Below are 57,671 nucleotides of genomic sequence, written 5' to 3' on the forward strand. Positions count from 1 at the left end.
TGTTACTGCCTTCGCTTGCGACAGCTTTTATATTATATAAAACTAAGACATTAAAGTCAAGAGTTTTTTAATAATATTTTCACCGCCTTAATTAAGAATTAATTTTGGCGACTTGATTAATATAACATGTTGGAATGAAATAGTCAACACTTAATCAATTTCTATCGTTCTATTATTTTTGCAGAACAGAAACTAATATAACACCTGAAATCAAATAAAGCAAGCACACATTTTTTCCAATAAAACTATATGAAAAAACAAAAGAACCTCTACATAAGGTTCTTTTGTTTTTTCATGAACCAACCACTCGCAAGACTCCCACTTCAAAACATCAAAAAGATCAAAGTTGTTTACAGGGGCGTATCGGACGCAGCACTACGAATACCTCCAGAGTCTTTAGGTCATCCGTTAGGACTAACAATTAACAATGAAGATCGCGAACCACGGCTGAGTAAAGTTTCACTTTATTAAAATTCACGGTTACGCATTTGCGGGAACAATAACACATCTCTAATAGATGGTGCATTTGTCAATAACATAACAAGGCGATCAATTCCGATCCCTAAACCACCTGTTGGTGGCATGCCATATTCTAAAGCTTCTAAGAAATCCTCATCCATTTCATGAGCTTCATCATTTCCCATTTCCTTCTCTTTAACCTGTGCTTCAAATCGTTGTCGCTGATCAATTGGATCATTCAATTCCGAAAATGCATTTGCATGCTCACGTCTAACAATGAAAAGCTCAAAGCGATCAGTGAATCGCTCATCTTCTTTATTCTTTTTAGCAAGAGGCGAAATTTCTACTGGATGTCCGTAGACAAAAGTTGGCTGAACGAGTTCTTCTTCTACTCGCTGTTCAAAAAATTCATTAACAATATGACCGAACTCCATCGTCTCTTTTATTTCAATTCCGTGTTCCTCCGCTAGAGCCTTTGCTTCTTCGGTAGACATATGCTTCCAAAAATCCACGCCAGTGTATTCTTTTATAATATCTACCATATGAACCCTTTTCCAGGATGGTTTTAAATCGATTTCTTCATCTCCGTACATTACGGTAGTAAAACCGGTTACTTCCTTCGCAATGTGTGCAACCATATTCTCAACCAAATTCATGATATCATGATAATCCGCATACGCTTCATATAATTCTAACATTGTAAATTCAGGATTGTGACGCGTGGACACTCCTTCATTACGGAATACTCGGCCAATCTCATAAACTCGTTCCATCCCACCAACAATCAATCTTTTAAGATGTAGTTCGATGGCAATACGCATATAGAGAGGGATATCAAGAGCATTATGGTGCGTAGTAAAAGGTCGCGCCGAAGCACCTCCAGCGATACTATGCATCATCGGGGTCTCCACTTCTAAAAAGCCTGCATCATCCAAATAACGTCGCATGGACTGAATAATCTTGCTTCTCATGATAAAAGTTTCTTTACTATCATGATTCGTAATTAAATCCAAATAACGTTGGCGATATCGTTGTTCTACATCTTTAAGCCCGTGAAATTTTTCAGGTAATGGACGTAGAGATTTTGTTAACAGATGAAATTGAGATGCTTTAACAGACAATTCTCCTACATTTGTTTTAAATACAGTTCCAGTGACACCAACGATATCTCCCAAATCAGCTGTATTAAACAACTCATAAGCCTCGTCACCTATCGCATCTTTTCTTACATATAGTTGAACTTGTCCACTTAAATCCTGAATATGAGAAAAACCAGCTTTCCCTTTTCCACGCTTCGTCATAATTCTTCCCGCAACCGTTGTTTTGATTGATTTTTCTTCTAACTCTTCCTTTGAAAATTGATCGAAAGAAGTTTTAAGGTCCGCGGCTAAGTGCGTTCGCTCAAATTTATCTCCAAAAGGATCCATTCCTTTTTCACGAATTGCATTCAACTTATCAAGCCGAACCCGCATATGCTCGTTTAATTCTTCTGACATTACTATATCACTCCCGTTTGATTTGTTTCATTATATAATATAAATAATAAAAAAAGCGAATTTACCATAAACTGATCATAACATATGTATACAAGCAATTAAAAGACCGCCAGCAAGAACTGACAGCCTACATTCTACGTTAGTATAGGAAAAGCAGCCAACACCTGTCAACATTAATATTTAGGGTATCGATATATGTGCATTCAATTGTTCTACATAGTCATAAAGCAAATCTACTAATTGATCACGCGTTTCCATTTCATTAATTTCTTTTCGAATTTTCCCGTTTCCTTTTAACCCTTTTAAATACCATGCTGCATGTTTACGCATTTCCATGATTGCCACCTTTTCAGACTTAATACGAATCAGTCGGTCTGCATGCAACAAACACACCTTAATTTTTTCTGCTGGATTCGGTTCCTCAATTAGCTCACCCGTTTTTAAATACGTAGCAATTCGATACATAATCCACGGATTACCTAGTGCAGCTCTGCCAATCATAATCGCATCAACACCCGTTTCATCCATGCGTTGCTTAGCCATTTGCGGCGAATCGATATCACCATTTCCTATTACAGGAATAGATACACTTTGCTTCACTTGTTTAATTACTTCCCAATCCGCAACTCCTTCATACATTTGCTCTCTCGTCCGTCCATGCAATGCCACAGCTTTAGCACCTGCGGCTTCTAACGCCTTTGCATTTTCTATGGCATAAATACTGTTTTCATCCCACCCCGTACGCATTTTCACTGTCACTGGCTTATCGACAGCAGATACAACCGCTTTTACAAATTCATACATCTTATCTGGATGCAACAACCATCGAGAACCAGCATCACATTTCGTGATTTTAGGTACTGGACATCCCATGTTAATATCAATGATATCTGCATTCGTATGTTGATCAACGAACTTAGCTGCTTCCACCATAGACTCTCGTTCCCCACCAAATATCTGTAAACTCATCGGCTTCTCTTCTTCATCAATATATAACATATCCATTGTTCTTTTGTTTCGGTTAACAATTCCCTTATCACTAACCATTTCCGCACATACTAGCCCGGCACCAAATTCTTTCACTGTTAACCGGAATGCCCAGTTACTCACACCAGCCATCGGTGCTAACACAACAGGATTCGGAATCGTTACGTCACCGATTTTGAACATTATTTATCGCCTCTTCTCCATACATTTACTTCGGTTTGAGTTCAGCTATTGCAATATCTAGTGTTTCCGAAGTTTTTAACAAAAACTCCTCTGAGGGAACACGTTTTCCCCGTTCAATCTCTCCAACAACGGAGACGGAAACACCGATTGATTTTGCAAAATCTATTTGCGTATACCCTTTAAGTTTTCGAAAAGCCTTTACTCTTCTTCCCCAACTGGTGCTATCCATTTCACTACGCCTCTCTTCTCTTCTGCAGGTAATTCTGTTAACACTTCAGAAACCTTCTTTTCCAAGCCCGGAATCTCTATGTCTGGGTTCACGTCCGCTAAAGGAACCATAACGAAAGCACGTTCTCGCATGCTTGGATGCGGTAAAATTAATTGCTCCGTCTCCATATTTTCGTGATTATACAGCAAAATGTCAAGATCAATTGTTCGAGGGCCCCATCTAATCTCCCTTTTTCGGCCTAAAGAAAGTTCAACTTCTTGGCAATATGCCAATAGTTCTGTAGGCGTGAAGTTCGTCTCCACTTCAATAACCATATTAAGAAATTGACCTTGATCCATAAACCCAACCGGCAAGGTTTCATAGATGTGAGATCTATTTGTAACCTTAATTTGATCACAACTGGCAAGGTTTTTTTCTGCTTCTTGCAAATAATAGAAACGCGGAGTAATATTTGAGCCCAAAGCAATATAAGATCGATTTTTCATCATGACCGCACCCGGTATATTTCAACCGCTACCGATTCATAGTGACCTGGGATTGGGGGATCGGGTTTAACTACTTTTACACGACAAGCAGTTAGTTGAGCGAAATTACTTAGTAATTGAGCAGAAATCTTTTCTGCTACCGCTTCAATAAGTGATAACCGCTCTCCCTCTACAACTTCTTTTGTTAGTTGATAGACCTCTCCATAGTTAATGGAGTCTTCCATTTCATCTGATATACCCGCTGGCTTTAAATCCAATTCTAATTCCAAATCGACATAGAAACGCTGACCTAGTTCACTTTCCGCTTTAAACAATCCATGATATCCATAAAAAGATAATCTATTCAAATAAATTTTATCCATATCTATTTACCCCTTCCCAACCAACACATCCATCATTCTAGCCATTCGCACATTTAATTCCACGTTGTGAACCCTGATTAGATCTATACCTTTCATTATCCCGTAACAAGTGGTCGCACCTGTCCCCTCATCTCGTTGATCTACTGGTAGATCGAGAATTTTTCCGATCATTGATTTTCGAGAAGTTCCTAACAATATAGGATAACCGAGTTGAAGCAGTTCATCTAACCCTTGCATAACAAGAATATTTTGTTCAACAGACTTTGCAAAACCGACACCAGGATCTAAAATGATTTGGTTAGTTGGCACTCCTTTATTCATTGCGATACGAATACTTTCTTCTAAATCTTTTATCACATCAGGTAAAAATTGCTTGTATTTTTCCTGTTCTCTATTGTGCATAAGAATAATCGGTACATTATACTTTGATGCGACAGTGGCTATTTCAGGCTCTCGTCTTGCCCCCCATACGTCGTTGATTATATCAGCACCAGCTTCAACTGCATATTTGGCTGTCTTTTCTTTAAACGTATCAATCGAGATAGGAATAGAAACTTCTTTGTTAATCCGTTCGATAACTGGTATCACCCGTTCAATTTCTTCTTCTTCTGAGACAGGAGTATACCCCGGCCTAGTGGATTCACCGCCAACATCAATAATATCCGCACCTTGACTTTCCATTAAGATCGCTTTCCCCACTGCTTGATCGATATGATTATACTTTCCACCATCAGAAAAAGAGTCTGGGGTAATATTCAAAATACCCATTACGGCTGTTTTTTGACGTAAATCAATGGAGCCTTTCTTTGTTTGTATGATTCGGTTCAACTTAATCGCCCCTACTTTTTCCCTTTATTTTAACATCAAATATGACAAAAAAGCACAAAATTTGCCCTTTTTCTTTAAGAAACTCTCATTTAAGCGGAAAGGTACAAAAGCGCAGAGCGCCGATTAAAAACGTAGCAACTGGAGATAATCAATGGAGATAAAGGAATCACGTTTTGCTTGCGAACCGATGATGACTTATCGCGGATTGGTACGTGAAGTTGCCTAGTTTTTGGTGCTCGGAGCTGAAGGAGACTATATTCTGTCCGGAAAAGTTATTCACAGCTAACGAATTTTGTAATCCTAGAAAGTAAAAAAGCTCACCAAATGGCGAGCTCTTACTAAAACGCATGATTTCTACATGGACGATATAACACTTGAAAGACCTAATAACCTAAAATGCAGCTAAAAAGAGACTTTTTGATGTAACAAATTACTCATCATCAAATTGATAAAGTGGTGTTGATAAATAACGCTCTCCATTACTCGGAACAACAGCTAATACTTTTTTCCCTTTACCAAGCTTTTTAGCTACTTGTTTAGCCGCAAAGATTGCAGCACCCGAAGACACGCCACCAAGTAGTCCTTCTAAACGAGCAGCTTCTCTAGCTGTTTCATATGCTTCGTCATTCGAAACGGTGATAATCTCATCGTATGCTTTTGTATTTAATACTTTTGGCACAAAGCCTGCACCAATCCCTTGAATTTTGTGAGGACCAGGTTCTCCTCCTGATAAAATCGCAGAATCTTTTGGTTCAACTGCATAAATTTTTATATTGGAATAGGCTTCCTTTAGGACTTTTCCAGCACCTGTAATTGTTCCACCCGTTCCAATACCAGCAACAAACGCATCCAATTCCGACCCCATTTGTTCAACAATTTCTTTCCCAGTAGTACGCTCATGGATGGCTGGATTTGCTTCATTCTGAAACTGTTGCGGCATGAAGTACCCATTTGCTTCACGTAATTCTTCTGCTTTCTTAATCGCGCCCTTCATTCCTTCAGAACCTGGTGTTAAAACTAATTCAGCCCCGTAAGCACGCAATAAATTTCTACGTTCTAAACTCATGGTATCTGGCATTACCAAAATTGCTTTATACCCTTTCACCGCTGCCACCATCGCAAGCCCAATACCTGTATTACCACTCGTCGGTTCGATGATAGTGTCCCCTGATTTTAATTGTCCACCTTCTTCAGCAGCTTCCACCATCGCTAATGCGATCCGATCTTTTACCGAACTACCTGGATTCATGAATTCTAACTTTACATAAACCTCTGCATCCTCTTGACTAGTAATACGGTTCAGTTTAACAATCGGAGTGTTACCAACTAAATCTACCATCGATTTTGCTATTTTCATGTAAATCCCTCCTAATTCCGAGTATTCTTATTTGTTTAATTAAATTTTATACCTTGATACAATAATTGTCAACCGATTCACTAATAAATCCATTCGACATTTAATTCATTCCAAAAATCAGTCGGATTAGGAGCAGGGTGAATTTGTTCTAATGCCAGTATTCGACGGATGTGATTGCGAACCTGATCATAAGTTAACTCAACACTTGGAAGATTTCGATGTAAATAGAGAATACCTATTCCCTCACCTGTTTGAAAAGGCTCACTGTATTCATGTTCTTCCAACGCCGTTGCACGCTCAAAATAACCAGAAGGTAAGAAACTATTTGAAGCGGTAAAGTAACCTAAGTAACCCCCATCACGTCGTGTCTCATCATCAATTGTATATTCTCGTGCTAATGCGGAAAAGGAAGCACCTTGATCTAGTTCCTCGATCACACGATCCGCTGTAGATCGATCCGGAACAATGATATGCGAGATTTGAATATGTTGAGAAAAACTATATTGATTTCTATACCGGTCATAATATGCCTGAATTTCTGCTTCTGGAACATCGACATCCATCGTAGCAAGCTCTTCAACAGACAAGCGATGCTTAATCATTTCTTCCCATTCCGCTTTTTTTTCTTCTACTTGAGTAGACGTTAGCGTCCCTTCTAATGTAAACAAGAAAGATGTCTCCAGGTCTAAAATACCTTGCTCGATCGTTATATTATTCTCTTGAGCTAATTGTTCAATCACGTGATGATTAATTATTTCTTTCAGTGCTTTACGTCCATATGATTGTTCTAAGTGATCAAGCCAATATTCATAGCTAATCTCTTCACCACCTATTGTCGCTGCTACTTGATTTCCCTGATTACCTTCCGTTGTTCCTCCGTGCATTCGTCTGTTTTCTTTCTCACCACTATTGAGGATTAGTAATGTCACAACATTAGATACGAGCAACAATGCAATAACGATCCACAGTAACTTTCTTTTCATTCTCATTTACTTATTCTCCCCAGTTTGCTTTAATGATTCAAGGTCAGATTCCGTTAATTTATATTGTTCATTACAAAAATGACAGGTTGCTTCTGCTCCCCCATCCTCTTTGATCATTTGATCAATCTCATCATCTCCCAAACTACGGATAGCATTCTTAATTCGATCCATGGAACATTTGCACAAAAATTGTATAGGCATTCTTTCTAAGATCTTTACCTGATCTTTCCCAAACAAATCAGTTACAATATCTTCCGGTGATTTTCCTTCGCGTATTAACGATGAGATTGGGGGGATATTTGCGATTTGCTTTTCTATTTGGTCAATTGTTTCTTCTGTTGCCCCTGGCATTACTTGGACAATAAATCCACCCGCAGCTAAAATTGTGTGGTCAGGATTTACTAAAACTCCTGCGCCCACCGCTGAAGGCACTTGTTCTGAAGTAGCAAAATAATAAGTGAAGTCTTCACTAACTTCCCCTGAAACAATCGGTACTTGTCCAGTAAAATGGTCTCTCAGACCAAGGTCTTTTACGACACTTAAACTACCTGATGTTCCGACAGCACGGGCTACATCTAACTTTCCGTTACTGTTCAAATCAAAATCAACATGTGGCTGTGTGATATATCCACGGACTTCTCCTTTTGCATTTGCATCAGCGATAATTGGACCTGTTGGACCATCTCCTTCCAACTTGACTGTTAACTTGTCCTCTCCTTTAAGCATTGCACCCATCATCGTTGTGATCGTAATTGTTCTGCCCAGAGCAGCTGAAGCAGTAGCCCATGTATCATGACGTCTTCTCGCTTCTTCTACAGTATTTGTAGACTGAATCGCATAGGCTCTTACTGTACCTTGGAAAGCTGTTGCCTTAATTAAATAGTCACTCAATTTCCTTACTCCTTTTTATCATGATCAGATTTGTTGTTTGCTTGTTGAACCTTTTGATAAATAATATATAATCCTTTTAATGTTAATGCGGGGTCTGTGATGTCAATGGTATTTGATTCGTCCGCAATTAGCGTGGACAACCCTCCTGTAGCAATTACTTTTGGGTTTGTTCCACTTTCCTTTTGAAATCTCCTTACAACTTCGTCTACTTGGCCTACATAGCCAAAATAAACACCCGATTGCATCGCTTCAACTGTCGATAAGCCGATGATTTCTTTAGGGTGGGTAATTTCTACTTTAGGTAATTTTGCCGCATTGGTGTATAAGGCATCCAATGAAATTTTAATCCCTGGAACAATTGCACCACCAACGTAAGCAGCATCTTGATCGATATAACAATACGTAGTAGCTGTTCCGAAGTCAATAATAATTAGTGGAGCACCATATTCTTGAATTGCACCGACCGCATTAACGATTCGATCAGCTCCAAGCTCATTTGGATTTGGATATTTCATTTTTAGATAAGATCCAATCGGATAGTCTCCCACCACAATTGGCTTTTGATTGAAGTACTTTTCAGCCATTCGTTCAAACGAATACATAATCGGTGGTACAACAGATGAGATAATGATTCCCTCTATATCTTTAAATGAAAGTGATTCATGTTCAAATAATGATTTAATTAGCATGGCAAATTCATCTTCTGTCTTTTCTCGATCCGTCTTTATCCTCCATTGATATGCCAATTTATCCTCTTTAAAAATACCTAATACTGTGTTTGTATTGCCTACATCAAAGACAAATATCATTTACTCAACTCCATGTACGTTTCTAAATATTCTCCCTAACACCTTGCACTACCTATTTTACCGATGTTATAGGGACGATAACAACAAAAACGCTGATTTTTCTTCTAGTTTCGTACATTTTATCATTAATTTTCACGAAAACAAACCAAGATTCATCCAAGACTATTTCGACAAAAGAAAAAGATCGAAAAAAGCGAAATTTCAGTCGTAGGGGTTTTTAGGTATTCCTCCACTGATTGTTAGCCCTAAAGGATGACCTAAAGGCCTTTGCACCATTCGGGGTGCTAGCGTCCGTTACTCCGAGATAAATAAAAGGACTGATACACACACCGAATTATGGTTGTTTGTATCAGTCCATATTATACATTTATTTTTCTTCGTTTGAATCTCCATCTTTTGCTTGCTCATCAATATCATTTGCTTGATCCGAAACAACAGTGGAGTCTTCTTCTGGTTTTGAATGGATATTTACCTTTACATCCTGCTGCTCTTCTTTTGTAGCAGCTTCTTCTGTTGGTGGTGTTCCATCTTGTTCTGACACAACGGGATCAGGTAACGCCCCTGTTTCAAATAGAGATTTAATTTGATCTGCATCAAGTGTTTCGATATCCAACAGTGTTTTTGCAACTAATTCTAACTTATCTCGGTTTTCTGTTAGAATATCTTTTGCACGTTGGTAACATTGATTAATAAAGTTTTGCATTTCTTGGTCTATCTCATAGGCAATTGCATCACTATAATTTGCTTCATTTTGCATATCTCGACCAAGGAACACTTGGCCACCCGCACTGCCAAATTGTAGTGGTCCAATTTTATCACTCATTCCATACTCTGTTACCATTTTTCGAGCAATGCCTGTCGCCCGTTCAAAGTCATTATGGGCACCAGTACTTACTTCCCCAAAAATAATTTCTTCCGCGACGCGACCACCTAGTAATCCAGTGATTTTATCTAGCAGTTCTGGCTTCGTCATGAAATAACGATCTTCACGTGGTAGCATTACCGCATAACCACCTGCCTGTCCTCGAGGAACTATCGTTACTTTATGAACCATGTCTGCCTCGTCAAGAACCATACCAATTATCGTATGACCACTTTCATGATAAGCAACAATGTTTTTCTCTTTTTCAGAGATAACTCGACTCTTCTTCGCTGGCCCTGCGATAACTCGATCAATGGCTTCATCAACATCGACCATCTCAATTTTTTGTTTATTACCTCTAGCCGCAACTAGGGCAGCTTCATTAAGTAAATTTTCTAAATCGGCACCTGAGAAACCTGGAGTTCTCATCGCAATGGTTTTCAACTCCACATCATCTGCAAGTGGTTTATTACGAGCGTGTACTTTTAGTACATCTTCTCTACCTCTTAAATCTGGACGATCGACTGTAATTTGACGATCAAAACGACCAGGTCTTAGTAAAGCTGGATCAAGGATATCCGGACGGTTTGTTGCAGCGATAATAATGATACCTTCATTTTCACCAAAACCATCCATTTCAACGAGCAATTGATTCAGTGTCTGTTCACGTTCATCGTGCCCGCCACCTACACCTGCACCACGTTGACGACCTACTGCATCGATCTCATCGATAAAGATAATACACGGCGCATTCTTTTTCGCATTTTCAAACAAGTCACGCACACGGGACGCACCGACACCAACAAACATTTCTACGAAATCAGAACCACTGATTGAGAAAAATGGTACGCCAGCTTCACCAGCAACTGCTCGAGCTAATAAGGTTTTCCCCGTTCCCGGAGGACCCACAAGTAAAACACCTTTAGGAATCTTTGCACCGATAGCAGTAAACTTACGCGGATCTTTTAAGAAATCAACAACTTCAACCAGTTCTTGTTTCTCTTCATCTGCACCTGCAACATCTTTAAAGCGCACTTTCTTTTTCTCTTCACTGTACATCTTTGCTTTACTCTTCCCAAAGTTCATCACTCGGCTTCCTCCACCTTGTGATTGATTTATTAGGAAAAAGAAAATTAAGATAATTATAATGAACGGCAGCATCGCCGTGAGAAATTGAACCCATCCACTTGGTTGTTCTTCTCCCAAAAAGCCGATAACTTCCTGACTTTCTGCTATGGACGTAACCTCTTCTACAATTTGCGGATTATTTGGAATATGTGTAATAAAATTAGTTTCGTCTTCATCAGCTAGCGTACCACTTATTCGCATAACACCATTATGGGGACGCATTACCATTGATTCAATTTCACCATTATCCAACTTTTCGGTGAATTGATGAAATTTGTATTCTTCTGTTGAAGCGTTTTGACCTGTAATCATATTCATTACAGAAATCAATACAAGAAATATCACAAAATAAAAAATTATATTACGAACGATTCGATTCTTCATCCCTTACCTCCTCCCAAGCGAGAAAACTATAGTAAATAGTACCATATTTGAAAGGCTGATTACAACTAAAGCGTGTTTGCCTTTTAAAAATATGTTACGCACTGAAAAAACATGTAAAACAAATATATTTACTCTCCACCATAAATATGTGGTTTTAACACACCAATGTAAGGGAGATTACGATACTTCTCTTGATAATCTAACCCATAACCGACAACAAATTCATTCGGAACTTGAAAACCTACAACATCTGCTTTAATGTCAACTGTTCGTCCTTCTGGTTTATCCAGCAAAGTAACAATCTTAATTGATTTCGCTTTCCGATATTTGAACAGATCAACGAGGTAGCTAAGCGTTAAACCGCTGTCAATGATATCCTCGATAATCAATAAGTCTCTACCCTCAACTTTGGTATTTAAATCTTTTTCAATTTTGACTTCTCCTGAAGAACGCATTTCACCACCATAGCTAGAAATGTCCATAAAATCCATCTCTAAATATGTATCCATATGACGAAGAATATCTGACATAAATGGTAAAGCTCCCTTTAAGACACCAATTGCTAAAGGATAATGATCTTGATATTCTTGTGCTAGCTGTTCTCCTAATTCTTTGCATTTCTCTTCAATCTCTTGTTGTGATACTAATATTTTTTCGATGTCGTTGTGCATCCCGATCCTCCTAAAGTTTTTGTTACGTCTTCCTTCTATATTCCATTTGAACAAACCGATCTCCATTTAAGCGGTATGAACCACTTGGCGTCCCCTTCGCGAGACCTACTACCCACAGCACCTCACCCGTTTTTTCGACAACTAACGGCCAATCATCACGTTGATACACAGGTATTTTTTCATCAATAAAAATATCCTTTACCTTCTTTCGACCGTTTAACCCTTGTAAATATATACGATCCCCTGGTAATCGATAGCGAATAGCCAAGTCGCTTTCTTGAAGGTTGTTATGAAGTGGGAAAAAATAATAATCTTTATGCTTTTCCTTATCTTTCGTTTTTTGATCAGATGAAATAATTGATGCATGTACTTCCGCACCAGTTGGTAGCATCACCTTACCCGGAATAGTTAGGGTTTTGAAAAAATCAACTTCTTTTTTTTGATAAAACTGAAAATGAAGGTTTTGATAGGATTTAATCATGCTTAACTTATTAGGCAAATTCACGGAAACATTGGCTCGTTCACTATGTAAAAGGTCAAAAAACTGTGTCTCATGACCATAAAACAGTCCACTGGGCAGGGTATCATATAGATAATTTAATATTAGATGAAACATACGCCTTTGTAAAGCATAGGGCTGTTTTTTTACTTGAATAATGGAACACGTTACTTGTTTTGGATCATCTTCATACTGAATAATTTCATCACTAACTTTTCGTGCTTGTTCATCCAAGAAATTGCTATCATCCGTCATATTTTCACTTAATTTCTGTACGGATTGGTGTAAATTCGGATTTTGATCTTTTAACAACGGCAAAATATGCATGCGAAAATAGTTCCTTGTATAATGATCCTCATGATTGGATGGATCTCTTCTTGGCACAAGATCATTAGCCGAACAATAAGATTCAATCTGTTCTTTAGTAACAGATAAGAATGGGCGAACTAGTTTACCTGTAGCAAAGGTTCGACTTATTGGTATCCCTGTTAACGAAGCCGGGTTTGCTCCACGGGTCATCCTCATAAACATTGTTTCGACTTGATCATCACCATGATGGCCTAGCACAAGATAATCCGCTTGGTTTTCTTTCATTTGTTCCTCAAAAAATTGATATCGCATTGCTCGAGCCGCTTCTTGCGTGCCTAATTTATGTTTACTTTTATAATTCGGAACATCTAGTGAAACACCAACAAATGTTATCGATCTTTCTTCACAATACTGTTTCACATACTGAAGATCAGCTTGTGACTCTTCCCCTCGCAACTGATGGTCAACAGATAGGGCAACCAAGTGAAAACCCCAATCGACTTTCATGTCATATAAATAATTCAAGAGAGCAATAGAATCAGGGCCACCCGAAACCCCAACTAATAAAGTAGTAAAAGGCTCAAACAATTGGTGTCGTTTAATAAACTGATCTACTTCTTGCTTCATTTCTTTTCCCTACCCATCCTCAAACTTGTCCAATCCTTTCATTACTAACCAAGTATATCCTAACATGTTCATACCCCAATAGAAAGCATCAACTACAATTAGATAAAATAATAGATGATCCAAAATAAGCTTGCGATGATTAAAATGATTAAACTTTCTAGCCAAGCAAGCTTAGCACTGAATTTTGTGATTGGCCTTTGCCTTTTTCCACTGTTCTGTACGGGTTCTCTTTTCGGTTGAGATTGAAGTAGGATTTTGTTTAGATCTTTTTTCATTGCTTCACTCGATTGATATCGACCTTGCAACGCTTTTCGTAAGCAATCTTGATACGGAGCCAACAGTCTAGCACTTTTCACTTTTTCGATTAACGTTTTTGATGGATGACTACCTCGATCAAATTGATTTGGATATGCGTAATGTAGTGCAACCATTGCCAATGCAAATAGGTCATAACTTGGATCAGCCTTCCGGGAACCTGCTTGCCAATAACCACGATCATAAAACTCTGTATACTCCTTAATCGACCTGCCAATTTGCGTCGTCCCACCTACATCAATCCACCGTAACTTAGGGGGAGAAGAAGCAACAATCAAATTATCTATTTTCAAATCACCAAAAACCCACCCCTGTTGATGCAGTCGCTCTAAATCCTCAAGCAGTTGGATGAAAAGCAAACCAAGCCATTGATCACCACGCGAACGAAGGAATGATCGTAACTCATTTCCTCTTACATACTCCATAGTGTAAAACGGATAGCATTGACCTCTTCGATCAATCCAATCGTCGACATCAAACAAAGAAGGTCCGAGGGTAGATCCCTGGACCTTTGCTAAACTTTTCAATACATTTACCTCTGTTGTGATCGATGCGGTTTTATCACTGATTTTCAGTGCAACCATCTTTTGATCTGATTGCTTTGCTAGGTAAACGGATCCGATTGCCCCTTGCCCCAAGCACGCATGGATATGGTAGCTTTTCTTATTCCACTTCCCGGTAATGACCGTTCCAGGCTTTAAATTAACTTCCGAATTCTTCAAGGTTTGATTCATCATCTCGTTTCAAACTCCTTAGAAGACCTGTTTTGCTAAACTGATGCATGGCTTCTTTTAATGCAGGACCTGTTGGGGTAATGCCTCCACTTGTTAATTTAGGGAAAACAGACGATACTTTATCCAGTTTTTCTGACCAATCGATTACTTTGTTTATCGCATTTCTTTTTCCTGGGAATGTATAGATAGAAAATCGATTCTTCCCAATTCGGGCGTTCATACTAACCGACAAATCTATTAGTGCTTCTTTAACCGTGGGCAGTTTATTTTGCATACTAGCACTCGTATCTACTAAAACTAATACTTCTATATTAGAAGTCTCACTCAAGTCTTCCACAACTTCCATCACTTCTCCGCGTTGTTCAGGTGGCAAAGCATCGATTGTTTGGTTATCACCTAAGATATGCTTTAATTCTTTATTAACAACTCCCTGTAGGGTCTGTGTCATTGCTTGTCTTGTAACTGTTTGAACCGTCTGTGACAAAGCTTGCTTATAAACAATCTGACTAACGCCACCTCCTGCCAACGCAATTTCTTCTACTTCTTCTAAACCAACCGGATTCTCACTTTGGTCATCTTCCAATACCCCAATTACGTTTACAGTAACTCCTTGTTGCTGAATCAATGTTGCTACCATGGAAGGATCTTCTCCTTTATTTGAACACCCATCCGTTATTAACAAAATTTGCTTCAAAGTCCCTGTTTTCATGTGATTCGCTCCTCCTATGCCTTGCAGTGTTTTCGTTAAACTAATCTACTTAGCACCATTGTCGACGAATCTATTATTATTTATACGCAAAAAGTGAGAAAACAGGTTTTATTCTTGCATGTTCTTCCTTTATCAAACCTGTTCAAAAAGTCGGCGAGAAAATGGGCCGTTTAACATTTGATAGCTTTTTGAACAACCTCTTCATGAAGGAAGAAATTAATTGGCTTGTTTATGATATAGGGGGACATTCGCCCATTTGGCTTTATATTTATCTATCTTTGCTACTAAGATCGTCATATCATCTTCAATTTTTCCAGCAGTTGCTCGAACTACTTCCTCTAAAAGTAAATCAGCAATTTCTTGGGGATCATCGGTGGCAAAATTCTTGATTTGCCGCTTCAACCATAGATCGGGATTCTCGATATGCTTTGGCCCTTCAAAGATTCCATCACTGGTCATAATTAAGATATCTCCGTCCTTTAATTGCTCGTCTACCACATCTACATCAAAATCTTTAATGATACCAATCGGTAAATTACTAGATTCAATCATATGCACTTGATTAAATCTTTTTACGAAGCTTGGCGTAGAACCTATTTTCAGAAACTGCACATGTGCTGTTTGCAAATCAACCATTGCTAAGTCCAATGTTGAAAAGATTTCGTCATTTGTCCGTAATGATAAGATAGAATTGATCGATTTGATTGCTACTTGTTCCGCAATACCTGATTGAAGAATTTGTTGTAACAAGCGCAATGTTTCCATACTCTCCTCACGAGCACGTTTTCCATTACCCATTCCATCACTAATTGCTAACGCATACTTCCCAGAGCTTAGTTCCATTGTTGAATAACTGTCTCCTGAAATAAATCCTCCTCCAAGTGCAGCATGAGCAACACCAATCGAAAGTTCGTACTTTTTTGCTGAATGGAAAATTAAATAACAATAACCATTTGGCATCGGCGATACTTCTTCCTCTTTTACCACAATCGTTTCTTTCAAGATATCAGATAAAATCGGAGCTATTACCTTTTCCCCTTCACCGTGATATTGATAGACCGATAAAGTCATCTCGATATCTATCTCTCCTTTTCTAAGGCAATAAATATCTAGTTGCTCTATTTCCATCCCGATTGATTTTAGTGCAGCAATTACTTCCGCTTCTTGTTGTTCATGACTTTCTCGTTCGTTTGCTATTTCCTTCGCAAAGTTCTCCATAACTTCAGACACACCTAATAACTGGTCTGCTACAAAACGCCTACTTTCTCCTACCTGTTTCTTCAATTGTTGATTTGCCTCGTAATAAGAAAGTTCCTCTCGCATTACTTCTTCTACTTTCTTTGCCTTGACACAATGGTTAGCAAACTTTGTTTGTAGCGCTTTATTCGGTACCGACCCTTTTTCTAAATCTTCCTTAAGTGAAGTCATCTGCTCATAAGTTTCATCAAAGTGCCTCGCCCAACACCAGTCTTTTTTAAAACAGGTTTGACACGTTCGTTCCGTCACATTGCTTAAAAAGTAATCCGTCTCTTTCTCCTGGTTATTTTTCTCATGAAGTTCGGGCATTTTGCCAGTGAAACTTTGAGACAACGCTTGAAAAACACCAGAAAATTGTTCCATTCGATTCGCTGTTACATCCCTTACCTTTTGAAGATACTTCTGTTGCTCTAATGCATGTTCACTCGTACCGGGAATATAGCGGGCTAGACGATTGATCCAAACTTTCGGTGTACAGAATAGAAACGCAATCGCAAATAATGATTGCAAAATCGAGGGGAATAATGGTTCTGATCCCCCACCATATATCCCTAATAACATCGTACCTACAAACAACCCAAACCCAACCCCTAACTTGTTTGCTTCTTTTAACAATCCACCAAGTAAACCACCAAATGCTAATAAACTCATTTGCGTTAACGTTGCTCCATTTGCCAAGCTTATTATTAAACCAATCACCACACCTACAGTAGACCCCATTGTTGCTCCACCGATATAGGCAAATAGGATAACGAGATACCTTGCCACAACTTGATCTACAAATACTCCTTGTATCTGCCAACCAACCATACCACTTAATACCGATGCCACTAAGATGATAAAAGAGATAATTTCTTCATTTTTTAACGCTGGTTTATACCTTTTTGGTGATAATAGTGGAATACTTTGCATAAATATCAATACTAGCACCGCAGATAAGATTGCCTCGGTGACAGCCATTGCACCCTCATAGATTGTCCACTGTTGAAAAAGCGTATAGTATACTGCCCTTGGAATAAGACTTGCGAAAAAAACAAGGAATGGCAACTGTTTTTGTTGATTAACCCCCTTGCCGATCATCGTAAATAGTACAAAGATAAGTGCGGCCATTACAACATATAGGCTATGTAAAGGTCCGACAGTTAACGCTCCGACTACACTAAACACAATCGTTGGGTTTGATTTTCGTTTTTGAACAAACCAAACACTTGCTAGAAATGCTAGCGAAAACGGAGATAGGACTTCTAAGATAACGGCCCGTCCCAATAAAAATGCAATAAGATATAAAAATAATCCTTTATCCATAAACAAGAGACGTAATTTTTCCGCCCATTTCCCCTGTAGGTTGTTTAACTTCAGCCCTGATAACTTCATGTCTTTTACTTCTGATACTGTATCCAACATACATTCACTCCCCGCATAGTATGTTGCTTATTAAACCATACTTCCCTCTCACTTTTTGTCAAAATCAAGGGTCCATTTAAAAAAATAGTTCGACGTCTTTCTTTGAAAATGATCGTCATTCAACAGGAGACGCAAACATTATTTAACCTAACCTGCGCTTAGAACATGAAAATTCTAACGCATACATACTCGCTATTATCTTTACTATCCATACAGGGTATCATTTCGTTCCTTTGAAGAAAAATCGGTCAACGCGTTGGTGCGATCTCTTCAAAATGAACACTCGTTTTTGTAAAAATATATTGACACAGTGTGTCGGCTGTTGTAATATATCACTTGTGACTTTTAATTTTTCCGTTGTGGCGGCGTAGCTCAGCTGGCGAGAGCGTACGGTTCATACCCGTGAGGTCGTGGGTTCGATCCCCTCCGCCGCTACCATTTTCACCAACCCATTCCATAAATATATTTGTAGAAAAACTTAGTTCCTTGCCACTTTATTGGCATAACTAAGCTTTTTTTATTTCGGATTCTTTTTCGTTTCATGAAAATAGCGCCAGTGAGTAGAAGCCCACTGGCGCTATTTTTCTTGATTGTATCCCGTACTGCGTTACTAGAAGATAGATTTCTGCCTGCAAGAAAAACAATTAAAAGCTATATTTTATAAAGGTCTGATGGTTACTTATAGGAAAATAACCATCAGACCCTACTGTTATAATGGATTTTTTTTACACCTTTTTAATGATAAAACACCCAAAAAGCCATCCATCAACTAGTAGTATGCCCCAATCCTATTAACCAACATAAGCATGGCAGTCAATAACAACATGATTATGATGGACACTGTGTCATACCTTGTCCATGTTAATTGACGAAAACTTGATCGTGGCTTGTCCGATTGATAACCTCTTACCTCCATCACATCCGCCATATCTTCTGCTCGTTTCAAGGAACCAACAAATAGCGGCAGCACAATTGGCACAAGAGTCTTCATTTGTTGGATTAATGTTCCCTCTCCAAACGTTGTACCACGCGCTCGTTGCGCATCCATTACCTTTTGTGTCTCGTCTAACAGATTCGGAATAAAACGTAGGGCAATGGATAACATCAAAGCAAAATCCTCTACCGGCACTTTAACTACGCGCAGTGGTCGAAGCAATGCATGAATGGCATCTGTTAAGTCAATCGGTTTCGTAGTTAATGTAACGACTGTTGAAATAAAAATGATCATGACAAACCGAAGAAAGATGAATACACCATTGATGAGTCCGTAACTAGAGACGGTGAACGGCCCCCAATCAAAATAAATCGTCCCTCCAGCGGTAAACAACACCTGTAGGGTTACGGTAAACAAAATCAACCAAATAAGTGGCCTCACACCACGTAGATAAATTTTCAAGGATACGCCTGACATTTGCATTACCAATAGAGTGAACCCTAACAATAATAAATAACCTATCCAACCTTCGGCAAAGAAAAGGATACCTATAAAATAAATAGCAGCAACTAATTTTCCTCGTGGATCGAGTTGATGTATCCAAGATTCCCCCGGAAAATAACGACCTAAGATTAATTTGTTCATACAAGCTCCGCCTCGATCAATGCCGAGGTAAGTTCCTCGATCGTCAAACAAACAATCGGTAGTTTTCTTCCTGTCTTAGCCTCTATTTTCAATTGAAAACGTCTTGCTTCAGGTAATTCGATTGCCCAATCCATTGATTCTGTTAGCTGTTCAAAGAAATCTCGGACCTTTCGATGAGCTACGACAGAACCTTTTTCCATCACCAAAACATCTTCTGCATACAAAGCAACATCATCCATATCATGCGTTACAAGCAAGGTGGTTATCTTTTTTTGCTCATGTAGCTGCTTAATCAGTGCCATGATTTCTCGCTTTCCTTCTGGATCTAAACCTGCTCCTGGTTCATCCAATACCAAAACTTCAGGATTGGAAGCAAGAATACCCGCAATAGCTACGCGCCTTTGTTGTCCTCCTGATAAGGAAAAAGGAGATTTCTTTAATACATCTTGATCCAAACCAACTAATTGTGCAGCCGCTTGTGCTTCCTTGATTGCTTCCTCTTTTGATAAGCCAAAATTCATTGGGCCATATGCGATATCTTCTTCTACCGTTTGAGCAAACAATTGCGCTTCAGGAAATTGAAAGACCATGCCAACTTTTTTTCTTACCTGCTTCAATGATTCTTTGTTACCTTCTCGTGTTATAGTGGTATCTCCAACCACTACATTCCCTTCACGAGGCAGCAGCAGTCCATTAATCAGCTTTAATAAACTGGATTTCCCTGCTCCTGTATGTCCAATAACTGCGGTAAAGGAATGTTTAGGGAGTAGTAGATCGAGATCTTGAATAATATTGGCGCTTCGAATAGGACCCAGTTGATAGTCTGCTGTGACATGATCAAATTTTATTTGCATAACCACTCCACCAACTCATCCTCTGTCATATATGTCTCAGGAACATTACGACCGCAGGACTTTAAGTTGCGTCGTAATTGTTCTGCAAAAGGTGCATCTAACTTTTCTTGCTTCGCAAATACCGATGATGGTTTATCCACTTGAATTAACTCCCCTTGTTCCATAACTATTATTCGATCTGCAAGAGCTGCTTCATTGCGATCATGCGTGATAGAAATTATCGTAATACCCTGTTTTTTTCGTAAATTTTGTAGGACAGAAAATAAACCTCGTCTACTCTGTGGATCAAGCATGACAAAGGCCTCATCTAATAGAATCAATTTCGGTTGCAAAGCAAGTATCCCTGCAATTGCCACTCGTTGTTTCTGTCCCCCTGATAATTGTGAGGGATCTTTATCGCGCAACTCCAACATATCTACTAATTTTAGCGCAGCTTCTACACGTTCTTTCATTTCTTGAAAAGGGATATTTACATTCTCTAAACCAAAAGCGACATCATCCTGGACCGTTGTTCCGATAAATTGATTTTCAGGGTTTTGAAATACGATTCCAACTTGTTGTCGCAAACTCCATTTGGACTGTTCTCCCAATACACACCCATCGATCTTTATCGTTCCATGTTCTGGATCAATTAACCCAACAAGAAGGCGAGACAAGGTTGACTTACCTGATCCGTTATCACCCACTACTGCGATCCATTCTCCAGGATCGGCAGAAAAAGAGACAGCCGATAAGGTTTTTTCTTCCTTGCGTAAATCATAACGGAAAGTGAGATCCTTTACTTCTAGTATAGCTGTAGGTTTCATCGAACTGCCCTCCTTCCCTTTCTTTCCTTTTTATGTTTTTAAACCGCCACGTAAAGCATCTGAACATGTTAACAGATGCTTTACTGGAATAATAACAGGGATAGAAATAACAAAGCAACAAAAGAAGCATTTACTAAGACTAAATTTTTTACCGCTACGATAAAGGTCTCTGTTTTTTCTTGTTTTTGATTAAACTTCTGTACTTGTTGATAAACTGGATAACCAACAAGTAAAATAAACAATAATAATGGTGGTAATAAGTTAAGCAAAACAGCTAAAATAAGCGCTACGAACGATAAGGCATATAGTGCGTTAAACAGCCATACTGCATATTTTTTACCAATGTAATATGGTAGGGTATAGCGGTGATTATCAATATCTTCTTCTAAATCACATATATTGTTTGCTAACATTAGATTCGCAATCGTAAATATGCAAGGCAGAGAAATTAAGACAATTTCAAACAGAAGCACTAAATCTGCATAAAAGCTCACCGTTCGTCCTTCCCAGATCAATTGCACAATTCCCTGATCGTACGCATTTACATATACAGCAAGAAAAACAATGCCAAATCCCATTGCAACACCAGAAAACACTTCTCCTAATGGCATTCTAGAAAGCGGAATCGGTCCAAATGTATAGAAAATACCGATAGCAAAACAGAGCATACCCACAAATAGTACAAATAAGTCGGTTCGAGAAACAAGCCATATTCCCAATGATGAAGCAATTACGAGCAAAGAAACAATCGTTAAAATTACCGTAGATTCAGCAATTTGCTTTTGCCCAATAATATTCCGCTCTCTTCGATACACTTCTGATGATGCTTTAAGGTAGTCCATATAATTATTAATCGCTGTTGTAGTAAGATCAAAACAGAGCATAGCAACAAAGAATATAATCGTATTCATTAAATGAAAGCTTCCAAATCGATAGTTTACAAATAATATACCTATCAAAAACGGAAAAACACTAGCAATCTTTGTTTGTATTTCGACGAGCTTTAAAAAAGTCGATAATGTCATAACCGTAACCCCCATCCACTCACTAGTCTATAATATCAAAATTATCATTCACCAACTCAAAATTATCTTCTATTCCAGATGATAATACTAATTCTCTGTCCCTTGTTACAAAGATTACTTCCACATCATCAAGCGTTTCAACTAGTGCCAATCCTTCCTCAATTCCTTTGGCAAAAACAGTCGTAGCTAGTGCGTCCCCATCTACTAACGATTCACATATAATAGTTACACCGGCTAACTCATTGTCAATAGGATATCCATCAATTGGATTTAATAAGTGATGATACTGTTCCCCGTCCACCTCTACATATCTTTCATATATACCTGAGGTGATGACAGCCATATCTGAAGCTCTCACTCTCGCAACTAACTCGCCTCTTGATAGGAAGGGGTTCTGAATACCAACCGTCCAGTCGTCTCCTGTCGGCCGACTTCCTAACACATAAATATCTCCACCTAAATCAATAATAGCACTTGTTACTCCATTTTCGTTCATTAGTTTCTGTACTTCATCTCCAATATAACCTTTCGCAATACCACCTAAATCTAACTGCATACCTTCTTCTGAAAGAAATACTGTTTGGTCCTCATCATCAACAATAATCTTTCGATAATCAACCAATGGTAAAACCTCATCTATCTCTGCTTGTTCTGGTCTCCTTGCGTCATCATGACCAATACGCCACATAGAAGTTAAGCGACCAATCGTAACATCGAAAGTCCCATCCGATAGTTCACCATGTTCAATGCTATCTTTTATTAATGAATACAATTCATCTGAAACTGGTACAGGTTCAATACCTGCATTTCTATTTATATTAGAAACTTCTGATTCAGGAATCTCTTCACTAAACATATGTTCCAATTCATCAATACGTTCAAAAGCAAGTTCTAAGACATCTTCTTTATCCTCATCATATATACTCAAAGTAACTAGTGTACCTATAATAAATTCTGACTGCTTATATGGATTTGATAATAATCCATTGTTATTATTCCCACACGCAGATAACGTAAGAATAGCAACAACCAATAAACCCAAAAGAATTTTTTGTTTCATTAATACAACTTCCTCTCTATAATCTATGCTGTTATTTTTCACAAAAAAAGCTATTAATGTGAATCGATTCACATACAATAAACCTGCAGTGAGTATATCATCGGTAGCGTTAACTGTCCACAATGATGAACAGCAGAACGTAACAGTGACAACCTGCTAGCCCTATTGTATCGGGTTTTTGACAATATGTGAATAGTTAATGAACTTTTTGGTATGCAAAATGTGCAAAGAATCGTCACACTTTTTACATTTATTTATATATAATCTTTAAAAACCCTAGACATCATCGAAAAACACCTGTACAATTATAGTCGGTTGTTCAAGTATTCACAACGTTAATTTATGTGTTAATAAATCTTTAGAAGGAGTGAATAGATAAATGGCAAATAAAGATATTGTCATTATTGGAGCTGGTTATGCCGGAGTCCATGCAGCAAAGAAACTAGCAAAAAAATTCAAAAAAGATGACTCTGTTTCCATTACGCTAATTGATCGTCATTCGTATCACACAATGATGACTGAATTGCATGAAGTTGCTGCTCACCGTGTAGAACCAGATGCTATCCAATTCGACTTACGCAAGTTATTCAATCGTACGAAAGTAAACCTAGTAACAGATAATGTAACGAAGGTAGATCACGACTCGAAAGTAGTAGTTACAGAAAACGGCAAGTTCAATTATGACCATCTTATTTTAGGTATGGGTGGAGAGCCGAATGATTTCGGAACACCTGGGGTAGGAGAACACGCTTTTACGTTATGGTCTTGGGAAGATGCAGTAAAATTACGCGAACATATTGAAAAAACAGTCGCAAAAGCGGCAACTGTTCATGACGATGCTACTCGTCAAGCGATGTTGACTTTTGCAATCTGTGGTTCTGGCTTTACTGGTATCGAGTTAGCCGGTGAAATGATTGAATGGAGAGAACGCTTAGCAAAAAACAACAAAATCGACCCTGAAGATATTACCCTTTATGTGATAGAAGCTGCTCCAACTATCTTAAACATGTTAGAACGTAAAGATGCGGATAAAGCAGAAGCTTATATGCTAAAAAAAGGTGTAAAAATTCTAAAAGATTCTCCAATTGTTGAAGTAAAAGAAAAAGAAGTACTTTTAAAATCAGGAGAAACGATTCCTACACACACACTTGCTTGGACTGCAGGGGTGAAAGCAAATTCTGATACGGAAGACTACGGAATGGAAACTGCACGTGCTGGCCGTTTGAAAGTAAATGCTTATATGGAATCTGAAGAATATGATAATGTTTATGTAATCGGTGATCTTGCTTATTATGAAGAAGAACCTGGAAAGCCAACACCTCAAATCGTTGAAGCGGCTGAGCAAACAGGAACGACCGCAGCGAAAAACATTATTGCAGAAATTAAAGGGGAAGAAAAAGTTGCTTATGAAGGTAAATATCATGGAGTAATGGTATCCCTTGGTGCTCGTTATGGTGTTGCTGATGTAATGGGTATGCATCTAAGCGGATGGTTTGCGAATTTTGTCAAACATATGGTTAATCTTTATTATTTCTTCGGTATTGGTAGCGGCTATTATATGTTTAAGTATGTTGAACATGAATTTTTCCACACAAAAGATAAACGTAACATTTTCCGTGGCTTCTTAACTCGTTACGGCAATGTACTTTGGAGTGTACCACTTCGTATTTATGTCGGTTGTTTCTGGCTGGTCGAGGGTGGTGCTAAACTATGGGGTTATGAACGATGGGAAGAAGCAACTTCTAGTCTATCCAATATCGGTCAATTATTCCGCGGGATCGGTGAAGACTCCTGGTTTGTTTCTTCCACGATTCAAATGGATTTTGATTGGCTTCAAGATGCAACGAGTGCGGCAACAGAGGATGCTGGTGAATGGGCTACTCCTATCTTGAGTGAAATGCCTGGTTGGTTCGAATGGATCATGCAAATCATGATGCCTACACCAGAAATGGCTTTGTTCATGCAAAGAATGATGGTTATTCTTGAAATTGCTGTTGGGTTAGCACTTATCGCTGGACTATTCACATGGTTAGCGAATGTTGCTAGTATAGGCTTCCTTGCAATGTTCACCTTAACTGCTATGCTTGGATGGGATAAAGTATGGCCAATCCCTGCCTCGATCGCATTAATGAATGGTTCTGGACGTACTTTTGGATTAGATTATTGGGTTGTACCATATATCCAACAAAAAGCTGGTCGTTGGTGGTACGGTAAAGAAAGGGCAATATACAGAGATAAATAAATAAGTAACCTAATGATAAAAAGATAAGCGATTGGCTCTTTTGGAGAAGAGTCATTCGCTATCTTCTTTATTTTCATCAGAAAAATTCAATTGCTCTACTACAATAAAACCTAATTTCACCATTAGTAAAAACAGTAAAGGGAAAACAGGAAAATGGATCTGAAACTTATAGGAATATCAATTTGGCTTTGTTATTATTTCTTCTTTACCTTTTACTGTTTTTGACTAATCAACTTTGCTAATGTTGAGTATATGAATTGATATTTTTTGTTTGATTAGAAATAATAATAATATAGAGAAGTAACGAAAACTGATTTTCGAAGATAATTATCAAACAAATGATTCTTTTCTAAAAAGTAAATGGAATGATGATACCTTGTCCGAAGTAGACTTGGTAAATTTAATCACTTCAATAGATTGGACATTATACAATGACTAAAAACCAACGCCTCGTATATATTGCTTTATTAGCTGCCCAGGCGGTTATTATTAGTTTGCTCGAACGTTCGATTCCTTCACCGTTCTTATTTGCACCCGGTGCTAAATTAGGACTAGCAAATGTTATTACATGTATGGCAATTTACACACTATCTGTTAAGGATGCTAGTAAAGTTGTACTTATCCGGCTCGTCTTAGCAACTTTATTAGGAGGAACTCTTTCAACGTTTATGTACAGTGCTGCAGGTGCAATCATTAGTTTCATTGGCATGCTTTTCGTAAAAAATGTAGGGTTCTCAAGGGTAAGTCTAATTGGTGTTAGTACAACAGGAGCCGTTCTTCATAATATCGGCCAACTAACGGTTGCGAGCTGGATTGCCCAAACATGGACGGTGATGCTCTACCTTCCTGTTCTTTCATTTGTAGGTATTCTAACTGGTATCGCTGTAGGAATTACTGCTAACTACCTACTAACTCATATCGAAAAATTGCACTATTATATGGATTTACAAACATTGAAATAATTACTATTTGTTTTTTATTTACGAATAAATCAATCCAAGAGATTTTATGAAAGAGGTTTTTAACCATGCAGATACACCCCATGTGGAATGATTTCCCTTCCTTAAAAGAAGATTTACCGAAAGTTATTCAATTGATTGATCAACATATTAAAATTCGTGACACCAAAATTCGGTCTACACTCAAAGAAGTGGTACATGCAGGTGGTAAACTGCTAAGACCTGCATATTCTCTCTTGTGTCATGAAATTGGCCCGGAGAAAAATAAAGAGAAAGCGATTGCAATAGCTGCGGCGTTGGAGACCCTTCATATGGCAACACTAATTCATGATGATGTGATAGACGACGCTGCTACAAGACGTGGACAAGCAACCTTACAAAAACTGCATGATAACAAATTTGCTATTTATGCTGGAGATTATTTATTTTCTATGTCATTTACTATTTTATCAAAATACTCAAACTCATTATCTCACCTAGAGTATAATTCGCGTAGTATGGAAAAAATATTGATCGGAGAGTTAAACCAATTACATTCGCGATTTCAGTCACCTAACAGTGTGAAAAGTTATCTATCCCGCATTTCGGGTAAAACTGCTCAATTGTTTGCTGTTAGCTGTTATACAGGAGCTGTCGAAAGTAAAGCGACTCGTCGTCAAGCTCGTAATGCTTGGAATATGGGACATTACATAGGAATGGCTTTTCAGATTATTGATGATATTTTAGACTACCAAGGAGATAAAGAGACCATTGGAAAGCCAGTTATGGCCGATGTTCAACAAGGAGTATACACGTTGCCACTAATATATGCGATGCAGGGAAGTCGTCCATTGTTGGAGCCAATTCTAGCAAAAGATCGACCGTTTAATGACGATGATTTAGCGATCATTAGTAAGGCAATCGCTGAACAAAACGGAATCGAGAAAGCTTCAAAATTGGCCGAGCTCTATATCAATAAAGCATTAAAAGAATTAAGCAAATTACCTGATGGGGACTACAAAGAAACCTTATATGATTTAACCAATCAAATGCTAAAGCGAACCACCTAACACTAGGTGGTTTTTTCTATTACAATAGAACTTAAGAAAAAATGGGAAATCTACAAAGTGTCTGCATGGCACTCCAGTTACAGACTGTCGCTTTCCACGGGCGCGGCCTCAGCTAAACAATTTTAGTTTTCTCGTTTTTTTGAAGTGGGAATCTGAATCTTACCGACGGTTCCTCCGGGATAATAGCTCTTAACCCTCGGTATATCAACAAAAATTTTATTCTTTCTTATCTTGTAAGAAAAACCGGGAAAACCACCCGGTCCTTTTTTTAAAAAATAAGAAGCTATAGTTTGTAAGGGGCTGATGGTGACAAGCTACCGCTTGTCTTGTCACGCTATAGCGTGACACTTTCCAACAAGTGGAGTGAAACGACAGATGACCATGAATGGTCATCTGTCGTTTCACTCCACTTGTTGGAAAGCAACCATCAGACCCTACTGTGATACTAGAAAATCTATTGCATCTATTTAATCATAAAACACAATAAAATATCGCCATAAAGCTAATTTTTTTAAACTTCTTATCTTATCAGCAAAAAACTAATGTTTCCTATACTGCAAAAAAAGCTACCTCAATGAGGCAGCTTTTTCATCTACTATTATTCAACTACAATTTCTCCGTTTACTGTTCCAGCAACGTCTGCAGATGCTTCGTACTCTTCGTTAGCGAAGATTAGATCGCCTTCAACTGTAGAAGTTTCGTGTAGTAAGAATCCATTAGCTTCTACATAGATATCGCCATCTAAAATACCACCATGGAAGTTCGTATTTTCACTTTGAATTGTTAATTGTGGAACTGTTATTGTCCACTGATCGATAATGTTACGATCATCATCTTGTGTGTATGCTGCAATTTTACGATAGAGGTCACTATCCTCATCATCGTTATTATAGAAAGTTCCTTCAACTACTACTTCTTCTTCAATTGTTAGGTCACCATTAGGAATAACAATCCAAGTTCCGTTTTCACTAGTAGATAAAGCAAATTCTTCAGGAGTATCTACGAACGATGCAGCTGTAACTACGTCAGAATCGTTTTCGCCTTCTCCATTTTCATCGTCATTAACAGCACAAGCTGCTAGTAATGCTACAGCAAGAATCATTGCTAAAAATAATTTGAATTTCATTTCTTTTACATCCCCTTCTAGCTTTTTTCTTTGACTTACAAAACTATATTAACATACTTTTTAGACTTAGTATATCTTAATGTGCGTCAATGTAGTGAAAATATGCACAATTAATTATGGTAATTAGTATGCTCAGTAAGCAGAAAAACTACTACCCAAATTCATATGGTAGTAGTTTTAATTTAAATTGAATAGTTAAAAGTGCTCATTATAGCATTTCTTTATTCTACTGACAGCAAGTTTTAGCCTTTTTTAGCACCTCGACCCCCACGTTTAGATTCCGTATGTTTGCGCAAAGATGCTAACCGATCTTCAGACTCCTTAAGGAAACGGTCCATTTTCGATTCAAATGATTCTGTTCGACCTCGGTTGTTGTTTGGTTTACTAGTATTAGGTTTTCGACGATTTTGAGTTGGGTTATCTTTTGCTTTCTTAATAGATAGTCCGATTTTCCCATCTTTTTCAACCGTGAGAACTTTTACCGTTATCTCGTCTCCAACAGATAGGTGTTCGTTAATGTCCTTCACATAATTATCGGCAACTTCACTAATATGAACCAAACCTGTTTTTCCTTCTGGCAGTTCAACAAATGCTCCGAAATTAGTGATACCTGTAACTTTCCCTTGCAACTTGCTGCCCACTTCGATTGACATAAAAAAAATGCTCCTCCTTAAGAATTAAAAAAAAGATATCGTACATTTATATTATAGCCAAGCTATGAAAACAATGTCAATAAGCAGGGTTCTCCTCAGGTATGTTGAAAATTATTTCGCCTTCTTCGGTAAAAAAGTAATTGGTTCTAGCAATTTGTAGTACATAGGATTCATCTTCTAATAATCTTATTTCTTCTAATAGGTCTTTCTCCTCGTTTTCAAGTAATTCCAATCTTTTTTGCAATACTTGAAATGCTTCCTCCTTCTCTGTATACACTGCTCGTTGATTCGTATGATGGATAAGGATCGAAGCAAACGTGATGATGGTGATAACAGCAAATAATGTAAGGCGGCGACGTAACCTTCGTTTCTTCTTCCGTTGTCTTTCCATATGAGCATCGTATTGATTCATGTATGTAGAATTGATCCGAGAAACTTTTCGTTCTTTAAGCCCCATTTGTATGTTACCTCCACTTCTCCCAAAGTCTTTTCCATTTATTTATTATCCGATTATTTATTATATTCTCTATTTTACTATAAAATCCTGCTAATGAAACTAAGCATTTTTGCGCATTTTTGGGTAAAATCATCCAAAATAGCTTAAATATCGTTCGGATAGGTACATAAATGAGCATCCATAGAAGAGAAATTAGACGACCGATCAGTGTAAGAAGGGCCAAACTGATTGCAAGTAATACTTGTAATAGCCAAATAACAGGCTGAACGAGTAACACCTGCGTACACCGATAAAAGAACTGATAGATTGCATTTACAACTTTTATGATATACGCAAGTACAACTTTGTATCCCCTTGCTAAAAAATGTTGATAAATAGTGAATCCAATATAAATGGCTACTAGAAAATAAAAATTAATTTCCCCATTATTAATCACTAACAAAAGATAAAACATGAACAATGTTTGTAATAACCAAAAACTAATCTCGATGACATAGGAGAATATCTTTTTACCTTTCCAACGAGGTGAAAACACCTCAATGGTGTCGAACATACACCCAAGGTAAGCCCCTGCACTAACCATTGTTACAAGTGAGAGAAACTGAGTGGATAAACTCATTTGAATAGCTTGCTAAAGAATCCTTTAGCTTTATCTCCCTGATGCTCGTCCAAGTAAGAAAAATCAACTAATTTTCCTTTTATCGCAACATTTCCTTGACTAACATCTAGCGTTTTAATTTGTAAATTTTGTCCCCGAATCATCAGATAACCTTGTACGGTTTCCAACAAAAATTCTTCATTGTCAAAACTATCAACTTCTTTTACCCCACTGATTTCAATTAAACGTCGATTATGAATACGAACCTGATGTTCCGTCTGGACAGTTGTTGGTGAATAATGATTATGTTCATTTGCCATAAAAAAGTCCCTCCCTTTATATCTATCAAGATATGTTGGGAAGGACAAGTTTAGAACCAACTTATTCTCCTTCTACTTTTTCTTCTTTCATCACTGTATACAGCGTAGTTGCTTCATCTTTACGAACTACTTCTTTTACGGATTCTACACGAATCGTTACAATTTTTTGGCCAAATCGAATCGCAAGCTCATCCCCTACCACTACATTTGATGATGCTTTTGCTTGGGAACCATTAATCGTAATTCTTCCTTGATCCGCTACTTCCTTTGCTAACGTTCGACGTTTAATTAGCCGTGATATTTTCAAAAATTTATCTAAGCGCATAAAATTACTCCCTCTCCCTATCCCCTTATTTTTGATTCATTCCAAAGTACATCCAATTCTTCTAGTGTCATTTGGCCAATATCCATTTTTTGTTCTCTTACCTTTTTCTCCATATACTGAAACCGACGAATAAACTTTTGATTGGTTTTTTCTAAAGCAATCTCACTATTGACTTTATAATATCTTGCTAAATTAACAATAGCAAACAGAACATCTCCAAATTCTTCTTCTATTTCTCTACTATCGGTTGATTCGATCGCTTCTTTTACCTCTGCTAACTCTTCTTCTACTTTATTCCATATTGGAGGGGCTGAAGACCAATCAAATCCGACTTTTGCCGCTTCTTTTTGGAGTCCTTCCGCCTTGATCAGTGCTGAGGCGGCATCTGGTACTCGATCCAACATCGATGGATTGGATCCGCTTCTTTTTTCGTTCGCTTTTATCTCCTGCCAGTTTCGCAGTACATCGGACTCATCACTTACTTGAACATCGCCAAACACATGTGGGTGTCTGCGAATCATTTTATTCACAATACTACTGATTACATCATCAATCGTAAAGTAGCCATTATCTTCTCCTATCTGACTATGAAGCATTACTTGTAATAAGACATCACCTAGTTCTTCTGTTATCGCATCATCATCTTCTTGGTCAATCGCATCCAATAATTCATACGCTTCTTCTATTAAATAGGGACGCAAACTCTCATGCGTTTGTTTCTGATCCCACGGACAACCATTAGGTCCTCGCAGTTGTGAAATTACATCACGCAAGCGAAAAAATTGGTGGTTTAAGTCCTTTTCCTGCGCTGGATGAATATATACACTTGTTAAATTGCTCAACGTAACACCTTGATCAAGTTCCACAAGAGGAATCGTTTCTAATCGCTCTCCCTTACTTCCAACCGCTTCAGCAATCGTAACGAGATGGTCATGGTCCAAATCTTCTAGTAAGGTTAATTTAATTTCAGAGGCAATCATTCGATCATATACTTGGCAGAAAATAAGATGGTTACGATAATCGATTTGGCTACGAGTAAAAGAAGTCGCATCCAAAAATTGAAATCCTTCAATTGGATCTATTTTTATCGCAGTGAACAAATCATCTAAATAACTTTGTCCCCCAATGATTTCTACCTCTATCTCTGTTTCTTCAAGCAACAATTGAACCGTTCGTTCAGCTAACATTGGATGACCAGGAACTGCATAGATGATCGTTTCTTCTTTCGCTGCTGTCTTTAATTGGTTAACAATTTCCAAATAGACCACTTCAAATTGCTCGTTCGCTTGATAGATATCATCAAAGCTAGAAAACACTAACCCTTCTTCTGTTAACGCGTCTAGAACAGGGTGATCGATAGTTCGAACAAATATAGGGTGCTTGGTTGTGGTTAATTTTCGATAGGTACCAAGTGATAATTGGTTAATATCACCTGCACCAAGCCCTATTACTTCTATTTTATTCATGACCTTACATCCTTTCTAAATAATCGCATGAACGGCAAGACCTCGAGTTCTTGTTCCGTAAAAGCATTTGTTTTTATTAATGTTTTCATATAGGTATAGAATCCGATTAGGGCCATAATGAGCACATAAAGTAGTTGACCTGTACGGCTTATCTCATTAAAGACTCCTTGACCTAGCTGGTTTGTTACTATTACGACAACAGACATAAGTAGTATCGCTAGGAAGAAACTTCCCCACGGTACAACAATCAATTTTTGCTTGGGTAGAATTTTTTTCAGTTGCCTCATATTAAGAATAAAAACAACAACAGCAGCTAGAGCAGTAGCAATCGCTGCACCCGTAATATGGAGATAGGGAACCAATACCATATTACCTATCATCTTAACAATTACACCTGCAAGAACAAAAAAAGCCGTCCGATATATCTGCCCCAACCCTTGCAAAATTGCTGCAGTCGAAATACTTAAAGCAGCAAAAACAATCGTTATCGAAAACACTTGTAAACTTAGCGTGCCAACATCTTCTTTAAATAGTAACGTGTTCACTTCTGAAAAAAGCAGAATTAAACCCACTGTTGCACCACCTGCTAAATACAAAGTAAACCGCCATGTACTCGTAATATAACCAATAAAACGCTCCTGATCATCGGATAAGCGCGCTTTTGTTACGGTTGGTATTAGTGCTAGTGTTAACGATGAAGCAACAACGATACCAAGCTGTGCAAGTGGTTGACCACGATCAAGTATGCCCTTTAATACTTGAGCTTCAAACAAAGGTATTCCCGATTGAACAAGATGGGGAACGAGCGTAAATGCATCGACAAATTGCAATAATAACAAGAGCATATGGTTAATAGCCATCACTAATCCAAATCCAATAATAGAGGGGGAGTTTCTATCTGTTTCTATCTTTGTTCCTAAATCGACCTGTCGCCATTGTCTGTTCCGCTTTTTTCGATAAACAACTAGTGTAAACAATGCGATCATTGCACCACTAATTGAAGCAACGGCAGCCCCGACGCCTAATTCATATAAAGGTCGATCAAAGCTCGTAATTAGCATCGCAGCGATAATAATCAAACTAACGCGAATGACTTGTTCCATCACCTGGGACAGTGCAGTAGGAACCATATTATTTTGGCCTTGAAATATTCCTCTTAGACAAGAAATGAAGGGCATTAACAAGAAAATATAGGCACTGGTTTTTATACTCGCACTTAATTGTGCATCCCCCATCATTCTTGCAATCGATGGGGAAGAGAAAAAAACAATGAGAAAGACTACCAGCGAAAATAGAGCAAGGTGAAAAAATATATTCCGCATTTCTTTTTTTGTCGGAGGACCAGATTTACTAGCAAACCATTTCGATATGGCGGCAGGAAAACCATATAACGCAAGTACAGACGCAATCCCAATAAATGGGTAAATTTGCTGATAAACATAAAACCCCACATCTCCCGTTATATTTTGCAAGGGAATTCGGTAGCCTGCACTTAATACCTTGCTTAATAATCCTGCATAGGTCAGTAAAAAAGCACCCGTGAAAAATTGGCGCCGTTCTGTTTGTTTATCCATATTATAAAACCCTTCTATCTTGATAAAATCCATTCTAATTATAGCATATACCAATTTACTCCGTTTGCAATAGATAGAAGCTTGTTAACCATCATTCATTACACGTGTACGAACGAAAAACACCTTATCCACAGTATACTGTGGATAAGGTGTTTAGTATTTTGCTATTACTTGATCGCAACAAATTCTGTTTGATTCAAGGAAATTTTACCTTCTTGTACTTCGATTGATTTTCCTTCTTCCAGGTTCGTAAAAATAACCGGTGTAATCGTTGAAGTTGCATTTTCTGAAATATAATCTAGGTCAAACTCCATTAACAGATCACCTTTTTTAACCGTTTGTCCTTCTTCAGCGATTTGAGTAAACCCTTCACCTTGAAGTTTTACTGTATCAATCCCGATATGAATTAGTATTTCCAACCCATTATCTGCTTGAATACCAATTGCATGTTTCGTTGGGAAAATGTTTAAGATTTTACCATTAACAGGTGAAACTACTTTTCCTTCATATGGCTTAATAGCAAATCCATCACCCATCATTTTCTGAGAAAACACTTGATCAGGAACTTCGCTAATGGTTAAAGCTTCCCCTGACATAGGACTTATCAAATCCAATGTATCGACCTCAACAGCTTCTTGTTTAATTTCTTCCTCTGATTTTTCTTGTTTGCGTGGTGTTTTTCCATCGATTATATCTTGCATCTGTCCACGAATCGTATCGGAAACTGGTCCATAAATCGCTTGGATATTTTTACCGACTTCCATCACACCAGAAGCACCTAGTTTTTTCAGACGGTTTTTATTTACTTTACTAACATCCGCAACGCTAACACGTAATCGTGTGATACAAGCATCTAAGTTTGTAATATTATCTTGACCACCCATTGCTTCGAGAATTTCATATGGACGATCGTCAACTTCTCCGTCCTCTTCATCTGTTTCCATCTCATCTTCTCTACCTGGTGTCGCTAGATTAAACTTTAAGATTGCCCAACGGAAACCATAGTAGTATATAACCGCAAACGCTAAACCGATAATAATTACCCACCACCATGGTGTACGATTCGGCATAACACCAAATAGTAAGTAGTCAATTAGACCACCCGAGAAGGTCATCCCTATGTTTACATTCAATATATGCATAACCATAAATGATAGACCTGCAAAGATTGTGTGAATTCCAAAAAGAATTGGTGCTACAAACAAGAATGAGAATTCAAGCGGCTCTGTAATACCTGTTAAAAAGGATGTAAGAGCTGCCGATGCCATTAAACCACCAACAATTTTTTTCTTTTCAGGCTTAGCGGTATGGTAAATCGCTAATGCGGCTGCTGGTAAACCAAACATCATGAATGGGAATTTACCAGTCATAAAGTTTCCTGCAGTAAAGTCAACACCTTCTCTTAGTTGCGCAAAGAAAATCGCCTGATCTCCACGAACAATCTCACCTGCTGCATCGGTATATTGACCAAATTCAAACCAGAATGGTGAGTAGAAAATATGGTGTAGTCCAAACGGAATTAACGCACGTTCTATCACACCAAAGATAAACGTTGCAATTGTTCGGTTTGTATCTAACATTAAATAAGATAATGCGTTTAAGCCATCTTGGATAAATGGCCAAACAAATACCATAAGGATACCTAGAAACAATGCAGTGAATGCGGTAATAATTGGTACAAATCGCTTTCCTGCAAAGAATCCTAAAAATTGAGGAAGCTCGATATTAAAATACCTGTTATACATATATGCTGCTAAAACCCCAACAATAATACCACCAAACACACCCGTTTGTAGTGTATTAATCCCTAAAACCTGAGCATACGCAGGATCGTTTGCAGCCATATCACCGGTAACCTCTGCGAATACACCCATCGTTACATTCATAATTAAGTAACCAATAATGGCAGCTAACCCTGCAACGCCATCCCCTTTTGCAAGTCCTACTGCTACACCGACTGCAAAAAGTAATGGTAAGTTATCAAAGACAACCCCACCGGCTTCAGCCATTACTTCTAAAATGCGTAATACTGCTGGATTACCAAACCACGGAAACTGTTCGACCCAGCTTTCTTGCGCAAAACTTGTACCAAACGCAAGTAGGATACCTGCTGCTGGTAGAAGTGCAACCGGTAACATCAAGGCTTTTCCTACTTTTTGTAATGTACCAAAAAGATTTGACATGTTTTTTCCTCCTAGTTTTTACTTATGCAACATATAGTTTGTGTTGTTTTTCAAAAATAATGAATGCCATTAATCGAAACAACAAAAAATTCACATTTTTCACTGGATAAAAGAATAAACAAAAAAGGCATGAGTAAATAAGCTTTTCATTGGAGGATCGAAAATCCAGCCAACATAAAAGTGCTTTTTTACTCATGCCTGATCGTATCAGTAACACGTAACTATATGGTATTGGTTAATCGTTGCAGATGAATCGTTAAGTACAGTACTTCTGTTTCATCTACCGGTCGATTCAACCGATTCTGCATAACTTTAATTAATTTCCATGCTAGATTATAACACAGGGGATAGGTCTGTTTCAACACTTTTGCTAGACTATTCTGTTCTCCTAGTTTCTCACCAGAATATACTCGGTCAATCGCCCTATGTAAATGCTGTATTAAGCGATTGTAATTTACATTCCCTTTTTCTAAGGTGATTTCTAACTCACCTTCTATTACTTCGATCATCTTGGAAATCAATTGATGATTCTTATTTAAATCTCGAACTTTTTTATCCGTAACTGCACTATGGATATGTAGTGCGATAAAACCAATCTCACCAACAGGAAACTCTACTCCGATTTTTCGATTGATTTTTTCCACTACTTCTCTTGCTACTTGATACTCTCTTGGATAAAGGGATTCAATTTCAAATAGAAAAGGATTATTGAACTGGATGTCACGATCTACTCGCCTAATGGCAAACGTAAGGTGATCGGTTAAAGCAACATGAATGTGTTCGTTTAACGCTTGATCCATTCGTTCTTCAATATAAAAAAGAATATCATTCATAAATTGCATGAGATCCTCATCAATATGTTCAATCAAGCTCATATATTGCTTCATTTCTTGTTGATCTTTTAATAAAAATGTCTTATCCGCTTGTTCAGCTGGCACTTGTTCTCCTTTATTGCGATTAAATCCAATTCCTTTTCCAATTAAAACAACTTCTTTATAAATGGGGTGTGTAGCAATAATGACGTTGTTGTTCAATGCTTTCTTCACTACTACTTGATGATCCATCTCTCTTTGCCACCTCTCTACTTTTACTATCCTAGCGAGAAAATCATAAAATGACAAGTTTCTGGTGTGATCTAAGGATTAAAAGCAAGTCATTCGTTTCTTTTGCAAGCATAAAAGTAGCTATGGTCATAGAGCCTTTTTATATTATTTCTTATCATTTTTTAAAATTAAAGAAGCTTATGTATTTTCTTCTATAGTTAACTAACAAAAGAGTGACAAGCGGTATGTACCACCTATCACTCCTTCATCGCTTATGATTCCATTTGTCTACTTAAAAAGCTTGCTGCTACTTCACAGGCTTTTTGTTCTAAGTTCGAAACATTCTCTTCTTTAGAAAAAATAATAACAGAACCTATCGGATCTCCATTAGCGATAATTGGTTGCATGACATACGCTGCGTTAATAACTGGTTGATCTTTCAACAACTCAACAGCAACCTTATCCTCTTTGTGCAGTTGCGTACGATCTTCCATTACGCGTTCAACCATAGGTCCAATATTTTTCCCTAAATAATCCTTTTTGTTATCACCCGCGACAGCAATATACGTGTCCCGATCACAAATTAAAACCGTTTTTCCTAGAGAATCAAATAACGAATCCGCATACTCTTGAGAAAAATTCCCAAGTTCTCGAATTGGTGAATACTTTTTTAATATAATTTCTCCTTCACGGTCTACGAAGATCTCTAATGGATCTCCTTCGCGAATTCTTAATGTTCTTCTGATTTCTTTTGGGATAACCACTCTCCCCAAATCATCAATGCGACGTACGATACCTGTTGCTTTCATTTTTAATAGCCTCACTTTCTGATGGTGATCTTATTGAAACTGTTCCCGTTTTTTCATGAACAGAAACACAAAATAAGCCGCTGTGAATTTAGTATGGTTATCCAGTAGAGGAACTATACATCTTTTTTTACATCTTCACGCTGTAAACTTTCTAAGGATTGCATAAAAGAAACCACGTGTTGGTACCGACTTGGATAGGTTTTCTTATCCCATTGAAACGTAATTTTTAATTTTTTATTATCTGTTCCTAATTGGATCATTCGACCAAACTTATTGGCAAAAGCAAATAATTTCTCTCCATCAATCTGCTGACTAGCGACCTCATCAATGGTCGTCATAATTTTTTGTTTTGTTTCCTGAATTCGCTCGATCCGTTGTTGTTTTGCAACACATCTAATTTTCGTTGCTTCTATCAAATTAGAAACTTCCACTGGATAATCACCAAATCGATCGATCAGTTCTTCCTCAATATCTTCGACCATTTCCATGGAATCTGCTGATTTAAACCGTTTATACATGGTAATTTTCTGTTTGCCGTCCGAGATGTACTGGTCTGGTATATAAGCGTCCATCGTTAAGTTTAACTCTGGATCATATGAATAATCCTCTTGATCGCCCGTCTTATCTTTTCTTTTTTCGATTGCTTCCTTTAACATTTCTGAATAAAGATCAAACCCAACAGAATCAATAAATCCATGTTGTTGGGCACCCAAAATATTTCCTGCACCACGAATGGACAAGTCACGCATCGCAATTTTAAACCCAGATCCTAGTTCGGTAAATTCTTTAATTGCTTGCAACCTTTTTTCTGCTACCTCTGTCAGCACTTTATCTTTTTGATAGGTGAAATACGCGTATGCAATCCGATTACTTCTTCCAACACGTCCACGTAATTGATACAACTGACTAAGCCCCATACGATCAGCACTGTCCACAATTAACGTGTTCACATTTGGAATATCTACACCGGTCTCAATAATTGTTGTGCTCACTAAGACATCAAACTCTCCAGCCAAGAAACCTAGCATGACATTTTCCAGTTCCGCTTCATTCATTTGGCCATGAGCTACTGCAACACGAGCACCTTCTACAAGCATTTGAATTTCCTGTGCTTTTTGTTCAATAGTCTCCACACGATTATACAAAAAGAAAACTTGTCCTCCGCGTCCCATCTCTCGTTCAATCGCTTCACGTAAGAACATCGGATTGTACTCCACTACATAAGTTTGAATCGGAAACCGATTTGCGGGTGGCGTTTCAATTACCGATAAATCTCGCACACCCAACATTGACATATGCAATGTTCTTGGAATGGGTGTTGCTGTCAACGTTAAAACATCAACATTTGTTTTTAATTGTTTAATTTTTTCTTTGTGTTTAACCCCAAAACGTTGTTCTTCATCAACAATTAATAAACCTAAATCTTTATATTTTATGTCTTTTGATAAAAGACGGTGAGTTCCTATTACTAGATCGACCAATCCATTAGCTAAACCTTTGAGTGTCTCTGTTTGTTGCTTTTTCGATCTAAATCTACTTAATAAACCAACCTGAATCGGATATTCTTGAAACCTTTCGATGATCGTTTCATAATGTTGTTGAGCTAATATCGTCGTCGGAACTAAAATAGTTACCTGCTTTCCATCGATAATTGCTTTAAATGCCGCACGAATTGCTACTTCTGTTTTTCCATAGCCGACATCACCACACAGTAAGCGATCCATCGGACGAATCCGTTGCATGTCCTGCTTTATCTCTTCAATACAACGCAACTGATCTTCTGTTTCTTGATAAGCAAATGCATCTTCAAACTCCCGTTGCATTAGACTATCTTTACTAAACGCATATCCTTTCGAAGCTTCTCTCTCTGCATACAATTCAATTAAATCATCGGCGATATCTTCAACTTTTGACTGGACTTTACTTTTTACTTTCTTCCACTCACTACCGCCTAATTTATATAATTTCGGCTCTTTACCTTCTGAACCAACATACTTTTGAACCAAATCTATTTGATCAATCGGGACAAATAATTTATCGTCTCCATTATATTTTAATAATATAAAATCTTTATGAATATTGTTGACCTCTAACGTTTCAATCCCAACAAATTTACCAATTCCATGATTGACATGAACTACATAGTCGCCAATTTTTAATTCTTGGTAGTTTTTGATTCTTTCCGCGTTAGAAATTTTGTGTTTTTTCCGTTTTAGTCGTGTTGTTTTTGTTTTAAATAGTTCACTTTCTGTCAAAACAGCCAATTTATGCATAGGTAATTCAAAGCCTGTAGTTAAATGGCCTACCATAACCATTGGTTGCTTAGTTGGTAACTCAACAGAATCATCTGCTAAATCCGCTTCAATGTGATAATCTTCTAAAACGCCCTGAACCTTCTCCGCACGCTGAGGATTCGGAGCCATAACCACAACAGAATAATCTCCTTTTTCCCAGCGCTTCATTTCTGTTTGTAAAAGATTCATCTGTCCATGAAACTGTTGCATCGCACGACTAGAAATATTGACAATGTTTTGTGGAGCTGTGTTTGGAATGTGACGCAAGAAAACGGATAAATATATTTTTGGTTGCTGCATCTTATTCCAGATGGTATGCCAATCAAAAGAAAGTTCCAAGTCACGAACAATTTTTTGATCTGCTAACATCACTTGAAGCCAATCCGCTTCTTCTTCATCCAAGTGATTGGCAGTTTCTTGAATACGAGCCATTTCGTCTAAAACGATAAACCCATTTTTCGGCAAATAGTCTAGCAAACTAGTAGGATCTTCATAGAAATAAGTATTATATTTATGCATCTCTTGAAAGCGTTCATGGGACCTTAGTCGATCCAGATCATAATTGATTTGCTCAACTAATTTCGTTTTGGCTTCTGTCTGCTTCATTTTTTTCAAACTACTAGCTAATGCTTGTTCCAGTTTGTCAACTGCCCGGTCCATATCTTCATTTGATAATAACAGTTCAGTAGCGGGTTGTATTGTTATCTCTGTAATTTTTTTCAAAGAACGTTGTGACTCTACATCAAAATATCGAATCGAATCAACCTCATTATCAAATAGTTCAACCCGAACTGGATTGTCCTCTGTGATAGGATACATATCAATGATTCCACCACGCATACTAAATTCTCCAGGACTAGCTACCATATCAACACGCTCATATCCCATTTCTACAAGAGAGGTAATGTATTCGGTTATCTCTATTTCTTGTGCTACTTTAAATAATAACTGGTGATCATTCCAATATTCTTTTGGCGGTAAGATACGCTTTAAGGCTGCTACTGGTGCAATAAGCACACCATTATCTTGCTTAGACCATTCGGTTAATGCTGTGATCCGTTGTGCCCGTAATTCAGGACTAGCAATTGCTACTTCGGCTGCCATCAGTTCATTAACAGGATATAAATGAATATTATCAGAGTTCGATAATTCAACTAAATCATCATATAATTGTTGCGCTTGTGTTAATTGATGCGTGATCAGTAGTGCTGGTTGATGTGCAGACTGTTGCAGGATCGAAATCAAAACACTTCGTGTAGATCCAGATAGTCCTGTTACAATTTGCTCTTGTAAACCTGATGATATACCGGTAATAACCGACTGAACATCATCATGTTTCGATAAAAACGAACTAATTCCTCTCATCTATTTCCCCCCATAATAAGTACGGCTATATTGATCCGGATGAACATCCGTATGACTCCCTCTGATTAAAGCTTTACTTTATTAGATGTACGCTTTTATTTTCATTGGATTTAAAATGATAACGTTATTCATATATATGTTAAACAAATACATAGTTGCATGAAAGGGCCTACATACGTGCAAAAACGCCTTGGTTTCGAAAAACCAAAGCTAATTCTTTGTTATTCCTATGATTCATTGAATAAAGTAATCTAGTTCATGATAATTAGGGTTTTCTTGTAACGCGGTTTCACAATTTTCGCAGATTACACGAATTTCAACATCCCCATTGGCTGACGTTTGGATCATTTCTGTACGCTCTTCTACGGTTAGGCGCTCCCAACCTAATTGATCAAAACTTACTTCATCCGTTCTCAACGTACCAATGTTTTGCTCACAATGTCTACATTTATAGATAATATTCATCTTTTGGCCTCCAACTTCAACACTTATCCATAGTATTTCCGCTGGGGACTACTTTATACACCAAAAAGATTTCTATTTGTTATACTCGTTCATCACTTCCAAAAAGGGTTGGCTCATCCAGGCTTCACAAGCGTTGGCAGCCTGGTCAACTGCCTCTTCAATCATTGGTAATTGTTCTTTATCGAACTTACCAAGTACATGGTCGGTTACGGTCATATGAGGAGCTGGACGATCAATCCCGATCCGTAATCGATTAAATGATTTTGACCCAAGTTGGTCAATAATAGAGCGAATACCATTATGACCTCCATGGCCTCCTTTTTGACGCAATCGAATCTTACCTGTAGGTAAATCTAAATCATCATAAATAACTAAAATATCTTCTGGTGCTAGTTCATAAAAATCCATTAATGGGCGAACAGACTCACCGGATAAGTTCATATACGTTAGAGGTTCTAGTAAGATTATCTTTTCTTGATTTACTATTTCTAATGTATATTCCCCTTGGAATTTTTGCTTATTTAATGTCCAACCATTTCTCTTGGCTACTTCTTCAATGACCCAAAAACCAATATTGTGGCGTGTTTGTTTATATTTTCGTCCCGGGTTTCCTAACCCTACTATACATTTCATAACTGTCCCATCTTTCTCTCCACACACTTAATCCCCACGCTAGTGCAGAGCAATGTAAGTAATAAATCTTTGTTTTTAATTTGAAAAGCTTGGACTGGTTAAGCCCAAGCTTGGTGTTTTCTTATTCTTCGTCTTGTTCGCCTTTTTGATCAACTAGCTCTGGTTCAGCATCTTCTTCGTCTGCCGTAGTTTCTTCTTCTGGTTCTGCTACGTCCGGTGCTGAAACAGTAACAATTGTCGTATTTTCATCTTCTAGTATTTCAAAAGCTTTTCCTTCTTTTAAGTCAGAAACCATGATGGTATCTCCAATATCTAATTTAGATACATCAACTAAGATCTCTTCAGGAATATCTGCTGGTTTTGCTCGTACTGCTAATTCATATAGTGGCTGTTGTAAGACACCGCCATCTTTTGATCCTGGTGCTTCACCATCTAAATGAATTGGTACAGAAACATCCATTTCTTGAGACATATTCACGACATAAAAGTCTGCATGGATCAATTGATCTTTAATCGGTTCCACTTGATATTCGTGTAGCATTACGTCTACTGTGTCTCCATCAACTTCTAAAGAGATAATCGCGTTTCTACCTTCATCACGTACAGTTTTCAACAGATCTACACTATTAACAGATACCGTTACAGGTTCATTTTTCGCACCATATACAACAGCTGGAATTTGTCCTTTATCTCGAATTTGTTTTGTACTTGATTTCTTTAAATTTTCTCGTCGATTTGCTTTTAGTTTAACTGCCAAGTTCCTCAACCTCCAATATTTTTCATAAAAGTAAATATACTAATGGTTACAATTCCCTAACATCAAACTTGCTAAACCTATTTTTTTAAATTAATCAAATAAAACACTAACAGAAAGTTCTTCATGCACCCGAATAATTGCTTCACTAATTAGCGGGGCCACCGATAAAGAGACTACTTTATCAATTTGTTTTTCTTCCGGTAACACAATAGAATTGGTAACAACTAACTCCTTAATTGGCGAGTGCTGAATACGATCCATCGCTGGTCCTGACAAGACCGGGTGGGTACAGCACGCATAAACTTCGTTCGCCCCACTCTCGATTAACGCACTAGCTGCTAAAGTAATTGTTCCTGCTGTATCAATCATATCATCAATAAGAATCGCTGTCTTCCCTTTTACATTCCCAACAATATTCATTACTTCTGAAACATTTGGTTTTGGTCTGCGTTTATCGATAATCGCAATGGGTGCTTTTAATCGATCGGCTAGTTGTCTTGCTCTTGTTACACCACCATGATCAGGAGAAACTACTACGATATCATTTAAACCTTTTGCACTCCAGTAATCAGATAATAAAGGTACACCAACTAATTGATCAACTGGTATATTAAAAAACCCTTGAATTTGTGGCGCATGTAAATCCAGTGAGATAACACGATGAGCACCAGCAACCTGCAACAAATCTGCTACCAATTTTGCAGTAATTGGTTCTCGTGCTCGTGCTTTACGATCCTGTCTAGCATATCCGTAGTATGGTATGACCACATTAATTGTTCTTGCTGATGCGCGTTTTAACGCATCGATCATGATCAGTAACTCCATCAAATGCTGGTTAACGGGAGCAGATGTTGACTGAACAACATAAATATCGCATCCACGAACACTTTCTTCAATATTAATTTGAATCTCTCCATCACTAAATGTTGTAACCGAACATTCTCCCAATGGAACTCCAATTTCTGCTGCGATTTGTGCTGCTAGATTCACATTTGAATTTAGCGTAAAAACTTTTAACGCCTCATCTTTATAACCCGTTGACATCTAGTCAAACCTCCAATTAATCTATTTTGAAAATTTATTTATCTTTTTTGCATAGAATGCTTTATTCTCTTGTTTCGCACGAGCAATCGATAACGCCTCTTCTGGCACATCTTTCGTAATGGTTGAACCTGCCGCAATAAGCGCACCTTTGCCGACTGTAAGAGGAGCAATTAAGTTTGTGTTACAACCAATGAAGACCTCATCTTCAATTTTAGTTAGAAATTTATTTTTCCCATCATAATTAACGGTAATCGTTCCACAGCCAACATTTACATTCTTACCAATTTCTGCATCTCCTATGTAGCTTAAATGAGATACTTTACTTTCTTCTTCTATTTTAGACTTTTTCACTTCAACAAAGTTTCCAACCTTCACCTGGTTACCGATATCAGAATCAGGTCTTATATGAGCATATGGACCAATCAAGACGTTTGAACCGATCATACTATCATGAGCTACACTTTGCTTAATAGTAGTATTTTCCCCAATCCGACAAGAATGAATCTCTGTATGCGGTCCGATAATCGTATCCGAACCAATTTCTGTATCACCTTTTATTATACATCCTGGTTCAATCACAACATCACTAGCCAACGTGACAGTTGGAGCAATATACGTATGGTCAGGGTCGACAATTGTTACTCCATTACGCATATGAGCATGGTTAATACGCCTCTTCAACAATTTTTCTGCCGTAGCTAGTGCTAATCGATCATTTACACCGATCGTTTCGTCTGGATCATCTGTTTGATAAGCGGCTATTTTCTCTCCTTTTTGCTTCAGAATTTCCATAACATCCGGTAAGTAGTATTCACCTTGTGCATTATCATTAGAAACATGATGGAGTGCATCAAAAAGGAATTGGTTATCAAAACAATACGTACCTGTATTGATTTCATCCACCATCAATTGCTCTTGCGTAGCATCTTTATGCTCGACAATTTTTGCAACATCTCCGGATGCGTCACGAATAACACGACCATAGCCGGTTGGGTCCACAATTGTTGTCGTTAGTACAGTGGCTTTTGCTCCTGATTGTTGATGATGATCAAATAATGATTGCAGTGTTGCTTGAGTTAGTAACGGTGTATCACCACAAACAACAATGGTGGTACCTTCTTTATTCCCAAGCAAAGGTTCTGCTTGTTTCACAGCATGACCTGTACCCAATTGTTCTTCTTGAATAACAAATTCGGAACGATTACCTAGTTGCTCTCGAACCTTCTCTGCACCAAAACCAACGACAGTAATTATTTTCTCTAACTGTAATTGCTGCAATTGATCAATCACATGTTGTACCATCGGACGTCCCATTACTGGGTGCAGCACTTTGTATAACTTGGACTTCATTCTCGTCCCTTGACCTGCTGCAAGTACAACAGCATATTTGTTTGTCATCCAGTTATCCCCCGTTCATTATGTAGCTATACTTTATGGAACTTTCTCCCAAAAACTCCGGAGATTTTATAGAAAATTCCTACTTAACTGTATTTCATCGATAATTTATACCCATCTAAGAATATATCTTAATTAACAGGTTATTTCAACACTGGTTAAGAATAAATATCCGTTTTCCCGAACTAACAGTCTGTTTCGAAAAGTTATCTATAAATCTATGATTTTATATTTAAACAAAACAAAAAGCCTAACCGTATGGATTAGACTCTTGCTGCTGTGGATCGTGCTTAAGATACACCTGCACCTTCATATTCTATTTCCATCTCGCCAACTTGATGATACTGTTCTAATACAGCATCTTGAATCTTTCCTCGCATACTTGAGTTAATTGGATGTGCAATATCACGAAATTCACCATCAGGAGTCCGTTTTGACGGCATTGCTACAAATAACCCACTGTTTCCATCAATCACTCGAATATCATGAATAACAAATTCCTGATCCAACGTAATAGAAGCAATTGCTCGCATTCTGCCTTCGGTATTCACGCGGCGTAATCTTACGTCTGTAACTTCCATTATGTTCACCACCTTTTCCCATTCTTATTAAAGATAAATTCAACAAAAAAAGTTTAAATCCTTCTTTTTTTCATATATTTTGAAAAAATCTTTTTCAAACTGGGAAAAACGTATAATTAATGGTAATTTACATTTATTTTATAAAAATATCAATTACTACGTACTTATTCACCAAGTTGTTTTATTTGAAATAATTTCCTTTCTTAACTTCAATACGCTTATTTCGAACATCGAAATTTGAGATTTGAACAAGCGACGTATATTGATCAACAACCCGATCCTCTTCTTCATCTTCCGCTTCTGCCAATACACCGATCGCTGCAACATTGACGTCGAATTCTCTTAATAAACTTTTCATCCCATCTATGGTCCCGCCTGCCTTCATGAAATCATCAATAATACAAACCGTGGTTCCTTGTTCTAAACTTCGCTTTGTTAATACCATCGATTGAATCTTTCTTGAAGAACCCGAAACATAATTAATACTAACAGTCGAACCTTCCGTTATCTTTGGATCACGCCGCACAATAACAACTGGGACATTGAGAAAAGAGGCTACAGCATAAGCAATCGGGATCCCTTTGGTAGCTACAGTCACAACAGCTTCAATACCTAACGATGCAAAATTGGACGCAAACAACCTTCCTATCGTCCGAACCGTGTTTGGTTCTCCTAGTATATCGCTCATAAATAAATAGCCACCAGGTAATATCCGTTCTGGATCTTCCAAGCGACGACACAATTGCTCAACAAAGGCTTCACTACTTTCCTCGTTGAATTGAGGAATATACCTTACTCCTCCTGCTGCACCGGAAATCGACTCTAAATAGCCAATACCTTCTTGTTGAAACATTTGATTCATAATCGTTAGATCTTCACTAATAGAAGATTTAGCTGCATTAAATCGCTCTGAAAAATATGGTAACGAAATTAGCTGCATAGGATTTTCCAATATATATTGAGTCATTCCGATAAGTCGATCGCTTCTTTTCATCTCAACACCCCAAAAACCGAATATTTTTCAATAAATATAACATTTTATCCGTGTTTAATCAAGTTTCTGAGGGGGTTCCTAGCATTCGAACCACATAAACTTCATGACAAAATCCGCGTAAACTATTATAGATTCGATCTGCTCTACTTTCTTGTTGGGTTAAAGAATAAACTGTTGGTCCACTCCCGCTCATCAAAACCGCATCCGCTCCTGAAGTGACCATCAACTCTTTTATTTGTTGCACCTCTGGATGCCCCTTAAGCGTTACTGTTTCTAAAACGTTCCCTATACTCCGGGTCATTTTTTCGTAATCATTTGTTTTAATCGCATCAATCATATCTCTCGTTTTCGGGTGTTCAATTTGATCAAGATTAAGTTGTTTATATACCGTTTGTGTAGAGACACCTAGAATCGGTTTAGCCAAAACCACCCAACAGGAGGGCGGTGCCGGTAATTCCGTTATCTTCTCTCCACGTCCTGCTGCTACAGCAGTTGAATTATAGACACAAAAAGATACGTCTGATCCAATTTTAGCACCGAGATCAGCCAATTCTTTTCTAGGTATATGCAAAGACCACAGACGATTCAAACCTCTTAACGTTGCAGCAGCATCACTGCTTCCACCAGCTAAACCCGCTGCGACCGGAATATGTTTATCTATTTTTATCTTTACGCCTTTTTTAATCTGATACGTATCTTTTAGTAGGTTGGCGGCTCGATAAGCGAGATTTCTTTCATCATTCGGAACAAATCTACTTTCTGATTCAATCCTAATCTCGTCCGTTTCGAGTTCAATTAATTCAATTCGATCAGCTAGATCTACAGTAGTCATTACCATTTCAACCTCGTGGTAATCATCTGGTCTTTTATACAAAACATCTAGCGTTAAATTTATTTTCGCAGGTGCTTTCTCAAAAACACGCATTCCTTCACCTTCTTTATCCTGTTTCGACCATTCAATCATAATACAAATATGATAACATATTTATTTGTTAGATGAGACGCAAATTATGACTCGCTTATAAGTGATCTTCATAAAGCTACGAATTAGAATTAAGCAGATCCAGGCGACGAAGTTTTGAAAAGCGGAGAGTAGGCTTATACATAACCATACTGTTTTAGCGTTAAGAAAGGAAAGCAACCGTTATGCACTATATTTTATTCATTCAAAAAAACAAACGACCCTCTCTATTTAATAAAAGAGCGGATCGTTTGTTTTTATTACTACTCGCACAATATACTTTTTCATTCTTTAAATACTTGCCATAAAGAATGGTATAAAAAAAAGCAGTAAATGCTTTACTGCTCCCCTACCGCTAGTCTGCTTCTTTCATCGATGAAGTCCAACTCTACTGTCTCTGTCAAAACATCTGCATAGCTGTAAGAAACACGCTCAAACGCGTTTTCTTCTTGATCTAAAGCAACAATAAATACTGCCGGATAAGTTTCAGCTAGCGTTCCGTAACGTTCTACCGTCTTTCTTCTACCGCCATTTGCTATTAGCTTTAGGCGCTTACCAATTTGACCATCTAGACCTTGTTTGATTTCGACTAATGTTTTCGTCAATATACTCCACCTCACTTTGTTCATTGTAACACAGCCTTGAATTAATGTCAATAAAATATTACATTATAACAATAGATGAATTTGTTTGTCAACAGATTATTTTGTTATTTGAAAAATATTTATTTCATCATTCAGACTGATAAGCTAATTCATTCTAGTTCACTTTTCTAACATGTCACAAAGTCCGAAAATTATGTGCAAAAAAAGAACAAAAACAACCTTATGTCCTAGCTGTTTTTGTTCTTGCCTTATTATAAGAGCCTATCAACAAGAAGAATCACTCGAAATCATCTTCTATATACGGCATACCCGTCCTTAAAAATCCGGTTGTTTCAATACCACCTAGTCCTTTTTCACCGGTTAATGTATTCCGTAATGCATCATGTACCGTAACTTTATCCATAAAAGAAGTATATGCAAGCTTTGCTGTAATATAAACCGGATCTAATGCATGGATGTTAATTCGCGTAGGAGAGCTAGCAAAATTTGCTCCTGCTCGAATTAACGATTGAAAATGGGATTGACAAGCTCCTGCAAAAATTACCAATTGATCAAGATTTGGTTCAATCTTTCGAGCTTCTCGAACCGCTTCCACAAAATATTTAGAATGGCGATAAGCTTTCAAGTCATTTTTATCCCCCTTCTTTTTTGAAAAGGCATCATGACCTGTTATTACAATAATATCCGGTTGAATCTTTTTTATTAATCGCCCAATTTCTGTTGGCATTTCTTGTTCATCAATATGCAAGCCGTGAACCTGGAGACCAATCCGTTTATACAAATCAATACACTTCTTCAAATAAGCGCGATCTCCGTCCAAATGTAGAACTCGAGCAGGAAGTTGAAAGTAGCTCTCTGCATCCTCATAACCATCACTTGATTCATATGTTCGTTTTTCTTTCATCAATTGATAGTCTTGTCGAAAAAGACGAAAAGAGTACTCCTCCTTTTCTTTACCACTTTTCTTTAGTTCTTCCTTATCACGCTCTTTAACGATCGTTAGATCTTCAATCGGAGCGTCTGCTTCTAATCGAAGGTCTTCTCCATGCAAAGTTGCCATCCCATTCGTAATGGAGCAAACTCTAAATAATATGTCATGCTGATAAGAAGACCTTGTTACTAAGTCACCAATCCCCAAAGACATTATACTCACCACACATTTCTAAACATTACTACAAACTATACAGTTAGGTTATGAAATGTTGAGAAACATGTGCTAATTTCATGATTTTTTCTTGCTGCTAAATCGATACTAATAAGATAAACCGAGCTAAAACAACGTCCGGTTCTTTTCCATAACAATAAGAAGCTATAGCATGACACTTTCCAATACTGAAAAATAAAATTTGAAATTTAACCACAGTATCAAATTGATTCTGTTGATCACTCCCTTAAGTATTGCGAACGTAGATTATTAAAACATATGGCTTTCTATTTTATCATCACTACTTATGGTAAAATAAAACAGCAAGCTTCTAAAAACTGCGATAAAGTGAAACTTCAATTAATGGGGCAGGAAAAAGTACGCTACTTAAGATTATCACGGGGCTGCTATTACCGAGTTCGGGCATTGTTATAAAACATTCTAACCCTCTACATATCGGTTACGTACCTGAACGATTTCCTAATCTATTACGCTTTACTCCTTTAGAGTACTTAACCTATATGGGTAGAATCCAAGGTGTACCCGTTATAGAACTAGAGAAAAGGATTCCCATTTTATTAGATCGATTGGCACTAAGGCACGCAAAGGATAAGAGAATAGATACCTTCTCAAAGGGAATGGTTCAAAAAATAGGAATCATACAATCCATCCTTAGAAAACCCGATTTGTTGGTACTCGATGAACCTCTTTCAGGTCTTGACATACAAACCCAAATCGAATTAGTCCAAATCATGACAGAATTTAAAGATGAAGGAATAACGATAATTCTCACATATCATGAATCCGATATGCTTTTAAAAATCGCAGAGCGTATCGTCATTCTCGGTGAAGGTAGCATTAAAAGAGATTATCATATAAAGGACATAGATAAACCTCGTATGGTTATCGTAACATCTGGTATTTCTGAACAGTTAATCCATACTTTCAAGGGGATATTACGTGTATCCCGAAAAGGAAAAATGCTACAAGCTCACGCTCTTCAAGAGAAAAGCGACCATATTCTATTAGAAATTCTTAAAAATGGTGGAAAAATTCATTCAGTTGGTCTACATGATCCTTTAAATCAACTGATATAGAAAACTATGTTAACAAATAAAAGAAGTGAATGAAATAATTAAAGAAACAGCCATTCTAAACCTTCATCGGGCAAGTCATAATCGTGACCAAAACCAATCTCAGGTGACGACCATTTTTATCACACTTTAACGGATAGGAAGAAAACTAGGAGGATTATTTCAGTGAGAAATCTTGTTAAGTATATATTACATGAATACATTCGTTCTAATCGATACTTCCCTCTCCTTGTAACATTTATCATGATGATTTTTATTTCTTATTCTTATAAACCAAATCCAATAATTGATAGCTATTCCTTTACTGCATTATCGTTGTTTTTCATCTCAGCATTATTGTGTGTGAGTGTCTTTTCAACCGAATCATCTGTTCAAAAGAACGTTACCCTTATCCATACTGGCAGTGCGCCTAAATATTACCTTTCTAAACTCTTGAGCATTTGGTTAATTTGTTTTATTCTCGCATTATTTACATTCTTTTACCCGATCATTTTTGGCATGTTTGGTGAATCCATCACATTGCTAGTCGGCGTTTTTGCATTAATAAATCACCTATTATTAGCTACTCTTGGAATTTGTGTAGGTAGCTTTTTCACTAGAGAGTTCATGAAAAACTCTATCAATGCAATTGGTGAATTATGGTTTGTATTATTGCTATCGATTCCGTATGATTCACTTGTTGAGAGGTTGCCAGTTCTAGTTAGACCTATTGTGTGGATATTACCTCCTTCAATCCACACGATAACGATTCTGGAAAGTTGGAATGGAACAACCGTCGATTTCCATTTCCTATTTCCTTTTATTTGGATTATCATGTATTGTTCCCTATTACTTTTTCTGTTCTTTACGCTATTAAAGAAAATAGAAAGATAAGTTTATTGTTGGAAGGGTCTGGTGATGACAAGCTATAGCGTAACACCATTAGACCCTACTGTGATACTAGAAAATCGGTTGTATCTATTTAAAGATTAAACACCTATAAATACCGTAATAAAGCCAGAATTTATATGGTCCTGCATGAAAGCCTCTATTCATTCTCATTTTTTGCAAATACTCGTGCTAATGATGCAAATTCATCAATGGTCAACGTCTCGGCTCTTCTTGTCCCATCGATATCTACTGCTTGAAGCTTATTTTCAATGGTTTCTTTATCAAATGTGCCAGCAAAATGACGGCTTAGATTATTACGCAACGTTTTTCTTCGTTGTGCAAATCCAGCTTGAACTAGATCAAAGAAAAAAGCTTCATCATCTACTTGAACAAGCGGTTGATCACGTAGTTGTAAGTGAAGGACTGCAGAGTCTACATTAGGTTGAGGATTAAAGACTGTCTTAGGTACGTGAAGTGCCACAGCTGCCTCTGTATAGTATTGAACAGCAATGGATAAGGATCCATAACTCTTGGTACCAGGGCTCGCCGCCATTCGGTCTGCTACTTCCTTTTGGATCATCACCGTAATACTGTCAATTGGCAAACGTTCCATTAATAATCGCATTAATATTGGTGTCGTCACATAGTAAGGCAAATTAGCTACAATCTTTATTGGCAATTCAGCCTTAAAATATTCCCCCATAATCGCCTTAATATCAGCTTTTAAGATATCTTGAAAAACTATATCAACATTATTATATGCCTGCAACGTATCCATTAGAATGGGTTTTAAGCGTTGGTCAATCTCAAAAGCAACAACTTGGTTTGCATGGATGGCAAGTTGTTCTGTTAACGCGCCAATTCCTGGGCCAATTTCGATCACATCAGAATCTTTTGTAACACCCGCTTGCTTTAGAATATTTGTTAAAACATTTACATCAATAATAAAGTTTTGACCTAAACTCTTTTTAAAGGAAAATCCATATTTCTTTAGAATTTGATTTGTTTTCGTCGGTGTGGCGATTGCTTTCTCTTTACTCATCTTTTTCCTCCTGTAAAATCCGTGTCATTGCTTGTTCTAATTGTTCTTTCGAAATTCGAAACATTTTTAATCGCTTTAAAAGTTGCTTTCCATTGGTGTATCCAATACGAAAGTGTTCTGTAACCTTCTCACGTCTTTCCTTCGCTTTAGGACCCCCAATTAGGCCGTACGCAAGTAATAATTCACGATTGATATCATGATCAGTTTTCTCATCTTCTAATTGATACACTTCTGCCAATGCTTGCCTTATCGTGTCAACGGAGGCATGTTCGATACCTAGTCCTTTATCATGCTTTCCTTTGGCCTCTGCTTTCGTTAAAAATGCATGCTTACAACCAGGAACAGCTTGAGAGACAAGGTGTCTTATTCGCTGACCTGGATAATCCGGATCCGTAAAGATAATCACTCCCCTTTTCTCTTGGGCATGACGTACTTGTTCAATAATATTTTTGTCTACAGCTGAACCATTGGTCTCGATAGTATCTGCATCGATTGCTTGTTTTACTTTCGCTGTATCATCTTTTCCTTCAACTACAATAATTTCTTTAATTCGCAAATTCATATATCTCCCATCACCGTTCGTATTGTTTTATTATAGTAGCTTTGACTTATAGAGCGCAAGCAACTTTCTCCTGTTTGGTGTTGTTCACCGCTCTTACCTTTGTAACATCGTTTATACAGTGAATGTCAAGCGAGGTTTGTTTGTGTTTTCACGACTGATTATTAGCCTTAAAAGAATCTCTTGAAGTATTCCGGTTCGGACGGTAAGTTACTCTCACGTAAAACTCTACTTTCATTTTCTTGTTCTGTATTGGGGCAGATTACGAACGTTTGCTCAAGGATAAAATCCTAGTATGACGAAAAAAACCTTTGCCGAAGTAATCAGCAAAGGTTTTATTTATTAATCCAATATTTCAATTTTCACTTGTTGACGACCAAACTGCCTTGCTTCTTCAACAGTACGCATGTGTAAATCAATTTTTTTTCCTCTAATTGCTCCACCAGTATCTCTTGCTACTGCATAGCCATATCCCTCTACATAGACTCTTGTTCCTAATGGGATAACATCTGGATCGACTGCAATAACTCCATCTGGATTCGCCTTTACGTTATAACCAGTAGCTGTTCTTCCTGTTCCACTACATGAACCACAATCCCAGTTGTATGCGGTAGCTTCTACGTACATGGTTTTTTTCGTGGAACTATCACCACGAGAAACGGTAGTTGCAGCTGTGTTCTGAATCACTTTCGTACCGACAGCGATCACTCGTTGTTCACTTTCTTCTTTCACTTCTTCACTAACAAGTTCACGGTCTACTTCTTCACCATTTTCTAGTGTAACTTGATATTTCTTTTCTAATTTCCCATTTGATCCAGAAGCAATTACTTCTTCCGTTCCTTTTTCAAGCGAACTATCATTTCTTCTGACCGTAGAAAAATCAATCGTTTCTTCTATTACATCCGTTACTTGCTCAACACGAGTAATCGTTACTGTTAAATCATCCGTTAATTCTTCATCTTTAGCTGGCTCTAATCGATCTAAGTCATTTAATTCGATCGATTGCTCTTCTAATAAGTTTGCAATGGTTTTCTCTGTAGTCCATACTTCTTCTTTTTCGCCTGCATCATCTACTATTACTTTCACTGCTTGATTAAGTTCAATAGCTAAATCATCTTCAATTGGTGTAGAAAGCTCTACAGACAACTCATCATGTTCACTTACTTCGACCTCTACCTCATCAAGAAATTCAGCAACGCTTTCCTGTGTTGTGTAGTACACTTCTTCTTCTTGATCAACAATTAACGTCAACCTTTGAGCTTGCACATACTCCACATGCATTTCTGCAACAATAGGCTCTTCTAAATCATGCGACAGTTCATCATGATCGCCCACTACTATATCTAATTCTTCCAATAAATCTTCTACTGTATTTGCGTGTGTAATTACGGTTTCTGTTTCGCCATCATTGGTCACATATACTTCCTCTTTGGTTACTTCATAAGCAACAAAGCCTACCAATACGAATAGCGCGAGTACACTAACAACAGACAATACGATTTTTCTTTTGACTGTTGGCAACAGCTTTGAAACGAAATTCATGCTCATTTGCCTCCTTTGTCTTGCGGGAGTTATTATATAAACAATAAAAAGTATTGTCAAACGAGCATTTTCGGTTATGTTACAGGCAAAACCCTTATTTTATATAGGGTTATCGAACCATAAATCTATCTTATTTCACATACATTAAAAATAGATTACAAGACAAGACCTTCGTAACAATACTGTAACAAAGAGGGAGTTCTAAGAAAATTCCAGGGGAGTCAATCAGCCCTTTGCAAGCAGTAAAGACCGTAAGAATGGCAACGAATATATGTGTTATTATCTTTTTCTAAAAGGATGAGAACCGGTTACCTTTTCAGTGATCCAAACGAAACAAACGTTTCCCGTTCTCTGTTGTTGCTTGTTCAATTTCTTCTACGGGTACTCCCCGTAATTCAGCAATCTTTTCCGCCACTAAAGACACATAAGCTGGCTCATTGCGCTTTCCTCGATTCGGATGCGGAGCTAGGAAGGGACAATCCGTTTCAATCAATAAACGATCCAATGGAACGACCTTTGCTACCTCTTTTGGAAGTTTCGCGTTCTTAAATGTTACAGGTCCTCCCAAGGAGATATAAAAATTCAAATCTAAACATGTCTGTACATAATCGACAGAATCATTGTAACAATGCATAATTCCACCGACTGCTTCTGCATGCTCTTCTTTTAAGATCGTAAGAATATCCTCAGTAGCTTCTCGGTTGTGTATGATTATCGGTATTTCTACTTTTTTGGCTAATCGGATTTGCTGACGAAATACTTCTGCTTGTATTTCTTTCGGTGATTTATCCCAATGATAGTCTAACCCCATTTCACCTAATGCCACCACTTTTGGGTGCTTTACTAGCTCTTCTAGCCAATCAAGTTCTTTTTCGGTGAAGTCTATTGCATCAACAGGATGCCATCCTACTGCTGCATAGAGAAAAGAGTATTCTTCTGCTAGTGCAATTGCTTTTGGAATGGTCTCATGATCGAATCCAACCACGACCATCTTTTCAACACCGGCTTCTTTTGCTCTCTCGATTACTTCTTCTCGATCTTGATCAAAGTGTTCCACATTTAAGTGCACGTGCGTATCAAATAACACGATATTCCTCCTCAAAAAACCAAACGCCTATCATCAATGTGCTGATAAGCGTTTGGAAGATTATTATTTTACAACTGAACCGTTTGGTAACTGGTTATCGTATACCGTAGCAAGAGAAAGATTTCCAGATTCATCTTCTCCCGTAAGGATCATTCCTTGTGACAATTCCCCTCGTAACTTAACTGGCTTTAGATTCGTTACACAAACAACTTTTTTGCCAATTAAATCTTCCGGGGTATAATATGCAGCAATCCCAGAGATAATTTGCCGTCTTTCTGTTCCTAAATCTACTTGAATCTTTAGCAATTTATCCGCTTTTTTCACTTTTTCCGCCTGAACAACCTCGGCAACTCGTAAATCTAATTTCATAAAATCATCAAAAGTAATTTCGTCTTTTTCACGTTCTTCTTTTGCTGGTTTCTTTTCAGGTTCTGGCTTCTTCATCATTTCTTTTATAAGACTTATTTCTTCTTCTGCCTCCAAACGAGGGAATATAGGAGCTTCTTTTGTCACCTTCGTTCCTGCAACAATCACATCAGTGTTTTTTGCACTTTCCCAAGTCTTATCTTCATCACCTGTTACACCTAACTGGTGAAAAATACTTGGTGGTGTTTTCGTTAAAAATGGCTGAAGTAAAATGGCAATCCGTCGTAACGCATCTGCTAAGTGTGCCATCACATTACCTAATCGTTCTTTGTTTGCTTCATCTTTCGCTAATACCCATGGTTGTGTTTCATCAATATATTTATTCGTTCGACTAATATATTGCCAGATTGAAGAAAGTGCAACACTAAACTCCATCTTATCCATCGATTGTTCGACTTTTTCGATTGTAACCTGAGCTAATGTTTCTAACTGTTCGTCAAACGGATCCTCTCCAGCGCGGAAAGCGGGAATATTTCCGTCAAAGTACTTATCAATCATTGCAATCGTACGATTAAGTAGATTTCCTAAGTCATTGGCTAAATCATAATTCACACGTTCTACAAAACCCTCTGGAGTGAATACACCATCTGAACCAAAAGGAACTTCTCGTAATAAATAGTAACGTAGCGCATCTAAGCCATAGCGATCGGTTAAAGAAATAGGATCAACTACATTTCCTTTTGATTTTGACATTTTACCATCTTTCATTAAGATCCA

Annotated in this window: 53 protein-coding genes and 1 tRNA gene (1 of these 54 running past the window's edge); 6 read left to right on the forward strand and 48 right to left on the reverse strand. The window is 37.7% G+C overall.

Features of this window, described 5'->3' with window-relative positions:
* Positions 1 to 467: 467 nt before the first annotated feature.
* The 16 genes from lysS to spoIIE form a co-directional block, all read right to left on the reverse strand.
* On the reverse strand, positions 468 to 1,955 hold the full coding sequence (lysS, locus tag OWO01_RS10080; RefSeq protein WP_268780331.1) for a lysine--tRNA ligase: 1,488 nt from the start codon (positions 1,953 to 1,955) through the stop codon (positions 468 to 470).
* A gap of 180 nt (positions 1,956 to 2,135) precedes the next feature.
* A complete protein-coding gene (dusB, locus tag OWO01_RS10085) occupies positions 2,136 to 3,125 on the reverse strand; it encodes a tRNA dihydrouridine synthase DusB (protein WP_268780332.1) in 990 nt (329 codons plus the stop codon).
* Positions 3,126 to 3,150: 25 nt separating this feature from the next.
* On the reverse strand, positions 3,151 to 3,354 hold the full coding sequence (locus OWO01_RS10090; protein WP_268780333.1) for a helix-turn-helix domain-containing protein: 204 nt from the start codon (positions 3,352 to 3,354) through the stop codon (positions 3,151 to 3,153).
* The gene (gene folK / locus OWO01_RS10095; RefSeq protein ID WP_268780334.1) at positions 3,324 to 3,839 is read right to left on the reverse strand and encodes a 2-amino-4-hydroxy-6-hydroxymethyldihydropteridine diphosphokinase; all 516 of its coding nucleotides are present in this window, start codon (positions 3,837 to 3,839) and stop codon (positions 3,324 to 3,326) included. Before folK ends, OWO01_RS10090 begins: the two co-directional genes overlap by 31 nt.
* Entirely contained in the window at positions 3,839 to 4,201 is a 363-nt protein-coding gene (gene folB / locus OWO01_RS10100; RefSeq protein WP_268780335.1) for a dihydroneopterin aldolase, read from the reverse strand. The genes folK and folB overlap by 1 nt, the downstream gene beginning before the upstream one ends.
* 6 nt (positions 4,202 to 4,207) lie before the next feature.
* Complete coding sequence (folP, locus tag OWO01_RS10105) at positions 4,208 to 5,035, reverse strand: dihydropteroate synthase (RefSeq protein ID WP_268780397.1); 828 nt, start codon at positions 5,033 to 5,035, stop codon at positions 4,208 to 4,210.
* A gap of 424 nt (positions 5,036 to 5,459) precedes the next feature.
* Entirely contained in the window at positions 5,460 to 6,386 is a 927-nt protein-coding gene (gene cysK / locus OWO01_RS10110) for a cysteine synthase A (RefSeq protein ID WP_268780336.1), read from the reverse strand.
* A gap of 80 nt (positions 6,387 to 6,466) precedes the next feature.
* Entirely contained in the window at positions 6,467 to 7,375 is a 909-nt protein-coding gene (locus OWO01_RS10115) for a peptidylprolyl isomerase (RefSeq protein WP_268780337.1), read from the reverse strand.
* Positions 7,376 to 8,260: an Hsp33 family molecular chaperone HslO gene (gene hslO / locus OWO01_RS10120; protein WP_268780338.1), complete on the reverse strand. Its 885-nt coding sequence runs from the start codon at positions 8,258 to 8,260 to the stop codon at positions 7,376 to 7,378.
* Positions 8,261 to 8,265: 5 nt separating this feature from the next.
* Positions 8,266 to 9,069 carry a type III pantothenate kinase gene (locus OWO01_RS10125; RefSeq protein ID WP_268780339.1) on the reverse strand — a complete coding sequence of 268 codons (804 nt, stop codon included), beginning with the start codon at positions 9,067 to 9,069 and terminating at the stop codon, positions 8,266 to 8,268.
* A gap of 367 nt (positions 9,070 to 9,436) precedes the next feature.
* Positions 9,437 to 11,443, reverse strand: coding sequence for an ATP-dependent zinc metalloprotease FtsH (gene ftsH / locus OWO01_RS10130; RefSeq protein WP_268780340.1), 2,007 nt, complete (start codon positions 11,441 to 11,443; stop codon positions 9,437 to 9,439).
* 128 nt (positions 11,444 to 11,571) lie between these two features.
* Positions 11,572 to 12,114, reverse strand: a complete 543-nt coding sequence (hpt, locus tag OWO01_RS10135) for a hypoxanthine phosphoribosyltransferase (protein WP_268780341.1) — start codon at positions 12,112 to 12,114, stop codon at positions 11,572 to 11,574.
* A gap of 22 nt (positions 12,115 to 12,136) precedes the next feature.
* Positions 12,137 to 13,549: a tRNA lysidine(34) synthetase TilS gene (gene tilS, locus OWO01_RS10140; RefSeq protein ID WP_268780342.1), complete on the reverse strand. Its 1,413-nt coding sequence runs from the start codon at positions 13,547 to 13,549 to the stop codon at positions 12,137 to 12,139.
* Between the two features lie 98 nt (positions 13,550 to 13,647).
* Positions 13,648 to 14,601: a serine/threonine protein kinase gene (locus OWO01_RS10145; protein WP_268780343.1), complete on the reverse strand. Its 954-nt coding sequence runs from the start codon at positions 14,599 to 14,601 to the stop codon at positions 13,648 to 13,650.
* Entirely contained in the window at positions 14,567 to 15,307 is a 741-nt protein-coding gene (locus OWO01_RS10150) for a VWA domain-containing protein (RefSeq protein WP_268780344.1), read from the reverse strand. Before OWO01_RS10150 ends, OWO01_RS10145 begins: the two co-directional genes overlap by 35 nt.
* A gap of 216 nt (positions 15,308 to 15,523) precedes the next feature.
* Positions 15,524 to 17,968 carry a stage II sporulation protein E gene (gene spoIIE, locus OWO01_RS10155; RefSeq protein ID WP_268780345.1) on the reverse strand — a complete coding sequence of 815 codons (2,445 nt, stop codon included), beginning with the start codon at positions 17,966 to 17,968 and terminating at the stop codon, positions 15,524 to 15,526.
* A gap of 361 nt (positions 17,969 to 18,329) precedes the next feature.
* Here spoIIE and OWO01_RS10160 point away from each other — a divergent pair.
* Positions 18,330 to 18,406, forward strand: a tRNA-Met gene (locus OWO01_RS10160).
* 331 nt (positions 18,407 to 18,737) lie between these two features.
* Here the strand turns inward: OWO01_RS10160 and OWO01_RS10165 are convergent.
* From OWO01_RS10165 to OWO01_RS10185, 5 genes are all read right to left on the reverse strand, one after another.
* Positions 18,738 to 19,547, reverse strand: coding sequence for an energy-coupling factor transporter transmembrane component T family protein (locus OWO01_RS10165; protein ID WP_268780346.1), 810 nt, complete (start codon positions 19,545 to 19,547; stop codon positions 18,738 to 18,740).
* Positions 19,544 to 20,401 carry an energy-coupling factor transporter ATPase gene (locus tag OWO01_RS10170; protein ID WP_268780347.1) on the reverse strand — a complete coding sequence of 286 codons (858 nt, stop codon included), beginning with the start codon at positions 20,399 to 20,401 and terminating at the stop codon, positions 19,544 to 19,546. The genes OWO01_RS10165 and OWO01_RS10170 overlap by 4 nt, the downstream gene beginning before the upstream one ends.
* The gene (locus OWO01_RS10175) at positions 20,392 to 21,207 is read right to left on the reverse strand and encodes an energy-coupling factor transporter ATPase (protein ID WP_268780348.1); all 816 of its coding nucleotides are present in this window, start codon (positions 21,205 to 21,207) and stop codon (positions 20,392 to 20,394) included. The genes OWO01_RS10170 and OWO01_RS10175 overlap by 10 nt, the downstream gene beginning before the upstream one ends.
* Before the next feature lie 80 nt (positions 21,208 to 21,287).
* Positions 21,288 to 22,232 carry a 1,4-dihydroxy-2-naphthoate polyprenyltransferase gene (gene menA / locus OWO01_RS10180; RefSeq protein WP_268780349.1) on the reverse strand — a complete coding sequence of 315 codons (945 nt, stop codon included), beginning with the start codon at positions 22,230 to 22,232 and terminating at the stop codon, positions 21,288 to 21,290.
* A gap of 22 nt (positions 22,233 to 22,254) precedes the next feature.
* Positions 22,255 to 23,292, reverse strand: coding sequence for an FAD:protein FMN transferase (locus OWO01_RS10185; protein WP_268780350.1), 1,038 nt, complete (start codon positions 23,290 to 23,292; stop codon positions 22,255 to 22,257).
* A 379-nt stretch (positions 23,293 to 23,671) separates the two neighbouring features.
* Between OWO01_RS10185 and OWO01_RS10190 the strand changes: the two genes are divergently transcribed.
* The 3 genes from OWO01_RS10190 (at position 23,672) to OWO01_RS10200 (ending at position 27,542) form a co-directional block, all read left to right on the forward strand.
* Positions 23,672 to 25,534: an FAD-dependent oxidoreductase gene (locus OWO01_RS10190; RefSeq protein ID WP_268780351.1), complete on the forward strand. Its 1,863-nt coding sequence runs from the start codon at positions 23,672 to 23,674 to the stop codon at positions 25,532 to 25,534.
* A 431-nt stretch (positions 25,535 to 25,965) separates the two neighbouring features.
* Positions 25,966 to 26,496 carry a Gx transporter family protein gene (locus OWO01_RS10195; protein ID WP_268780352.1) on the forward strand — a complete coding sequence of 177 codons (531 nt, stop codon included), beginning with the start codon at positions 25,966 to 25,968 and terminating at the stop codon, positions 26,494 to 26,496.
* A gap of 65 nt (positions 26,497 to 26,561) precedes the next feature.
* Positions 26,562 to 27,542: a polyprenyl synthetase family protein gene (locus OWO01_RS10200; protein ID WP_268780353.1), complete on the forward strand. Its 981-nt coding sequence runs from the start codon at positions 26,562 to 26,564 to the stop codon at positions 27,540 to 27,542.
* Positions 27,543 to 28,140: 598 nt separating this feature from the next.
* Here the strand turns inward: OWO01_RS10200 and OWO01_RS10205 are convergent.
* From OWO01_RS10205 to yabG, 22 genes are all read right to left on the reverse strand, one after another.
* Positions 28,141 to 28,668, reverse strand: a complete 528-nt coding sequence (locus tag OWO01_RS10205) for a hypothetical protein (RefSeq protein ID WP_268780354.1) — start codon at positions 28,666 to 28,668, stop codon at positions 28,141 to 28,143.
* Between the two features lie 242 nt (positions 28,669 to 28,910).
* Entirely contained in the window at positions 28,911 to 29,321 is a 411-nt protein-coding gene (locus tag OWO01_RS10210) for a S1 domain-containing RNA-binding protein (RefSeq protein ID WP_268780355.1), read from the reverse strand.
* Positions 29,322 to 29,397: 76 nt separating this feature from the next.
* Positions 29,398 to 29,778: an FtsB family cell division protein gene (locus tag OWO01_RS10215; protein ID WP_268780356.1), complete on the reverse strand. Its 381-nt coding sequence runs from the start codon at positions 29,776 to 29,778 to the stop codon at positions 29,398 to 29,400.
* A gap of 7 nt (positions 29,779 to 29,785) precedes the next feature.
* Positions 29,786 to 30,397 (reverse strand): spore cortex biosynthesis protein YabQ, encoded by a 612-nt coding sequence (gene yabQ, locus OWO01_RS10220; RefSeq protein ID WP_268780357.1) that lies wholly within the window; start codon positions 30,395 to 30,397, stop codon positions 29,786 to 29,788.
* A complete protein-coding gene (gene yabP, locus OWO01_RS10225; RefSeq protein WP_268780358.1) occupies positions 30,394 to 30,696 on the reverse strand; it encodes a sporulation protein YabP in 303 nt (100 codons plus the stop codon). The genes yabQ and yabP overlap by 4 nt, the downstream gene beginning before the upstream one ends.
* Positions 30,697 to 30,757: 61 nt before the next feature.
* Entirely contained in the window at positions 30,758 to 31,021 is a 264-nt protein-coding gene (locus tag OWO01_RS10230; RefSeq protein WP_268780359.1) for an RNA-binding S4 domain-containing protein, read from the reverse strand.
* 17 nt (positions 31,022 to 31,038) lie between these two features.
* Entirely contained in the window at positions 31,039 to 32,487 is a 1,449-nt protein-coding gene (gene yabN / locus OWO01_RS10235) for a bifunctional methyltransferase/pyrophosphohydrolase YabN (RefSeq protein WP_268780360.1), read from the reverse strand.
* Positions 32,484 to 34,061, reverse strand: a complete 1,578-nt coding sequence (locus OWO01_RS10240) for a putative polysaccharide biosynthesis protein (protein ID WP_268780361.1) — start codon at positions 34,059 to 34,061, stop codon at positions 32,484 to 32,486. The genes yabN and OWO01_RS10240 overlap by 4 nt, the downstream gene beginning before the upstream one ends.
* A 167-nt stretch (positions 34,062 to 34,228) precedes the next feature.
* The gene (ptsG, locus tag OWO01_RS10245) at positions 34,229 to 36,244 is read right to left on the reverse strand and encodes a glucose-specific PTS transporter subunit IIBC (protein WP_268780362.1); all 2,016 of its coding nucleotides are present in this window, start codon (positions 36,242 to 36,244) and stop codon (positions 34,229 to 34,231) included.
* 221 nt (positions 36,245 to 36,465) lie between these two features.
* Entirely contained in the window at positions 36,466 to 37,308 is an 843-nt protein-coding gene (gene glcT, locus OWO01_RS10250; RefSeq protein ID WP_268780363.1) for a glucose PTS transporter transcription antiterminator GlcT, read from the reverse strand.
* 251 nt (positions 37,309 to 37,559) lie between these two features.
* Positions 37,560 to 38,096: a stage V sporulation protein T gene (gene spoVT, locus OWO01_RS10255; protein ID WP_268780364.1), complete on the reverse strand. Its 537-nt coding sequence runs from the start codon at positions 38,094 to 38,096 to the stop codon at positions 37,560 to 37,562.
* A gap of 113 nt (positions 38,097 to 38,209) precedes the next feature.
* Positions 38,210 to 41,755, reverse strand: a complete 3,546-nt coding sequence (gene mfd, locus OWO01_RS10260; RefSeq protein ID WP_268780365.1) for a transcription-repair coupling factor — start codon at positions 41,753 to 41,755, stop codon at positions 38,210 to 38,212.
* Positions 41,756 to 41,989: 234 nt separating this feature from the next.
* Positions 41,990 to 42,220 carry an anti-sigma-F factor Fin gene (locus OWO01_RS10265; protein WP_268780366.1) on the reverse strand — a complete coding sequence of 77 codons (231 nt, stop codon included), beginning with the start codon at positions 42,218 to 42,220 and terminating at the stop codon, positions 41,990 to 41,992.
* A gap of 72 nt (positions 42,221 to 42,292) precedes the next feature.
* A complete protein-coding gene (gene pth, locus OWO01_RS10270) occupies positions 42,293 to 42,853 on the reverse strand; it encodes an aminoacyl-tRNA hydrolase (protein WP_268780367.1) in 561 nt (186 codons plus the stop codon).
* 121 nt (positions 42,854 to 42,974) lie between these two features.
* A complete protein-coding gene (locus OWO01_RS10275) occupies positions 42,975 to 43,610 on the reverse strand; it encodes a 50S ribosomal protein L25/general stress protein Ctc (protein ID WP_268780368.1) in 636 nt (211 codons plus the stop codon).
* 90 nt (positions 43,611 to 43,700) lie between these two features.
* Entirely contained in the window at positions 43,701 to 44,654 is a 954-nt protein-coding gene (locus OWO01_RS10280) for a ribose-phosphate diphosphokinase (RefSeq protein WP_268780369.1), read from the reverse strand.
* Positions 44,655 to 44,675: 21 nt separating this feature from the next.
* Positions 44,676 to 46,052, reverse strand: coding sequence for a bifunctional UDP-N-acetylglucosamine diphosphorylase/glucosamine-1-phosphate N-acetyltransferase GlmU (gene glmU / locus OWO01_RS10285; RefSeq protein ID WP_268780370.1), 1,377 nt, complete (start codon positions 46,050 to 46,052; stop codon positions 44,676 to 44,678).
* Between the two features lie 287 nt (positions 46,053 to 46,339).
* Positions 46,340 to 46,630 (reverse strand): septation regulator SpoVG, encoded by a 291-nt coding sequence (gene spoVG / locus OWO01_RS10290; RefSeq protein WP_268780371.1) that lies wholly within the window; start codon positions 46,628 to 46,630, stop codon positions 46,340 to 46,342.
* Between the two features lie 181 nt (positions 46,631 to 46,811).
* On the reverse strand, positions 46,812 to 47,624 hold the full coding sequence (purR, locus tag OWO01_RS10295; RefSeq protein WP_268780372.1) for a pur operon repressor: 813 nt from the start codon (positions 47,622 to 47,624) through the stop codon (positions 46,812 to 46,814).
* Positions 47,625 to 47,682: 58 nt separating this feature from the next.
* Positions 47,683 to 48,549 carry a 4-(cytidine 5'-diphospho)-2-C-methyl-D-erythritol kinase gene (gene ispE / locus OWO01_RS10300; protein WP_268780373.1) on the reverse strand — a complete coding sequence of 289 codons (867 nt, stop codon included), beginning with the start codon at positions 48,547 to 48,549 and terminating at the stop codon, positions 47,683 to 47,685.
* 374 nt (positions 48,550 to 48,923) lie between these two features.
* A complete protein-coding gene (gene veg / locus OWO01_RS10305) occupies positions 48,924 to 49,190 on the reverse strand; it encodes a biofilm formation stimulator Veg (protein WP_268780374.1) in 267 nt (88 codons plus the stop codon).
* Positions 49,191 to 49,467: 277 nt separating this feature from the next.
* Entirely contained in the window at positions 49,468 to 50,334 is an 867-nt protein-coding gene (gene yabG / locus OWO01_RS10310; protein ID WP_268780375.1) for a sporulation peptidase YabG, read from the reverse strand.
* Between the two features lie 359 nt (positions 50,335 to 50,693).
* Between yabG and OWO01_RS10315 the strand changes: the two genes are divergently transcribed.
* Together OWO01_RS10315 and OWO01_RS10320 are read left to right on the forward strand one after the other, a co-directional pair.
* Positions 50,694 to 51,431 carry an ATP-binding cassette domain-containing protein gene (locus OWO01_RS10315; protein WP_268780398.1) on the forward strand — a complete coding sequence of 246 codons (738 nt, stop codon included), beginning with the start codon at positions 50,694 to 50,696 and terminating at the stop codon, positions 51,429 to 51,431.
* A gap of 162 nt (positions 51,432 to 51,593) precedes the next feature.
* Entirely contained in the window at positions 51,594 to 52,301 is a 708-nt protein-coding gene (locus OWO01_RS10320; RefSeq protein ID WP_268780376.1) for a hypothetical protein, read from the forward strand.
* 154 nt (positions 52,302 to 52,455) lie between these two features.
* Here OWO01_RS10320 and rsmA read toward each other — a convergent pair whose 3' ends face one another.
* From rsmA to metG, 5 genes are all read right to left on the reverse strand, one after another.
* Positions 52,456 to 53,340 (reverse strand): 16S rRNA (adenine(1518)-N(6)/adenine(1519)-N(6))-dimethyltransferase RsmA, encoded by an 885-nt coding sequence (gene rsmA / locus OWO01_RS10325; RefSeq protein WP_268780377.1) that lies wholly within the window; start codon positions 53,338 to 53,340, stop codon positions 52,456 to 52,458.
* Positions 53,333 to 53,896 (reverse strand): ribonuclease M5, encoded by a 564-nt coding sequence (gene rnmV, locus OWO01_RS10330; protein ID WP_268780378.1) that lies wholly within the window; start codon positions 53,894 to 53,896, stop codon positions 53,333 to 53,335. The genes rsmA and rnmV overlap by 8 nt, the downstream gene beginning before the upstream one ends.
* 345 nt (positions 53,897 to 54,241) lie before the next feature.
* The gene (locus tag OWO01_RS10335; protein ID WP_268780379.1) at positions 54,242 to 55,441 is read right to left on the reverse strand and encodes a ubiquitin-like domain-containing protein; all 1,200 of its coding nucleotides are present in this window, start codon (positions 55,439 to 55,441) and stop codon (positions 54,242 to 54,244) included.
* 316 nt (positions 55,442 to 55,757) lie between these two features.
* Complete coding sequence (locus OWO01_RS10340) at positions 55,758 to 56,528, reverse strand: TatD family hydrolase (RefSeq protein WP_268780380.1); 771 nt, start codon at positions 56,526 to 56,528, stop codon at positions 55,758 to 55,760.
* Between the two features lie 63 nt (positions 56,529 to 56,591).
* Positions 56,592 to 57,671: the 3' portion of a methionine--tRNA ligase gene (metG, locus tag OWO01_RS10345; protein ID WP_268780381.1), read on the reverse strand. It continues 876 nt past the right edge of the window; 1,080 of the gene's 1,956 nt are visible here — the last part of the coding sequence; its start codon lies beyond the right edge, outside the window; it ends in the stop codon at positions 56,592 to 56,594.

The sequence above is a fragment of the Natronobacillus azotifigens genome (assembly GCF_026805325.1).
Lineage (GTDB): Bacteria > Bacillota > Bacilli > Bacillales > Amphibacillaceae > Natronobacillus > Natronobacillus azotifigens.

What these genes read in the sequence shown, in the direction of transcription:
- lysS (WP_268780331.1), bottom strand. Translation starts at nt 1,955, where the DNA reads ATGTCAGAAGAATTAAACGAGCATATGCGGGTTCGGCTTGATAAGTTG.
- dusB (WP_268780332.1), bottom strand. Translation starts at nt 3,125, where the DNA reads ATGTTCAAAATCGGTGACGTAACGATTCCGAATCCTGTTGTGTTAGCA.
- OWO01_RS10090 (WP_268780333.1), bottom strand. Translation starts at nt 3,354, where the DNA reads ATGGATAGCACCAGTTGGGGAAGAAGAGTAAAGGCTTTTCGAAAACTT.
- folK (WP_268780334.1), bottom strand. Translation starts at nt 3,839, where the DNA reads ATGAAAAATCGATCTTATATTGCTTTGGGCTCAAATATTACTCCGCGT.
- folB (WP_268780335.1), bottom strand. Translation starts at nt 4,201, where the DNA reads ATGGATAAAATTTATTTGAATAGATTATCTTTTTATGGATATCATGGA.
- cysK (WP_268780336.1), bottom strand. Translation starts at nt 6,386, where the DNA reads ATGAAAATAGCAAAATCGATGGTAGATTTAGTTGGTAACACTCCGATT.
- OWO01_RS10115 (WP_268780337.1), bottom strand. Translation starts at nt 7,375, where the DNA reads ATGAGAATGAAAAGAAAGTTACTGTGGATCGTTATTGCATTGTTGCTC.
- OWO01_RS10125 (WP_268780339.1), bottom strand. Translation starts at nt 9,069, where the DNA reads ATGATATTTGTCTTTGATGTAGGCAATACAAACACAGTATTAGGTATT.
- ftsH (WP_268780340.1), bottom strand. Translation starts at nt 11,443, where the DNA reads ATGAAGAATCGAATCGTTCGTAATATAATTTTTTATTTTGTGATATTT.
- hpt (WP_268780341.1), bottom strand. Translation starts at nt 12,114, where the DNA reads ATGCACAACGACATCGAAAAAATATTAGTATCACAACAAGAGATTGAA.
- tilS (WP_268780342.1), bottom strand. Translation starts at nt 13,549, where the DNA reads ATGAAGCAAGAAGTAGATCAGTTTATTAAACGACACCAATTGTTTGAG.
- OWO01_RS10145 (WP_268780343.1), bottom strand. Translation starts at nt 14,601, where the DNA reads ATGATGAATCAAACCTTGAAGAATTCGGAAGTTAATTTAAAGCCTGGA.
- OWO01_RS10150 (WP_268780344.1), bottom strand. Translation starts at nt 15,307, where the DNA reads ATGAAAACAGGGACTTTGAAGCAAATTTTGTTAATAACGGATGGGTGT.
- spoIIE (WP_268780345.1), bottom strand. Translation starts at nt 17,968, where the DNA reads ATGTTGGATACAGTATCAGAAGTAAAAGACATGAAGTTATCAGGGCTG.
- OWO01_RS10165 (WP_268780346.1), bottom strand. Translation starts at nt 19,547, where the DNA reads ATGAACAAATTAATCTTAGGTCGTTATTTTCCGGGGGAATCTTGGATA.
- OWO01_RS10170 (WP_268780347.1), bottom strand. Translation starts at nt 20,401, where the DNA reads ATGCAAATAAAATTTGATCATGTCACAGCAGACTATCAACTGGGTCCT.
- OWO01_RS10175 (WP_268780348.1), bottom strand. Translation starts at nt 21,207, where the DNA reads ATGAAACCTACAGCTATACTAGAAGTAAAGGATCTCACTTTCCGTTAT.
- menA (WP_268780349.1), bottom strand. Translation starts at nt 22,232, where the DNA reads ATGACATTATCGACTTTTTTAAAGCTCGTCGAAATACAAACAAAGATT.
- OWO01_RS10185 (WP_268780350.1), bottom strand. Translation starts at nt 23,292, where the DNA reads ATGAAACAAAAAATTCTTTTGGGTTTATTGGTTGTTGCTATTCTTACG.
- OWO01_RS10190 (WP_268780351.1), top strand. Translation starts at nt 23,672, where the DNA reads ATGGCAAATAAAGATATTGTCATTATTGGAGCTGGTTATGCCGGAGTC.
- OWO01_RS10195 (WP_268780352.1), top strand. Translation starts at nt 25,966, where the DNA reads ATGACTAAAAACCAACGCCTCGTATATATTGCTTTATTAGCTGCCCAG.
- OWO01_RS10200 (WP_268780353.1), top strand. Translation starts at nt 26,562, where the DNA reads ATGCAGATACACCCCATGTGGAATGATTTCCCTTCCTTAAAAGAAGAT.
- OWO01_RS10205 (WP_268780354.1), bottom strand. Translation starts at nt 28,668, where the DNA reads ATGAAATTCAAATTATTTTTAGCAATGATTCTTGCTGTAGCATTACTA.
- OWO01_RS10210 (WP_268780355.1), bottom strand. Translation starts at nt 29,321, where the DNA reads ATGTCAATCGAAGTGGGCAGCAAGTTGCAAGGGAAAGTTACAGGTATC.
- OWO01_RS10215 (WP_268780356.1), bottom strand. Translation starts at nt 29,778, where the DNA reads ATGGGGCTTAAAGAACGAAAAGTTTCTCGGATCAATTCTACATACATG.
- yabQ (WP_268780357.1), bottom strand. Translation starts at nt 30,397, where the DNA reads ATGAGTTTATCCACTCAGTTTCTCTCACTTGTAACAATGGTTAGTGCA.
- yabP (WP_268780358.1), bottom strand. Translation starts at nt 30,696, where the DNA reads ATGGCAAATGAACATAATCATTATTCACCAACAACTGTCCAGACGGAA.
- OWO01_RS10230 (WP_268780359.1), bottom strand. Translation starts at nt 31,021, where the DNA reads ATGCGCTTAGATAAATTTTTGAAAATATCACGGCTAATTAAACGTCGA.
- yabN (WP_268780360.1), bottom strand. Translation starts at nt 32,487, where the DNA reads ATGAATAAAATAGAAGTAATAGGGCTTGGTGCAGGTGATATTAACCAA.
- OWO01_RS10240 (WP_268780361.1), bottom strand. Translation starts at nt 34,061, where the DNA reads ATGGATAAACAAACAGAACGGCGCCAATTTTTCACGGGTGCTTTTTTA.
- ptsG (WP_268780362.1), bottom strand. Translation starts at nt 36,244, where the DNA reads ATGTCAAATCTTTTTGGTACATTACAAAAAGTAGGAAAAGCCTTGATG.
- glcT (WP_268780363.1), bottom strand. Translation starts at nt 37,308, where the DNA reads ATGGATCATCAAGTAGTAGTGAAGAAAGCATTGAACAACAACGTCATT.
- spoVT (WP_268780364.1), bottom strand. Translation starts at nt 38,096, where the DNA reads ATGAAAGCAACAGGTATCGTACGTCGCATTGATGATTTGGGGAGAGTG.
- mfd (WP_268780365.1), bottom strand. Translation starts at nt 41,755, where the DNA reads ATGAGAGGAATTAGTTCGTTTTTATCGAAACATGATGATGTTCAGTCG.
- OWO01_RS10265 (WP_268780366.1), bottom strand. Translation starts at nt 42,220, where the DNA reads ATGAATATTATCTATAAATGTAGACATTGTGAGCAAAACATTGGTACG.
- pth (WP_268780367.1), bottom strand. Translation starts at nt 42,853, where the DNA reads ATGAAATGTATAGTAGGGTTAGGAAACCCGGGACGAAAATATAAACAA.
- OWO01_RS10280 (WP_268780369.1), bottom strand. Translation starts at nt 44,654, where the DNA reads ATGTCAACGGGTTATAAAGATGAGGCGTTAAAAGTTTTTACGCTAAAT.
- glmU (WP_268780370.1), bottom strand. Translation starts at nt 46,052, where the DNA reads ATGACAAACAAATATGCTGTTGTACTTGCAGCAGGTCAAGGGACGAGA.
- spoVG (WP_268780371.1), bottom strand. Translation starts at nt 46,630, where the DNA reads ATGGAAGTTACAGACGTAAGATTACGCCGCGTGAATACCGAAGGCAGA.
- purR (WP_268780372.1), bottom strand. Translation starts at nt 47,624, where the DNA reads ATGAAAAGAAGCGATCGACTTATCGGAATGACTCAATATATATTGGAA.
- ispE (WP_268780373.1), bottom strand. Translation starts at nt 48,549, where the DNA reads ATGCGTGTTTTTGAGAAAGCACCTGCGAAAATAAATTTAACGCTAGAT.
- yabG (WP_268780375.1), bottom strand. Translation starts at nt 50,334, where the DNA reads ATGTCTTTGGGGATTGGTGACTTAGTAACAAGGTCTTCTTATCAGCAT.
- rsmA (WP_268780377.1), bottom strand. Translation starts at nt 53,340, where the DNA reads ATGAGTAAAGAGAAAGCAATCGCCACACCGACGAAAACAAATCAAATT.
- OWO01_RS10335 (WP_268780379.1), bottom strand. Translation starts at nt 55,441, where the DNA reads ATGAATTTCGTTTCAAAGCTGTTGCCAACAGTCAAAAGAAAAATCGTA.